This window comes from Streptomyces sp. NPDC050617 (assembly GCF_040654795.1).
GTDB lineage: Bacteria > Actinomycetota > Actinomycetes > Streptomycetales > Streptomycetaceae > Streptomyces.
Map to the genome: position 1 here is coordinate 229,702 of NZ_JBFAIS010000002.1, position 56,156 is coordinate 285,857.

Sequence of the window (56,156 nt, forward strand, 5' to 3'; positions counted from 1 at the left end):
CCGGTACCGCAGGAGCAGCGACAGGCTCGCGACGGCGGCGCCCGCGACCCGCGGGTCCAGCGGATCGCCGCCGGCCTCGCCGACCACGGCGGTCTGCACCGACACCTCCGCGACCAGGGCGATCAGCAGGGCCTCCGCCCACCAGGGCCATCTCCGGACATCCGCGCTCAGCACAGGTGCAGCGTAAGCAGCCACCGCGTTCCCCTCCTCCGACCACCGGCGGTCACGACCCCCTACTTTCGTACCGCACGGCTGTTGGCGCACGCGGAAGCAGAAGGGGCGCTCCCGGAGGGGAGCGCCCCTTCTGCGGAGGGCGGCGGGTGAGAGCGGCGGACAGGTGCCGGCGGACAGATGCCGGGGGCGGACGGTGCTCAGTCGTCGATGGCGACGGGGTGCATCTTCATGTCGGCGCTGCCCGGGTCGGCGAGCTTCAGCGCTTCCGCGGGCCACTCCAGGGAGACGCTGTGGGTCCCGTTCGGCGGCGTGACGATGAGGTTGGTCGGCTGCGCGAGGCTGTCGCCGCTGTGGTCGACCTCGTAGGAGATGTTGAAGGTGGCGGTGTCGCCGGGCTGCAGGTTGGTGACGCGGGGCTGGTTGTCGGCACGCTCGATGGGGGCGGAGGTGCCGTCGGCGTCCTTGAGGTCGGCGCCCGCGAAGCCCGTGGCGGAGCAGGTGGACCCGCCCTTGTTGGTCATCTTGACGGTGACGTCGCCCGTGTTCTCGTCGGGCGAGGAGTCCACGGCCGATATGACCAGGTCGTCCGTACGGCAGGACTCGAACGTGCTGTCCCCCTTCGAGGCGCCGCCCCCGGAACCGGCACGGGAGGAGGTGCCGCCGTTGCCGGAACCCGACTTCGTGCTGTCCGCCTGAGCGCCGTTGCCCTTCAGCCCGGACGAGTCCGAAACGCCGGCCCCGACGGCCGCGTTCGCGTCCGTGTGGCTCGCGGCCTTCGAGGCGCCGCCGTCCGAACCGGAGCAGGCGGTCAGCGAGAGCCCGGCGGTCGCGATCAGAGCCGCGACGGCAACGCGCAGGGTGCGACGACGAACGGTGCGAACAGTGGTGCTGGAGCTCATTTCGGTTTCCCCCTGGGGAAGTCGGTGTCGGTCTCTTCTCCGTACGACAACCACTCTGTCCGCCCCCGCTACCGCCGGACTGCCGCTCCGCTAACGCCGGGCTAACCAGCCAACTTTCTCCCGCGGGCACCCGAAATCGAACCCGGTAACGCCCCTCCCAGACCGTAGAACGGTGGAACCTTGGAACCGTGGAACCGTGGAGGAGCCGCTCGCCGCCTGACTGACGGGTCATCCTTCTGGGCGACGAAGGGGGCGTCGACACGCTTCGCCGGATCCGGAACCACATGCTGGTGCGGCGATGGGCGACGGACGCCCCTTCGAAACGGGCCTCGGTCCCGGTCTCGGCCCCGGCCTCGGCTTCGGACCCGGCCTCGACTTCGGCCCCGGCCCGCGGGCGGCGTCCTCCTCGCATCGCCCTCTTCCTCGTGTCGGCTTGTCGGACCGGACGGGGGAGGTAGCGTTTATCTAATTGCCGTGTACACAGGGGGAGTTGATATGACGGGTGTTGAGGTGGCTGTCGGGGTTCTGTTCGCCTGGGCGGTGCAGAAGGCCAGGCGGGTGGCCGGGCGGGCCGACGCGGAGGTCGACAGGGCGCTGGACGCGGCAATGGACGAACTCCATGACCTGGTGAGTACGAGGCTGGGCGAGCAGCCCGCGCTACGGGAGTTGACCGCCGCGGCCGAGGAGACCGCTGCGGCCGAGGAGCAGGCCGAGGTTGCCGGGGCGAGCGGGGCTGCCGAGCCCAGCGGCCCCGTACGGCAGCGGATGCAGCGCGTACTGGCGGACGTGGCCGAGCACGACGCCGGGTTCGCCGCGGCTCTGGAGCGCGCCGTCCGGCAGGTGCAGGACGCCCGCGACCGCACGACCGGCCGGGCGACGGCGGAGGGCGCCGGAAGCGTGGCCATCCAGGGGACGGTGAACGTTACCGGCGAGGCCGGCGGGGCGGCCGCCGTGACCATGGGGAACGTGACGCTGGGAAACCCTCCGCAGCCGGGCCCGCATCATGGCTAAGCGCGCCCGGCGTTCCCCGAGCCACCCGCGCCGATCAGCCTCCTGAGGCCGCCCGCGCCGCGTACCCGCACGCCGCGGGCGGGAGCGTCGCCCACGCCACGCACGGCGGTGTGGCGGTCGGCCACGCCGACCAGGTCTCCTACGTCCGCAAGCCGCACCGCGGGCGCGTCCTGCTGGCCGTGGTGCCGGTCATCGCGGCGGGCGGAGCGGTCCTGGCCGTCACTCTCGCGCCGCACCAACCCGCCACCGGTGACCGGCCATCGGCACGGGGAACACCGTCCTCCTCCGTCGCGGCCTCCCCTTCCCGGCCGGCGTCAGCGGCGCCCCCGTCCAAAGGCACGTCATCCGCCTCGCCCGCCCCACCCGACGTGGCCGACGCCGACGCGCCCGCGCCCGCGCCGGGCCCCCACGGCCCCGGAAGCCGGGCGCCGGTCCTTCCACGGTCCCCCGAGCCGACGGCGCCGCGCCCCACCACCGGGGGAGGCTCGCACGCGCACCCCAAACCGGCGCCCCTCTCCCCGAACTCCCGCTCCCAGCTGGAGAACGCCAAGACCGGCCAGTGCGTCGCCGGCGCCGGCACCTTCCTCTCCATCGGCACCTGCGACGCCGGTTACGCCTACGCCTGGACACTGCGTTCCACCGGAGGCAACACCTTCGAACTGGTCAACCGCGCCAGCGGCTCCTGCCTGACGGCGCCCCCGGGCAACGACTACCAGGCAAGCCTCACCAACTGCACCTACGGCAACATCCATTGGCGGATCGACACCACCTCCGCAGCAGGCCAGACCCTCAAAAGCGTCGAGACCGACCACTGCCTGAAGATCGACTCACCGCCTTTCTCCGGCACCTTGGTGATGGTGACCACCTGCAACAGCGACGACAAGAAGCAGTTGTGGAGAGGCAACCGAACGAGCTAGCACCTCCACACCGCCGAAGCTCCACCACTCGCCGACCCACTATTACTCTCCGCATTACTCTCCGCGATGAGTGGGCAGGATGGCCAACGCCTGAGACGGAACGGGCACCAGTGAGAGGCACACCGCTCTGACGCGCTGGGTTTATGCCCTCGAAGGTCACTCGTGGGCATGGCGGCCCCCGCGGTACCTAGTACTTCGCACCGTCCACATGCGTCACTGTACGTAGCGGGCGGATGCACTGCCCGCACGCGCCATACAGACCGGCGCCCGTCACCAAGGCCCCAACGCGACTGCGATTCCTCGGGCCCACGGGGTCAACCCCTGGCCCCCGCCTGGTCCACACGCGCTGCTCTACGGCATGACAGCGGCAGATCACGACAAGACAGGCCCCACACAAAAGGGGCACCCCTTCTGACCAGTGCATACGCTGACCTCGGCGGAGGCTGAGGGATTTGACCCCTCGGTGACATCGCTGCCTCGACGCTCGTCAAGACCGCCGTCGCCAACTCCATCGCGCCCCTCCTGACCTGCGTCCTACCTCATCTGCGGTCAGGAGAAGGCGCTCCTGGCCCGGGTACGGCCCAAAGGGCGCTCACGGAACCATAAGGTTCGGTTCCTCGTCAGCGGCAGCTTCCTCTCCCGGCTCTGCCTGCGGCGGCCATCTCGTCAACTGGCCTGCCGCATGCGATGCCCTCAATCGGGGATAGCGCTGGCAGCACCGACACGACCGGTAGACGGACTGCGGTCGCCCCCCGTATCGCACAAGTTCAAAGCAAAAAGAGCGTGCCGCAGCCGACTCGTCGGCTGCGGCACCTGCCTGTCCTGCTGGGTCGCTGACGTACCGAGGTGGCCCTGAGCGGCCACACCTCACTCCATGTCTCTCGCACCAACCAACCGAGAAGGGGAGCACCGCCAAAGTCTCAAACACCGCCGTCTTCGCCGCCCTCTGGGCCGCTCACACCGTCGGGGACCTCTGGGTCAACGCGGCAAATGCCGTGTCCGCCTTCCTCGGCGTCTCGCTTTTACACACCTGGTCATCCGCTGCGACGCCGGAAATCCTGCCGCGACCGAAGGCCGCTGCGGTTCTGAGGGCAGTTGGCCGGTCCGTGTCGAGAACCACACCGAACTTCAACTCGCTGGCCTGGGCGTCCGACTGCTGCGGCCGGCCCGCAAGGTCAAACCCGAACGGGCCGGCTCGGCGCTGTTCAAGCCGCTACGGCAGCTGATCGAGTCCGTCAACCAGACCCTGCCGGGGTAGCCGTCCGCGTCGTGCAACGACTCCTCGCTCTGACCGCCGCGATCTGGCACAACCACCACACTGACCAACCAGTCATCCGGTCATTGACCGGCTACGACCACTGACCTTGGAATCAATCGTCTGGAAGGCTGCGCATCATCGACATCAGCAGCCCGTGGGTCTCCTCGTCGGCGGCAACCACAAGCCCACGACCCGCCTCGCCAATCGGGACACCGTCGATCCCGGTGACAACGCAGCCAGCAGCCCGGCACAAAGCGATACCGGCCGCGAAATGCACGCTCTCGGAGAGGTCGCCGCCATCGGTGACATACGCCGCGCGCTTGCCGGCAGCCACCCAGGCCAGCGCCAGCGTCGTGGACACGACGCGCGGCCGGAAACGCTCGACGAACTCAGGGCGGGCCAGCAGATCCACGGCCCGGAACCCCGGCGCACTCGGGAACGGCGGATCCAGGTTGACGTCCACCAATCGGGTAGACGGCGTGGGCGTCAGCAGTGCGTCGTCGGCCCCGTCATGCCGCACCCAGGCGGCCTCCCGATCGGTGAAAAAGACCTCGCCGCTGAACGGGTCGGCCACCGCCGCCGCCCCATCGCGCAGCGCCACGTTGACGGCCACCAGCATGTTGCCGACGGCGTAGTTCAGCGTGCCGCACAGGGGGTCCACCAACCACTGGCGCACAGCCTCGGCGGCACCCTGCTGCCCGCCTTCCTCGCCGAGCACCGCATCATCGGGCCGTGCGGCACGGATGACGCCGCGGATCGCCTCCTCTGCCTCCACATCGGCGGCGGTGGCAAAGTCCCCGGCACCCTTGTCGATGCGGCTGAGCCGCTGGCCGTACATGTTGCGGATCACGTTCGCGCCAGCCCGCGCCCCGGCTATCGCAACTGCAGCATCGTCGGAGCTCGCGCATGAGTCGATCATGCCGTGCAGACTATCGAGGCGAAGCTATCGCCTCGGCGATCCTTCCCGGACAGAGCACTGGCTAAGCTAGGCGCCCCCGCCCGGGGCGATCAGCCCCGTCTCGTAGGCGAAGACGAGGGTCTGGACGCGGTCGCGCAGGCCCAGCTTCGACAGGATGCGGCCGACGTGGCTTTTGACCGTGGTCGGGCTGAGGAACAGCCGAGAGGCGAGTTCGGCATTACTGAGGGACACGGTGTGTTCAGGGGCGATCACCTACATTCATGGTCGGCTGCTCGATGCGCAGGAGCGGCCCCCCGGTCTCGCCTGAACGTCTGCGAACGGTTGTGAATGAGACGGAAACTGAGACGGAGGCGACTGGTCGAGCACTTGTCCGACGGTTCAAGTGGGGGGTGCCGCACGCGTATCCGGAAGGTGCGCGATACAGCAAGTACTACTGCCGCTACGCACAAAGACGGCTGATCGGCGCCTCTGCATATCCGCTCAAACCAACCTCGGTTTTGTGCAACGCGAACAAGCCCGACCATGTTATCTCTCTGTGAACCATCAAGCACAGGGGGTATCTATGGGTTCCGCTCCTGCACCACGTCCACGGCGCCGCTTCCGTCCATCCCGGTACCAGGTCACCATCGCGGCTGTCATCGCGGCTGCCGGCACGATCGGCGGTGCACTCATCGCTGCTAGTTCAGGGAACTCGGGCTCGTCGCAGGATAAATGCCCGTCCCCGGCCGTCCAGCTCAGCGCACCGGACAAGGCAGGTAGCACCTTTCAGACGACGGCAAAGGTCATCTGCCCGCCGGCCAAGGGCACGAAGTACTACCTGATCGCCCAGATGGACAACGTCGGCAAGCCGGGCACCGAGCACACCGTCTACTGCCCGAAGGACTCGATCACACCGGAAGAGGAGGCGAGAACGTACACGACGACGCGCGACATCCATGCCTCCCCACTTCGCTCCAAGCGCGCCCTCTACTACTTGAAGGTCACTGCTGACGAGGAGCAGGAGCTGCTGTCCAACTTGTACGACACCTGCGCATGGAAGCTCCCCCCAGGTGCAGAGACAGTCTCCAACTCCGTCACCGTCGAACACGGCTGGCAGTGAAGAGGAGGAACCCGAGCCAGACGCCGTCGCCGTGGCCGCAGTCACCGGCCCTGGGAACGACACCACCCGGATCGCCTGGGTCGGCGATGCCCGCGCGTGGGGCTGGGACAGCACCCGGCTTCACCAGTACTCCACCGGCCAGACCATGGGCCAGTTCCTGCGGGCCCATGGTGACGTTGCCCGAGTCGCCCTCGGTGCGCGGCTGCGCGAACTGCGCACTGAGGCCGGGCTCACCGTCAGACAACTCGCCGAACAGTGCGGCTGGGCGCCGTCGAAGGTCTCCAAGCTGGAGAACGGGCGGCAGACCGCCACCCTCGGCGACCTCGACTCCTGGGCCCGGGAGACCGGCCAGCCAACCAACGCCGACGAGCTCAAAGGCCGGCTGCGCGGCCTGGAGACCCGCCAACGCAGTTGGCGCCGACAACTGGCCGAGGGCGGCGCTGGACCTCGCGTGAGCAACATCCCGAAATCCGCCATGCCGGACGAGAAACTCTGAGAAACACGGCGGATTCGGCGAAACACCGCGCTCTACCTTGCTGCCTATGAGGCCAGCGCTCAGATTCTCACCCCTCAGCATCCGTCCGCCGTGGTTGCCGCTCAACGGCGTGATCGACGCTGTGGCCGCAGGGCAATGGTGGGACGCCATCGTTGTCGACGGCTCCCTCGGACACACCATCGCTGTTCAGCTCCAACACACCGCAGGCGAACCCACCGGCCCAGTCCTATGCGACCCCGGCGGCCCCAAAGCCCGCGTCTACTTCCTGACTCCCGCCGGAACCGCTACGCGGTGGTCAGTGCCCGGGACTGTCGCCTATGGGGAGTGCTGCTACGTCGTCCTCAACGGCATGCTCGACGCAGATACGGCCGGCGTCCACTGGCCCGTTGCTCCTCGCTGCCGCCACCCCGAACCGCTCGTCGCCCCGCAGCTCCTGCGCGCTCTCCTGACGGAACACGGGAGCAGGCCATGACCGCGCCCGGCAACGACTGGCTCCTCTCCTGCGTGCCTCACCCCCGCCACGTGCAGTGGTCCTGGGAGACGGGCGAGTTCGCGCTCGTCACCTCCACGTCGTGGACCGTGGTTGAGGCGTCGCTACTGCGCTCCCACGCCGTACTGCGAGAGCTCCACCACATGGGCAAGCAGGCCGGCCCCGTGCTCGCCTACGCGGAACGCAACCTCGCCTGGTGGCTCGTAGACGACAGCGCCGAGACCCACCTCGCCGAGCTGAAAGAACTCTCCGTCAAGCCCCCAGGCTGGGAACTCCCCTGCCCTCCCGAACACATGACCTTCCAAGGCATCAGGTGGCTGGAGAACCCCGACGGCTCCGGTCGGCTCACTGACGCGTGCGACCTCCGCTCCGCTGTCGAAGCGGGCCGATAGACGATCCGATAGACGAAGCGGGCCGAGGAGGCTGCCGCCGTCCGGTCCGATGAGGGCAGCGTCCTTCGTGTTGCCTGGACATGACCTGCGCGTTCTCGGCCCTCGGGGCCCGAATCGCAGCCCACGCACAGTCCACAGGCGCTGGCCGATGACGTGACAGGCGTGGTCCAAGGCGAGGCAGGCCGCATGCCGAAGGGGGCGCCCCAACTCTGGGGAACCCCCTATGACCTGCGCATACGCTGACCTCGGCGGAGGCTGAGGGATTTGAACCCTCGGTGACATCGCTGCCACGACGGTTTTCAAGACCGTTCCCTTAGGCCGCTCGGGCAAGCCTCCCCGCCCCGCCTACCTGCTGCGGAGCGGTTACAGCCTAGCGGTTCGGGGATTCCGCGAGGTGCGGCGGGGGGCGAGGGGTGTCAGCTGTCGCCGGAGCGTTGGCCCAGGGTGACTTGGGCCGTGGACTGCTTGCCGTCGCGGGTGTAGGTGAGGGTGACCTGGTCGCCCGGGTGGCGGGTCCAGATCTCGCTGATGAGGGTGGGCCCGCTGTCGATGACCGTGTCGTCCATCTTCGTGATCGTGTCGCCGGGCTTGAGGCCCGCCTTGTCGGCCGGGCCGCCGGGAGTGATGGCGGGCTGGCCGCTGAGGCCGTCCTTCGCGATCGTCGCGCCGTCTCCGGTGCTCTTCATGTTCACCGTGGCCTCGATGACCGGGTAGACCGGCTTGCCGGTCTTGATCAGCTGGTCCGCCACCGTCTTCGCCTGGTTGATCGGGATCGCGAAGCCGAGGCCGATGCTGCCGGACTGCTGCTCGCCGCCGCCGAAGCCCCCGCCACCGCCGCCGCCCGCCGGCTGTATGGCCGAGTTGATCCCGATCACCGCGCCCTGGCTGTTGAGCAGCGGGCCGCCGGAGTTGCCGGGGTTGATCGACGCGTCCGTCTGCAGGGCGCTCATGTACGAGGCCGAGGCGTTGCCGCCCCCTCCGCCGCCGTCGCTGGAGGAGACCGGGCGGTTCTTCGCGCTCACGATGCCGGTGGTGACCGTGCCCGAGAGCCCGAACGGCGCGCCGATCGCCACTGTCGCGTCGCCGACCGCCGCCTTGTCCGAGTCGCCCAGCGGCAGCGGCGTGAGCTTGGCGTCCGCGGGGTTCTTCAGCTTGATGACGGCCACGTCGTAACCCTTGGCCCGGCCGACCACCGTCGCGTCGTACTTCTTGCCGTTGGAGAACGTCACCGAGAGCTTGCCGCCCTCGGCGGCCGTGGCGACCACGTGGTTGTTCGTGAGGATGTGGCCCTGCTTGTCGTAGACGAAGCCCGTGCCCGTACTGCCGTCGCCGCCCTGGCCCTGGGCCTCTATCGTCACGACGCTCGGCAGCGCCTTGTTCGCGATGCCGGCCACCGAACTGGGCGCCCTGCTGTCCGTCTTCCCGTTACCGGCCGACGCCACCGTCGTGGAACCGGAGCTGTCCCTGTTGTCCGCCGCCCAGAACCCGACCCCGCCGCCGACACCGCCCGCGATCAGGGCCGCCGCCAGCACGGCCGCCACCAGGCCGCCGCGCCGACGCCGGGGCGGCTGCACGGGCCCGCCGCCCCACGGCCCGCCGGGCTCGACCGGACCGCCCGCGCCACCGGCGCCGCCCTGCGCCCACCAGCCACCGGCCTGCCCGCCATCGGGAACACTCGCGCCGCCGTATCCGCCGGGTCCGCCCGGCGCACCCGGAGTGCCCCCGGGCGCGCCCGGATGTCCGTACTCCGCCATCGCCGCCGGCTGTACGGGCTGCTGGTAACCCCCTGCCGCAGCCCCCACCCCTTGCGGAGGCCCAACCGGAGGCCCAGCCGGAGCCGAATCTTGCACCTGGGTCTGCGCCGGAGCCTGGGCGTCCGTCGGAGCCTGGGTGTGCGCCGGAGCCTGCGCCGGGGCCGGCGGCTGCGCCCCATGCCCCGCCTCCACCGGAGCCAGCTGCTCCGTGCGATCGGCCGGTACCGGAGCCATCTGCTCCGTACGGTCAGCCGGTACCGACGTCATCTGCTCCGTACGGTCGGCCGAAGTCTCGCCCTCCGCCTCCGGCCCCGACGCCGTCTGCCCCGCCGTCGGCGGTACAGGCGGCGCGGGAGGCGCGGGCGGTGCCGCCGGAGCCGGCGGTGCGGCCGGGGTCTCGGGAGCGGTGGGCGCCGACGCGGTGTCCGGCGCCGGAGGTGCCGTACGCGGCGCCGCCGCAGGCGTAGCGGCAGCGCCCTCGTTCTCGGTGCTCACAGCTCTCTCCTCAGGTGCACGTCAGTGGTCATCATGGCCGCGGCCCACTCAATGGCCCACGCATTCGAGCGTCCGTCCACAGCCTTTCCCATCAGGCGTCAGACCGCTGTAAACGGAGGCTGTGCCTTTTGCGGAGGCCCTTCGTCTTCCTTTATCTCCGGCGAAACCGGGCCACCCGGACGAAAGGGACCGCATGCGCGACTACGCCTCGCGATGGCACCATAACTCGGTGACCTATGCACGCCCGGCCAGGGACATTCGTCCCGAGCGACCGCCTCTCTCCGTAGTAGCCCACCGCGGAGCCTCCGAGGAAGCCCCCGAGCACACGCTCGCCGCCTACCGAAGAGCGATCGAGGACGGCGCGGACGCCCTGGAGTGCGATGTCCGGCTCACCGCCGACGGCCACCTCGTCTGCGTCCATGATCGCCGGGTCAACCGCACCTCCAACGGCCGCGGCGCCGTCTCCGCCCTGGAACTCTCCGACCTCGCCGCCCTCGACTTCGGCTCCTGGAAGGGCCAGGCCGCCGACCACGAGGCCCCGGACCGGGACAGCACCTCCGTGCTCACCCTGGAGCGCCTCCTCGAACTCGTCGCCGACGCCGACCGCCGCGTCGAGCTCGCCATCGAGACCAAGCACCCCACCCGCTGGGCGGGACAGGTCGAGGAGAAGCTCCTCGGCCTCCTCGACCGCTTCGGCCTCCTCGGGTCCCCTGAAACCCCCGGGTCCCTCGGATCCCTCAGAGCCCCCGGATCCCTCAGAGCCCCCGGAGCCCTCGGAGCCCCCGGAGCCCTCGGAGCCCCAGGCGAAGGCGGCTCGTCGGCCTCCCAGGTCCGCGTCATGAGCTTCTCCGCGCGCTCCCTGCACCGGGTACGGGCCGCCGCGCCCGCCATCCCCACCGTCTACCTGATGCAGTTCATCTCCCCGCGCCACCGCGACGGCCGGCTCCCCGCGGGCGTACGGATCGCCGGCCCCAGCATCCGCATCGTGCGCAACCACCCCGATTACGTGCACCGACTGCACCGCGCCGGGCACCGCGTACACGTCTGGACGGTAAACGAACCGGCCGATGTCGAATTGTGCGCGGAACTCGGCGTGGACGCCGTGATCACAAACCGCCCCAAGCAGGTGCTGTCCCAACTCGACCGTCGATAGGAACCATTACAGGGTGTGCACCGGCGCGTTCGTTGCGCATTCCTTCGTGACAAGTGCCTCCCCGGATCACAATTGGCCGGTTTCCGGTCCAGTCCATTGGGGCATTCATCCCCTGGCGTGGGGCGAAGGAGGTCTCGGGGGTGGCGTTGGTGGTGGCACAGGAGGTGCCCACGTCGTCGATCATGGCCGTACCCCATGGTCCGTCGGCCGTGGGAGTAGCGAGGCACCGCATGCGTGAGGATCTGCGCATGAGCGGAGTGGCGGATTCGGTCATCGACGACGCTGTACTGATCCTTTCGGAACTGCTCAGCAACGCGTGCCGACACGGCCGCCCGCTGAGCACCGACGACAGGCGCAACGGCGGCAGCAGTCACAGCAGCGGCTACGGCAGCAATGGAAACAACGGTCACGGCCACGCCGTCGGCAACGGCAGCGCGGACAGCGGGGGCCCCGACCGCGACGGCACCATACTGGCGGCCTGGCGCGTGGACGAGCTGGGCCGGCTGACGGTCGAGGTCACCGACGGCGGCGGCCCCACCCGGCCACTTCCGGCCACTCCGTCCGTCACGGCGCGCGGCGGGCGCGGCCTCAATATCATCCGGGCCCTGTCCCAGGAGTGGGGCGTCCGCGACGCCTCCGGCGAGGTGACCGTATGGGCCGCTCTTTCCGCACGTGAGAGCTTCGCTACGCGCGTCGCCCTCGGCCCCGCCGGGCCGTCCCGAGGCGCCGCGGTGCCCTCCATCGCCGCGATGCCGGCGGCTTTCGCCGACATCGACGAACTGAGGTAGCCCCGGCAGCGGGAGCCGTAGTCGCGTGGGGGCGGCGGAAGGGGGGCGCGCAAGCCGTCCGCCCGCGCGTACGAGGCGCGCGTACGAGCCAGGGGCCGCGCAAGCCGCGCGTACGAGCCGGAGGACCGCAAGGTTACGAGCCAAGGGCCGCAAGGCAAGCGTACGAGCCAGGGGGCCGCAAACCCGCGCAATCCCGCGAACAGGAGCCGCCCGGCTCCCGCCCCCGGCTCCAAGCCCGGCCCCCGGCTCCAAGCCCCACCCCAGCTCCAAGGGCGGCCCCGCCCCGGGCTCGGGCCCTGGCTCGGGCCCTGACTCGGGCCCCGGTCCCGCCCCCGCCGGCCACCCCGCGCCCGGCCGCCCCCGCTCCCCCGACCGCTAGGCTCGCGCCCGTACGAGCCGGACCGATCGGGAGACACGCACGCCATGGCCAAGAAGCGCCGCCCCCAGACGAAGGCCGCCCGGCCGCAGGCCGACGACGCGCAGATCGCGGCCGTCGGCGCCCGCGAGCCCTGCCCCTGCGGCTCCGGCCGCCGCTACAAGGCGTGCCACGGCCGCCAGGCCGCGCAGGCCGTCACCGAGCTGGTGCAGCGCCCGTTCGAGGGGCTGCCGGGCGAGGGCGACTGGGTGGCGCTGCGCGAGCTGGTGCCCGCCGCCACCGTCGAGCTGCACCTCAAGGACGGGCTTCCCGAGGGCGTGCCCTCGGTGACCCTCGCGACCGTGCTGCCGATGGCCTGGCCCGCGCTGCGCCGCGACAACGGGGCCGTGCTGCTCGGCCTCCAGAACGACACCGCCTCCGGCGACATCAGCCGCGACCTGGCGGACACGCTCCGGCGCGCGCTGGCCGCCGAGCCCGGCAACCCGGTCGCCGCCGAGCGCGTACCCGCCGACGGGCCGCGCCTCCAGGACCTGCTCGACCCCGAGCAGCCCTTCACTCCGGTCGTCCACGAGGGGTTCGAGTTCTGGATCGAGAACGCGGAGAACGCGACCGGCGAGGTCGCCGCGTCCCTGGAGCGGGCCAACGAGGCCGCGATCCCCACCGCCCGGCTGGCGGGCGTCGAGGCCGCGTACTGGTGCGAGACGCCGGAGAAGAACCACCTGCGCTGGGTGATGACGCACCCCGAGGAGCAGCTGCTGGACGCCCTCGCCCGGCTGCACGCCGCCGGCACGTCCTCGCTCGGCGAGGGGACCCGGCTCGTGGGCTCGTTCCGCGCGCACGGCCTGACCGTGCCGGTGTGGGACCTGCCGGTCTCGATGCGCGCCGCCGACGTGGAGAAGCCCGCCGCCGCCTTCGCGGAGCGGCTGGCCGGGGCGCTCGCCTCGGACGCCCCGCTGACCCCGGAGGAGCGGCGGGCGCGCGGCGGCCTCACCAACCGTCAGGTGACCCTGAGCTGACGTCCGCAACGGCGGCCCATGGACGTGACTCCCGTCACAACTCCCGCTCCTGGCCTGGAAACCAGGAAATTCCGCGACCGGATTTCCGCGATGGAATTTGCGAACCGCCGATCTCTTGTTACCGTTCTAGGAGCCCGGTCGCTGGTGCATCCCCCGTCGCCAGCGACCGGGCGTTTCCATGCCCCGGAGTAATTGAATCCGGGGCTTCTTGCTTCGCCCCTCCGGTCGCCGACGACGATCCGTTGACGGGGGAAGCGCACCGGCCCATCCGCCCCTCGGATACCGGCCCCCGATACCGGCCCCGCAATACCCCCCAGCCGCTCCCGCGGAAACCCCGCCGCTGACCCGCCACTGGCTCCCCGCTGACCCGCCGCTAATCGTCCGCGCGCTCCGCCGAGTTGCTGCCGGAGCGGAGCAGCAGCCTCCCGTCCGCCGCCGCGACCTCCGACACCGCCGTGTAGCCGCCGTGCCGCCCGTCGCCGCGCACCGTCCGCTCGCGCGGTGTCTGGCAGGACCCGCGGCCCGTGGCGCCCGCCACCTCGCAGTGCGCCTGCAGGGTCCGGCCGTCCGGCTGCATCAGGGTCAGCACGGCCTTCAGCGGGCCGCCCGTGGCGTTGCGGTAATAGAGCCGGGACCAGGTGTCGCGGCCCTGCGCGAGGACGCACGTCTGCGCCTCGACCCGTTCGGGCGAGGAGAGTTCGGGCCCGCACCGCGCGGTGCTACGGGCCTCCTGCGGCCGCTCCGCGAGGCCGAGCCCCGACAGCACCCCGCCCCCGCCTTCGGCCGCGGGCCGCTCCCCCACGGGCTCCGCACCGCGCCTGGAGTCCGCGGGCCCCTCCGGCGGCCTCGCCGGAGCGCTCGCCGGACCGTCCCCCGTGCTCTCCCGCGCGCCCCCGCCGGTCCGCTCACCGGACCGCTCCCCCGTCCGCTCGGTCACCGGCGCGTCCGGGCGGCCCGCCGGGCCGGCCACGGCGGCGGCGAGCGGCAGCACGATGGCCAGCGCCACCGCGCTCGCGAGCGCGACCATCCGGAGGTTTGCGGCACGGGGCTGGGGCGCTCGTTCCATGGAACCCACCTGCAACTCGCCGGGGAAGCTTGATCGGTTGATCGGTACGCCGAACATAACCGCCGAAGCGGCGGCTCCCCGGTGCCAGCAGGCCCATTTCCCGTACAACTCGGCGCTGCTTACACCCGTACGAGTGAGGGCGCGTGCGGCTCCCGCCCGTACGCGCCCCTCTGCCTCAATCCATCGCCGTGCGCTTCAGGCCCGCCGGGCCCGAGGCACGCCCCGCGCGCCCTGCGCCGCGGGCCCCGCGCGCCCCGCGGGCGCTCAGTGCGCCAGTCGGCTCCCGCCGCCCGGCGTCCCCGCGCTCTCCTCGACCAGTACGTCCACCACCGTGGCGACGTCCGGCAGCCACGGCGTCCCGGCCCCCGCGCCGGCCGCCGCCGGCCGCGGGGCCCGCTCCCATCGGACTCGGCCCGCACCCGTACGCGACGGGGGCAGCGCGACATAGCCGCCGTCCCCGTGGAACCGCAGCGACCCCGGCACCCAGTCCTGGCTGTGCAGCAACTCGCCGAGGACTTCGAGGGAGTACGGGGCCACCAGCAGCGTCCAGCGGGTGGGCGTGGCGACCACCGGGCCGAGCCGCACGCCCTGGCGGTCGAAGGCGGCCAGCGCCCGCGCGCCCGCCACCGCGGGCAGGCTCACGGCGCACGGCGCGGGGCCGCCCGTGGCGAGCACGACCGGCGCGTCCGGCCGGTTGGTCCACCACCAATTGATCATGCGGGCGTCCGTGGTGGCCGCCAGCAGTCCCGGGTCGAAGGGGTGGGCGCCGGGGACCACGCAGTCGGGGTGCGGGCAGCCGCACTCCGGGTCCCGGCCGTGGCCGGGCCGTAGTCCCACGCCCGGAAGCACGGGCCAGTTCCATTCGGTGGCGCAGGTCAGAGCTGCGGCGAGCAGCGTCGACCGCCCGCTGCGACGCCGAGGGGAGAGCTTGCGTCGCCTTCCGAGGAAATCGCGCATGAGCGCTCGTTCCTTTCCGTGAACGCCGAGGGCTGGGGTCCGCCCGCCGGAGGCGGGGGACGTGTCCGTCGCACTACATGTCCATCGCACTACAGGGCACTTCGCATGGCACTTCGCGGTCCGGTGCGCTCCGTGGCATTACGGAGCCCCTCACACCACGTGGATCACAAGTCACAGCGCGTACTAGGCAGCGCATCACGCCGCAGGCCGAGCGTGGAACGTGGCGAGGGGTGGCGCGTTGATGGCGCTTCGCGCTTTGCCCAGTGCTCCCATGACTTCGCCAGGGGAACCCCGCCGCCACTCGGGGATGGGGCACGGCCGTCGCCGAGTAAGACGCAGTGGCCGGCCGCCGGGTTCCGGGGCGATCTCAACTGCCCCTGCCCTTCTCCGAGTACGTACCCACCTCGGTGGATATGACGCGTTGTCGAATGACGTCAGTCGACCCCCACCAGACACGTCAATGGTCATTTTTCAGCCAACTTCGAATCCCCACAGACACCATCAATCCCAATAGTCCAATGCTGGACATCCCCTTACCTGGCCGTGTACATGTGGAGACATTGATAGCGGCGCAACATGACATGGGGGTTTGCGATGCTATTGAGCAAAACTCAGAGGCCGGACGGTCGGGCAACGGCGCTCGCCAGCACACCGGACACCGCCTTCGAGCCCATACTCACCTGCGACGACGCGCGGACTCAGCCAGGCAGCCGGCCATGAGCGCACCACAGTTGCCGAAAGTGGCCGGAATCAATCCCTCACTCCCTGCTCCGGAGCAGACTTCTGCGCCCGCCGACGCCGACGGCACGGGAAACCCCGCAAACGCCGCGGGCCCGGGCTCCCCGGACGCCCCCGCCGCCGTCCCGCCGCCCGCAGCTCCCGGCGCGGTGCTCCAGGACCGGCTCGCGGGCTGGGTCTCCGACCTCACCACCCTCCACGAGCTCACCGAGCGGATCGCCCGCGCGGGCACCCTCGACGCCGCCCTGCACGAACTGCTGCGCGGCGGCTCCGCCCTCGTCGGCGCCCGGCGCGGGCTGATCACCCTCCAGCCGGTCGACGGGCTCGGCCCCGTCACCACCGTCGGCCTCGGCCTCGGCCGCGCCGACCTCGGCCACATCGAGACCATCCCCCGCGCCTCCCTCGCCTACGGGCGGCTCCTGGAGGGCCTCCCCGAGCCGGGCGCGACGGGCGAACCGGAGCCGGGAACGGAACCGGGAACGGAGCCGAGAGCGGAGTCACGAACGGAATCCGGCGCGGAGATCGGCGCCGAGATGGGCGCGGAATTCGGGGCGGAGCCGCCGGTCGGGCCCTGCCCCGATCCCGGCGGACAGCCGGACCCCAGCGCCCAGCCGTCCGTACGGCCCGGCATCGCCCACCCCGACATCGCCGGGGAGCCGGGACGCGACCCCCGCCACCGCGAGGTCGCCGCCCGCCTCGGCTACGCGGCCAGCTACGCCGTGCCGCTGGCCACCGACGCCACCGGCCGGCTCGGCGCCGCCGTCTGGCTCTACGACGAACCGGCCGAGCCCACCGAGCGCCAGCGCCACCTCGTCGGCCTCTACTGCGCGTACGCCGCCGAACACCTCGCCCGCCACCTCGAACTCGACCGCGCCCGCGCCATGGTGGCCACCCTCCGCGAAGAGCTGCTGCCCAGCCGGCTGCCGCGCGTCACCGGGGTCCGGCTCGCCGTCCGCCACCGCACCGGGCCGCACGGCGGCGGCGACTGGTACGACGCGCTGCCGCTGCCCGAGGGCGCGCTCGGCCTCGCCGTCGGCGGCGTCACCGGCTCCGGCCCCAGCGCCGTCGCCGCGATGGGCCGGCTGCGGGCGTCCCTGCGCGCGTACGCCGTGATGGAGGGCGAGGACCCCGTCGCGGTCCTCTCCGACCTCGAACTCCTGCTCCGCCTCACCGAGCCCGCCCGCTCCGCCACCGCCCTCTTCGCCTACTGCGAGCCGGCCCTCGTCCCCCGGCCGGACGGCACCCCCGCCCACAAGATCGTCCTCGCCGGGGCCGGGCACTGCCCGCCGCTGCTCATCGGCGACGACCGCGCCGAGTACGTGGAGACGTCCCTCTCCGCGCCGCTCGGCATGCTCTCCTGCTGGGAAGCGCCCAGCGTCGAGCTGGAGCCCGGTTCCGGCGAAACGCTCCTGCTCTACAGCGACGGACTGCTGCACCGCACCGGCGACTCCCTGGACCGCGCCTTCGCCCGGCTGCACGCCGCCGCCGCGGGCGTTCCCGCCGCCCTGCGCGGCGACCCCGAGGCCGTCGTGGACCACGTGCTGCGCACGGTCCTGCCGGACGGTCTCGACGAGGCCGACAGCGACGAGGACGTGATACTTCTCGCGGCCCGCTTCGACTGAGCCGCCGCCCGCCCGGCCGCGGCCCGCCGGGGCGCCCCACAGGTAAGTCACACCCCCCTCACCCGCCCGCTGCCCGCACATACGATGGAAGGCGGTCCAGATCGAGGAGGATGTCGTGACCGAGGAGCCCACCCCGGAGACCCCGGCGGCCGAGGAGCCCATCAAGCAGCGGAAGAACGGTCTGTACCCAGCCGTGTCGGACGAACTCGCCGAGAACATGAAGTCGCACTGGGCCGACACCGAGCTGCGCGATCTCGCGCCGATCGCGCAGGCCCCCGACACCGCGCGCCGCCGGGCCGCGCTCTCCGCGCGCTTCCCCGGCGAACGGCTGGTGATCCCGGCCGGCAATCTGCGCACCCGCTCGAACGACACCGAGTACGCCTTCCGCGCGTCCACCGAGTACGCCTATCTCACCGGCGACCAGACGCAGGACGGCGTCCTCGTGCTGGAGCCCGCCGCGGACGGCGGCCACGACGGCACCCTCTACCTGCTGCCGCGCTCCGACCGCGGCAACGGCGAGTTCTGGCTCGACGGCCAGGGCGAGCTGTGGGTCGGCCGCCGGCACAGCCTCACCGAGGCCGAGCAGCTGCTCGGCATCCCCGCCAAGGACGTCCGCGACCTCCCGGAGCTGCTGCGCGCCGCCGCCGGCCCGGTCCGCGCCGTGCGCGGCCACGACGCCGGCGTCGAGGAGGCGCTGCGCGACAAGGTCACCGCCGAGCACGACGAGGAGCTGCGCGTCTTCGTCAGCGAGCAGCGCCTCGTCAAGGACGCCTTCGAGGTCGGCGAACTCCAGAAGGCCGTGGACTCCACCGTGCGCGGCTTCGAGGACGTCGTGAAGGTCCTCGACAAGGCCGAGGCCACCTCGGAGCGGTACATCGAGGGAACGTTCTTCCTGCGCGCCCGCGTCGAGGGCAACGACATCGGCTACGGCTCCATCTGCGCCGCCGGCCCGCACGCCACCACCCTGCACTGGGTGCGCAACGACGGCCCGGTCCGCTCCGGCGAGCTGCTGCTGCTGGACGCCGGCGTGGAGACCCACAGCCTCTACACCGCCGACGTCACCCGCACGCTGCCGATCAACGGCACGTACGACGACCTCCAGCGCACGATCTACGACGCGGTGTACGAGGCCCAGGAGGCGGGCATCGCGGCGGTCCGGCCGGGCGCGAAGTTCCGCGACTTCCACGACGCCTCGCAGCGCGTGCTCGCCGCGAAGCTCGTGGAGTGGGGCCTCGTCGAGGGCCCGGTCGAGCGCGTCCTGGAGCTCGGCCTCCAGCGCCGCTGGACCCTGCACGGCACCGGCCACATGCTCGGCCTGGACGTCCACGACTGCGCGGTCGCCCGCACCGAGGCGTACGTGGACGGCACGCTGGAGCCCGGCATGGTGCTGACCGTCGAGCCCGGCCTGTACTTCCAGGCCGACGACCTCTCGGTGCCCGAGGAGTACCGCGGCATCGGCGTCCGCATCGAGGACGACATCCTCGTTACCGAGGACGGCAACCGGAACCTGTCCGCCGCGCTGCCGCGCACCGCCTCGGACGTCGAGGCGTGGATGGCCCGCGTCAAGGGCTGACCGGCCCCGCGCCCGTACGGACCTACGGGGCGTACGGGCGCGAAGACACCGGCGGGCCGCGTTCCTCGCGAGAGAGGGGCGCGGCCCGCCGCCGTACGTGCGCTCGGCGCATGCGGTACGGGGACGGCGCTCAGGAAGCCCGCGCGAGCGCCGCTTCCAGGGTGGGCGCCGGGCGCAGCCGCTCGTCCATGCCGACGATGCGCAGCATCCGCAGGGTCAGCGGCTGGTCGCAGACCAGGTAGAGCCGGCCGCCGCGCTCGGTGATCCGGGTGTGGAGGCGGGCCAGCAGCGACAGGCCCGCGCAGTCGAAGAAGGTGGTGGCGCTCAGGTCGACCGCGAGCGTCGGGGCCGGACCTTCGGTGACGGCGTCCAGCAGCGGACGCACCTCGGCCGCCGTCGCGATGTCGATCTCGCCCAGCGGCTCCGCGACGGTGAAGCCGTACGTGGCGTGCGTGTGCAGCCTCAAATGGCTGCCGGCCCGGTACTCGAGGTCGCCGACCGGCGCCATCGCGTACCCATCGTGATATCCCCCGCCCATTGGCGGCACCCCCTGGAGCAACGCGCCCCTATCCCTCGTGTACGGGAACCGGGGCAAGCGACAGTAGCGATGCGGTGGCCACCGAGGTCTGGGATGACACCCGGTAACCGTAGCGGCGCGGTGGTCGCCCGCGAGATGCATAAACGATTCATACCCGCGGCCAGCCACTCGGTCGAGTGAATTACCTGAATTCTGCTTGAAATTGCGCCCCAAGAACCTCCCCCACACTCGTACGCACATCCCGCAGGGCCCGTGCCCCCGCGCCGCGACCCGGGCGCGCGGGGATCTCGCGGCGTTGCGGCGCGTACGACCCACTGCCTAGGCTCGCCCCATGGGCGCATCCCGCGAGGAGCGGTTGTCACAGGTATTCGTGGAGTTCGCGGACACGCTGGTCGGCGATTTCGACGTGGTCGATCTGCTGACCACGCTCACCCTGCACTGCGTGGACCTCTTCGATGTGCGCTCCAGCGGCGTCATCCTCGCCGACCCCGACGGGAAACTGCACGTCATCGGGGCTTCCAGCGAAGAGAGCCACGAACTCGACATCCGGGAGATCCAGTCCGATCAGGGCCCCTGCCTGGACTGCTACCGCACCGGCCTGCTCCAGTCCGTGCCCGATCTGCACACCGAGACGCGCTGGCCCCGGTTCGTCCCCACGGCGCGCGCCCTCGGCTACCGGTCCATCCACGCCCTGCCGCTGCGCCTGCGCGACGACGTCATCGGGGCGCTCAACCTGATGCGCACCGAACCCGGCCGGCTGCCCGAAAGCGATCTGCGGAGCGCCCAGGCCCTCGCCGACATGGCCGTCGTGGGGCTGTTCTCCCACCGCCAGGCGGCCCCCGCCGACCTCTTCGCCGACCAGGCCCTCGCCGTCGGCACGCGCCGCTCGCACGTCGAGCGGGCGGTGGGCATCGTCGCCCAGCACCGGCAGGTCGGCACCGGCGTCGCCTTCCGCGTCCTGCGCGAGCACTCGCGCCGCAACGGCGTGCGCATCAGCGACGTCGCCCACGACATCGCGCGCGGCGCCTTCGACGTCACCGCGCTCGCCGACCTCATCGACAGCCACGACGGCCACGAGGGCCGGGAAACCGGCTGACCCGGGCCCGCCGCTCACCCTGCCGCCGCGGGCCGCCCCTCAGGCGTCGGACCGCTTCGGCCGCCCGGCCGGCAGGATCGTCAGGTCTTCCGGGGCCTCGCCCTCGATGATCTGCCCGGCCAGCATGGAGATCCGCCGGCCGTGGCCGCGCGCGTAGCCGCGCATGGCGGTGAAGGCGTGATCGGGAGAGACGTCCCAGCGCTCGGCGAGGATGCCCTTCGCCTGTTCGATGACGATGCGGCTGGTCAGCGCGGCCTGCAGCTGGGTCCGCTCGGTCAGGGACCGCTCCAGCGTGCGCTGCTGGAGGATCCCGATCGTGGCGACGTCGGCCAGCGCCTGGGCCAGCGAGGCGTCCTCCTCGCCGAGCGGCGTGTGGTCGGTGCGGAAGAGGTTCATCGCGCCGACGGCCTGCTGGCGCAGCCGCAGCGGAAACGCGTGGGCGGTGGCGAACCCGGCCTCCCGCGCACGGGAGGAGAACTGCGTCCACTCCGTCGTGGCCCCGATACCGGCGAGGTCGATGTCGGTACGGGCGACCCCTCGCGCGTAGCACTCCACACAGGGGCCCTGGTCGTGCTGGAGGGAGAAGAGCTCCAGCAGCCGGGTGTTCTCGTCGGACGCGGCGACGGTCTGCAGGGTGCCGTAGGAGTCCGCGAGCATGATCCCGGCGGCGCTGACGTCCAGCAGCTCGACGCAGCGGGTGCAGAGATTCTGGAGGAAGTCGATGATGTCGAATTCGTCGACCAGGGTGTCCGCCAGCTCGACGAACACCTCGGAAATCTGTTGTTGACGGGACATACTCGTCATCCCCTGTTCCCTTCGGGCCCCTGCGGCCCGCTTGTAGGTTCGCTGAAGCGGCGCCGACGTGCCACCACGTCGCGGGACAGTTCCACGATCGGCTGGTCGAGACGGAAAGCCATGGCGCGCAGCCGGAGCAGCGCCTCCGCGAGGGACACCGACAGCTGCACACTGATCATGCCCGTCGCCTGGTGCACCACGGCCTGATGCCATTGCCCGGATGACTCGGCCGTCAGCGCCTCGGCCGACAGGGCGGGATGACTGTCGTCGAGCACGATCGCGGTGAGGGCCGCGGCAAGCGCGAAGGAATCGTCCAGCTGCTCGCCGGACAGGGGGCCGGGCCGGGTGCGCAGCAGCGTCAGCGCCCCGACCCGGATCGCCCCGACGCCCAGGGGGAAGGTGAACACGGCCGCGACCGGCAGCCCGGCCGCGGCCGGCAGCAGCACGGGCCAGCGCGCGGCGTCGACGGCTCCGAGGTCCGGCACCAGTACGGCGGTGCCGCTGCGGATGGCGTCGATTTCCGGCCCTTCGCCGAGCGTGGTCTGCAGGCCGGCGAACGCGGCTCCGAGGTCGCCGTGCGACCACAGCCGCTCGGTGTGCTCCGTGCGGCCCGTGTCCACGGTCACGGACACCGTCACGCCGTCGGCGTCCAGCGCCTCGGCGAACAGCTCCGTCGGATCGTCGCGGTCCGCCTTGCGCAACATGCTCAGTACCCGGGCCATCCGGTCGCTGGTCATGTCCGTCCTCGCCCCGCTCCGAGATCTCACAGCCTCCGAACGCGGCACCTTCACCGCGTGGACAACATTAACGGCACTCGACGACAGGCGGCATCCGCGACTCCGGCTCCCGAAACCGGACGCCCGCGCGATGCCGTAGGCGTCGTCGCTCCCCTGACCGTACGGCGGCCCGAGGACTACTGTGTGGGCAGTCGCCCAGGACCCCGGCCTCGTACGGTCGCCAGGGCCCGTCCCACGGGCCCCCGTCCGCCGGACGCCCGCGCGAGCCGCCGTTCCGCGCCCGGCACCCTACCGCTCCACACCACCCAGTACGTGGAGAACCGTCATGATCCCCTTCGTCGTCACGCTTTTCGGGGCGCTCGTCGCCCTCGGCTTCGCCTACCCCATCCTGTGGGTGGCGGCGGCCCTCCTGCTCTTCGCCTTCACCCGCTACGGCACCCTCAGCGGACTGCGCCTGCGCGATGACCCCGGCTACCGGGAGTACCGCGAACGCCGCGTCCGCCAGGACCGCTACGACCGCCGGTTCCGCCGTGAGCAGGCCCGCTGGGGCCGCCGGGCCGGCGGCCAGTCGGGCGGCCCGGCCGGGTCCGGGAACACGCGCGCCGATGCCACATCCACGGGCAAGTCCAAGAACAAGGACACGGACAAGGACCAGTCCAGGGACGGCAAGGGCGCCAAGGAGGACAGGGTGCAGCGCCGGGGCTGAGGCCGGCGGCCGCCCCCGCCCGGGGACCCGGCGCGGGGGGCGTCACCGGTCACACGGCCCGCAGCAGCGCGCCTTCCCGCCACTTGAGGATCTTGTCGAAGCTCACCACCGCGCCCGGACGACCGGCGCGGTTCCGTACCCGGACGTGGTCGGTGAGGGACTCGATGAGAAACAACCCCCGGCCGTGCTCGGCGCGGTCGGGGGACGGTTGGTGCGGTCGCGCGGGCGTGCGGCGGCCGCGGGCCCGGAGCTTGTCGGCGAAACCTGGACCGGAGTCGATGACCTCGATGCGGCATGTGTCGCCGTCGATGCGGGCGGTGACGCGGTAGTCCTCGGCGGACGCGTCACCCCCGTGCTCGACCGCGTTGGCGCACGCCTCGCTGAGGGCCACCGACAGGTCGTAGGAGATGTCCGGGTCGACCCCGGCCGTCTCCATGGTGCCGAGCAGAAGCCGCCGGGCGAGCGGAACGCTCGCAGCTTCGCGCCGCAAATGGAGTGACCACCAGATGCTCATGTTCCAGCCTCCTGGCTGCGGCTCGACATACCGATACGTATAGCCAGCCGCAAGGGTCCGTAAGCGTACGGGTGGTGTGAGACCGCTCATTCGGCGGATGCGAAAAGTTGACGCGCAGGTGTATAGCGGTCCGCCCAAGTGCGCCGGTATGCCCCGGCTCATACGCCCCCCTGCCGTAGGACGGCGGTAAGCCCGGTGGGATGATGACGCAGCCATGTCTGCCCCCGCCACCGTCCCCGTCGCGCGCGCCGGCGCCGATCTGCGGCTGCTGCGGACCGCGGTGTTCACCGCGGTCTGCGTCCTGCTGTCCGCGGGCGGGCACGCGATGGCGTCCTGCGCGAGCGTCCCGGCGTGGACCCTCGCCGCCGGGTTCGTGGTGCTCTTCGCGGCCGTCGCGCCGCTCGCCGGGCGGGAGCGCTCGCTGCCCGGCATCGCGGCCGTCCTCACCGCCGGACAGCTCGGCCTGCACGCCCTCTTCGGGCTCGGGCAGGGCGCGCTCGCCATGGCCGCGCCGACCCCGGCGTCCGACGGCTCGGAGGGCCGGCTGATCGCGTTCGCCGCGCGGCTGATCTGCAATCACCCCGGCCGGCTGACCGCCGCCGAGGCGCACCGGCTGGTGGCGGACTCCGGCATCAGCCCGTCCACCGTCCACTCCATGACCGGCGCCGCCGGCCTGCCGGCGGACGCCGCGGGGCTGTCGCATCTCGCCCTGCTCCAGAGCCTGCTGCCCACCCTGCCCATGGTCCTCGGCCATCTCCTCGCCGGGCTCGCGGCCGGCTGGCTGCTGCGCCGCGGCGAGGCCGCGCTGTGGCGGGCGGTCCGGCTCTCCGCGCAGGCCGCGCACCTGGTCGCGGACACCGCGCTCGTCCTCGCCCTGCGCGCCGCGCTGCGCCTCGTACGGGCCGCCCTGCGCGCCGGGGCCGGCGAGGAGTCGGCCGCGGCCACCGTACGCAGGCCCGCCCGCCGCCCGTACGAGAACGACGAAGCCGCCCCGCGGGAGCTCGCCCTCACCCACAGTGTGGTCCGGCGGGGGCCGCCGCACTGCGCCTTGGCGGCCTGAGACACGCGACGCATTCCCGGCGACCGGCCGGGTGGGCGCTCGCGCGGCCGCCGTACGCGCACGCACCTGCCCCCGTCGTCCCCCTGTGGAGGGTTCACCGTCATGACCGCCACGCGCACCGCGCGCAGTACCGCGCTCCGCCGTCTCCCGCTCGTCTCCGCCCTCGCCGGCGGCACCGTACTGCTCCTCGCGGGGCCCGCCTTCGCGCACGTCAGCGTGCAGCCGGGGACCGCCGAGAAGGGCGGCTACACCACCGTCGCCTTCAAGGTCCCCAACGAGAAGGACAACGCCTCGACCGTCAAGCTCGAAGTGACGCTCGACCCCAAGCACCCCCTGCCGTCGGTCTCCACGCAGCCCGTGCCCGGCTGGGACGTCAAGGTGGACAAGACCAAGCTGGACAAGCCGATCAAGACGGCCGACGGCATGGTCAACGAGGCCGTCACCAAGATCACTTGGTCCGGCGGGAAGATCGAGCCGGGCAGCTTCCAGCAGTTCCCCGTCTCGCTGGGCCCGTTGCCCAAGGACGCCGACCAGGTCGTCTTCAAGGCGCTCCAGACCTACTCCGACAACGACGTCGTGCGCTGGATCGACGCCAGCACCCCCGGCGGCGAGGAGCCCGACCACCCCGCTCCCGTCCTGAAGCTCACCGCGCCCGCCGCCGGCAAGGGCGACGGCCACGACAGCAAGGACGGCCGGTCCGACACGGCCGCGACCGCCGGCGCGAAGACCTCCGGCGACGGCGGCTCCGACACCACCGCCCGCGTGCTCGGCATCGTCGGCATCGTCGTCGGCGTGGCCGGCGTCGCCTTCGCCGTGCTCACCGGCCGCCGCCGCTCCCGCGCCTGACCGCCGGGGCCCGCCCGGACCGTACGCCGACGGCACGCGGACGCCGGCTGACCGCCCGCGCCGAGCCCCCGGCATACGGTCCGAACGGGGCGGCGGAACCGATCCCGCCGCCCCGCCACCCCATCCCGTACACCTTCACGCTTACGGAGAAGAACTCCATGCGCACCAAGATCCTGGGCGCGGCGCTCGCCGTCACCGCCGCTCTCTCCCTCGCCGCCTGCGGCTCCGACTCCGGCGACTCGAAGAGCGACAAGCCCGCGATGTCCGTCTCCGGGGCCGACAAGAGCACCGGCGCGCTCACCCTGGACACCGTCAAGGCCAAGCCCGACCTGGTCGTGACCGACACGGACGACAAGAAGTACGACCTGGTCAAGGAGACCAAGGGCCGCCCCGTCCTGCTCTACTTCGGCTACACCTACTGCCCCGACGTCTGCTCCACGATCGTCGCCGACATGGCCGCCGCCGCGAAGAAGCTCCCCAAGGCCGAGCAGGACAAGCTCCAGATGGTCTTCGTGACCACCGACCCCGCCCGCGACACCCCCAAGCGGATGCGCGCATGGCTCGACGCCCAGGGCGGCCAGAAGGTCATCGGCCTCACCAGCGACTTCGCCACCATCCAGGCCGCCGCCAAACCGCTGGGCATCTTCGTCGACAAGCCGAAGAAGCAGAAGGACGGCTCCATCACCGTCAGCCACGGCGCCGAGGTCGTCGCCTACTCCCCCAAGGACGACAAGGCGCACTGGATCTACACCGCCAAGAGCACCGCCGCGGACTACACCCGCGAGCTCCCGAAGATCGTCAAGGGGGAGAACCCCTGATGCGCAAGGCCACCGTCGCCACCGCCGCCGGCCTTCCGCTGGTCGTGGCAGCCGGCCTCGTCGCCGTCGCCGGGTGCGACTCGGGCTCGGGCGGCTCCAAGCCGGACCGCGCCGAACTGTCCGTCAGCGGCGGCTACGTGCCCAAGCCCGCGATGGCCGACATGGCCGCCGCGTACTTCACCGTCAAGAACGACGGCGGCAAGGCCGACCGGCTCACCTCCGTCAGCAGCCCGCTCTCCCCCGACGTCACCATGCACGTCACCGAGGGCTCGCAGATGAAGGAGGCAAAGTCGCTCGACGTCCCCGCGGGCGGCAAGCTCACCCTGTCCCGCGGCGGGAACCACCTGATGCTCGGCAAGCTCGGCCACCTCCCCAAGGTCGGCGAGAAGGTCGAGTTCACGCTGCACTTCGCCGACTCGAAGTCCATCAAGGTCAAGGTCCCGGTCGAACCCCCGACGTACCGCCCCGAGGACTGACGCGCGATGACCCCACCCACCGCCCGACGGCCGCTGCCGATACTCGGGGCCCTCCTCGCCGCGCTGCTGTGCGCGCTGCTGGGCACGGTGTCCTTCGGGGCGGCGCCCGCCGCCGCGCACGCCGCGCTCACGGCCACCGACCCCGCCGACGGCTCGGTCGTCAAGACCGCGCCCCAGCGGGTCAAGCTCACCTTCTCCGAAGGGGTGCTGCTCAGCGCCGACTCCCTTCGGGTCCTCGACCCGCAGGGCAAGCGCGTCGAGGAGGGCAGGGCCGCCCACGCGGACGGCGCGTCCGACACCGCGGCCGTCGCCCTGCGCGGCGGGCTCGCCGACGGCACGTACACCGTCGCCTGGCAGGCGGTCTCCGCGGACAGCCACCCGGTGGGCGGGGCCTTCACCTTCTCCGTCGGCGCCCCGTCCAAGACCACCGTCAAGGCGCCGACCGCCGACGTCGACCCGACCGTCGGCGCCCTCTACGGCATCGGCCGCTACGCCGCGTACGCCGGATTCGTCCTCCTCGTCGGCGGCTGCGTCTTCGCGGGCGTCAGCCGCTCCTCGCGGCCCGTCCAGAAGATCGCCGTCGGCGGCTGGGTCACCCTGTTCGCCTCGACCACCGCGCTGCTGCTGCTCCGCGGCGCCTATACGAACACCAAGGGGCTCGGCTCCGTCCTGGACTTCTCGCTGCTCGGCGGGGTGCTCTCCACCAAGCCCGGCGCGGCGCTGCTGTCCAGACTGCTGCTGCTCAGCGCCGCCGCCGTCTTCCTCGCCGTGCTCTTCGGCTCGTACGCGCCGGGGGACGGGAGCGACCGGCGGGAGCGCAAGGGGGACGCGGGGGGCCCGGAAGGCGACCGGCGCGGTCTCGCGTACGGGCTCGCCATCGGCGGGGCCGTCGTCGCCACCGGGCTCGCCGCCACCTGGTCGCTCGCCGAGCACGCGTCCGTCGGCATCCAGCCGTACGTCGCGATGCCCGTCGACATCCTCCATCTGCTCGCCGTCGGCGTCTGGCTCGGCGGGCTCGCCGCCCTCCTGGTCACCCTCCGCTCCGCCACGCCCATCCGGCGCGCGGCCGTCCAGCGCTTCTCCCGACTCGCCTTCGCCTCCGTCTGCGTCCTGGTCGCCACCGGTACGTACCAGGCGTGGCGACAGGTCGGCACGTGGGGCGCGCTCACCGGCACCGCGTACGGCCGGTGGCTGCTCATCAAGATCGGCCTGGTCGCCGTCGTGGTGGGCCTGGCCTACTTCTCCCGGCGCTGGACCAACCGGTTGGCGGACCGTACGGACGCCGGCGGCAAGAAGGGGAAGACGTCTTCCAAGTCCGCCAAGTCCGCCAAGGTCGTCAAGTCCGCCAAGGTCGCCGAGGCGGCTGAGAAAGCGAAGGCCGCGGAGAAGGCGAAGGACGCGGAGAAGGCGAAGGTGGGCGTCGGCGGCGGGGGCTCCGCCGAGCGCACCGCCCAACTCGCCCGGCAGCGCGCCGCGATGGACCGGGCCGCCGGGCAGCGCCGCCGCGACGCCGACGAGAACCGCACCGGACTGCGCCGTTCCGTACTCGCCGAGACCGCCGTCGCCGTCGTCCTGCTCGCCGTCACCACCGTGCTCTCCGGCACCCAGCCCGGCCGCGCCGAGACCGAGCAGAAGCAGGCCGCCGCCGGGGGCGCCTCGTCCGGGACCGCCTCCGCCGGGCCCGTGGACATCACGATCCCCTACGACACCGGCGGCGCCGACGGCAGCGGCACCGCCCGTATCACCATCGACCCCGCCCGCTCCGGCGACAACACCGTCGAGGCCCACACCACGGGCCCCTCCGGACGCCCCGTGGACATACCGGAGCTGGACATCTCCCTCACCGAGAAGGAGAAGAAGATCGGCCCGCTGCACACCGCGCTCAAACGCCAGTCCGCCGGGCACTGGAAGGCCACCGGCTTCCAACTGCCGATGGCCGGCTCCTGGCAACTCACCCTGACCGTACGGACCTCCGACATCGACCAGGTCACGGAGATCAAGAACGTGAAGATCAACTGATGACGACCGAACACCCCATCACCAGGCGGCGGCTGCTCGGCACCGCCGGCGCGGCCGGAGCGGCGGGCCTCGTCGCGGGCGGCGCGAGCGGCGCGTTCACCGCACAGGCCGTACGGTCCGCACCGCCCACAGCCCTCACCACCGTCGGCTCCACCGCCCTGGCCTTCCACGCCGACGGCCGCGCCGCGCACCAGGCCGGCATCACCACCCCGCTCCAGGCCACCGCCCACCTCGCCGCCTTCGACCTCGCGCCCGGCGGCGACCGCAAGAGCGCCGCCGCCCTGCTGCGCCGCTGGTCGAAAACCGCCGAGGAACTCATGGCGGGCAAGGCCCCCAAGGACGACAGCGGCGTCGCGTACGACGCCGGGCCCTCCTCCCTCACCGTCACCTTCGGCTTCGGCCGCACCTTCTTCGACCGCACCGGGCTCACCGCGAACCGCCCGGCCGCCCTGGAACCGCTGCCGCACTTCACCGCCGACGCACTCGACGCGAAGCGCGGCGAGGGCGACCTGTGGATCCAGATCGGCGCCGACGACTCCTTCGTCGCCTTCCACGCCCTGCGCACCCTCCAGAAGGAAGCGGGCGACGCGGCGCGGCTGCGCTGGCAGATGAACGGCTTCACCCGCACGCCGGGCGCGACCGCGAAGCCGATGACCGTACGCAACCTCATGGGCCAGGTCGACGGCACCAACAACCCGCACCCCTCCGACAAGGACTTCGACGCCCGCGTCTTCGTCCCGTCCTCGGGCGGCCCCGCCGCGGAGAAGTGGATGGCAGGCGGCTCGTACGCGGTCTTCCGGCGCATCCGGATGCTGCTCGACGACTGGGACCACCTCTCGCGGGAACGCCAGGAACGGGTCATAGGGCGGCGCAAGTCGGACGGCGCGCCTCTGTCGGGCGGCACGGAGACGACGCCGGTCGACCTCGACAAGTTCAACAAGGACGGGTCCATCGCCATCGCGGGCGACGCCCATATCCGGGTCGCGGCGCCGGAGTCCAACCGCGGCGCGGCGATGCTGCGGCGGCCCTTCTCGTACCACGACGGGTTCCGCGACGACGGGGCGCCGGACGCGGGGCTGCTCTTCGTCTGCTGGCAGGGCGACCCGATGAAGGGGTTCGTGCCGGTACAGCGGAAGCTGGACCGGGGGGACGGGCTGTCGCGCTTCCTGCGGCACGAGGCCAGCGGGCTGTACGCGGTGCCGCCGGCGCCGGAGCCGGGGTCGTATGTGGGGCAGGCGTTGCTGGAGGGGTGATCGTCTCGCCGTTCGTCCGCGCGGTCGTCCGGCGCGGTCGTCCGGCGCGGTCGTCCGGCGCGGACGTCCGGCCCCCGGTCGTCCGGTCGTCCGGCGCGGTCTTCTGCTACGGCCCTCCGCCACGGTCTTTCGCTACGGCCTTCCTTCCGCCGCGGCCTTCCGTCCGGCGGTCGGACGGCGGGGCGGGCGGCACGGGGGCTGAGTATCGTGGCGGGTTCCCCAGCCCGCCCGAGCCCCCTTACTTCCTCTCCCCTTCCTCTCTCCCCTCTCCCCCTCCCTTCCCTGTGATCCACGAGGAGCCTGCGTGATGTCGGCCAGCCGTTACACCTATCTGGGCCCCGAGGGCACGTTCACCGAAGCCGCCCTGCGGACCCTGCCGGAGTCGGCGACGCGCGAGCTCGTGCCGATGGTGTCGGTGCCGACGGCGCTGGACGCCGTACGGGGCGGCGAGGCGGCGGCGGCGCTCGTGCCGATCGAGAACTCGGTCGAGGGCGGCGTCACCGCCACCCTCGACGAACTCGCCACCGGCGAACCGCTGATGATCTACCGCGAGGTGCTGCTGGAGATCGCCTTCGCGCTGCTCGTACGGCCCGGCACCGCGCTCGGCGACATCAAGACCGTCACCGGGCACCCCGTCGCCCAGCCCCAGGTGCGCAACTGGCTCGCGGCCAACCTGCCCGACGCCCTGTGGGAGTCGGCCGCCTCGAACGCGGACGGCGCCCGGCTCGTACAGGAGGGGCGCTACGACGCGGCGTTCGCGGGGGAGTTCGCCGCGCCGACGTACGGGCTGCAGCCGCTGGTCACCGACATCCACGACGCGCGGAACGCGCAGACCCGCTTCGTGCTGGTCGGCCGCCCGGCCCGGCCCGCCGCGCGGACGGGCGCGGACCGCACCTCGCTGGTGATCTGGCTCGGCGACGACCATCCGGGCGCGCTCCTGGAGCTGTTGCAGGAGTTCGCGGCGCGCGGGGTGAACATGATGCGCATCGAGTCGCGGCCGACGGGCGAGGGGATCGGGCGCTACTGCTTCTCCGTGGACTGCGAGGGGCACATCACCGACCGGCGGGTGGGCGAGGCGCTGATGGGGCTCAAGCGGATCTGCCCGAAGGTGCGGTTCCTCGGGTCGTATCCACGGGCGGGGGCGGACGCGTCGGATCCGGCGCTGCTGGGGGAGGTGCGGCCGGGGACGTCGGACAGCGAGTTCGAGGCGGCGGCGGACTGGCTGGCGCGCTGCCAGGACGGGCGGGGCTGAGCGGCGCCGGCGTGCGGTGGGCGCCTGCCTGTCGACGGGGTTCCCGCTTCGGAGGGCCGTCGAGGGCTGTTGAGGGTGGTCGAGAGCTGTTGATGGCTGTTGATGGCTCTCCGTGCACCTGTGCACAACCCTCTGAGTTATCCACAGGGGCTTCGTCGCCCTGGGGACAAGTCGACACTGCGGCCCGGAATCGTCGACAAATCTCTCTAGCCACCGCTCCGCCATCCACAGCCCGGTCCCCCGTGACCGTCACCTCAATTCTCTCGTTCAACCCTTTTGAGCGATCCATTCCCACCCGAATGAGCGCGTGAGACCGGTTTGAACCGTAAATTCCTCGCCTCCCGCAGAACGGACAGAACGATCACCGTCAACATCCACAGAACTTGCTCACACCCTGTGGATAAAAGAAAAGCAATCCCCATGGCCTGTGGACAACCGCGGCCAACTGCCGCCGCACGCAAGGCGGGTCGGCGTCCAGCCGCCGACCCATTCGCCCCTTTTCGGCCATCGCCAGGAAATTCCCCGGCCACGGTCCGCACTCCGCATTCGCCTCCCATTCACGCCTTTCCGACTTCCGGCAAAACGGTCATAACGACACGCAAAGGAATATCGCGTCGCCCGCCCGGAGCGCGCGAAGGTAACCTGAGGGGGTGATTGACCTTCGCCTGCTCCGTGAGGACCCCGACCGTGTTCGCGCCTCCCAGCGCGCCCGTGGAGAGGACGTCGCGCTCGTCGACTCACTCCTCTCCGCCGACGAGCGGCGCAGGTCGTCCAGCGTGCGCTTCGACGAGCTGCGCTCCGAGCAGAAGTCGCTCGGCAAGCTCATCCCCAAGGCCGCCGGGGACGAGAAGGCCGAACTGCTGAAGAAGGCCGGCGAGCTGTCCGCCGCCGTCAAGGCCGCCGACGCCGAGCAGGGCGAGGCCGCCGAGGAGGCCCAGCGCCTGCTGCGGCAGCTCGGCAACCTCGTCCACCCGGACGTGCCGGTGGGCGGCGAGGAGGACTTCACCGTCCTGGAGACCGTCGGCACGCCGCGCGACTTCGAGGGCGAGGGGTTCGAGCCCAAGGACCACCTGGAGCTCGGCCAGGCGCTCGGCGCCATCGACGTGGAGCGGGCGGCCAAGGTCTCCGGCTCGCGCTTCTACTACCTCACCGGGGTCGGCGCGCTGCTGGAGCTCGCGCTGGTCAACGCCGCCATCGCGCAGGCCACCGAGGCCGGGTTCGTACCGATGCTCACCCCCGCGCTGGTCCGCCCGCACGCCATGGAGGGCACCGGTTTCCTCGGCCAGGCCGCGGAGAACGTGTACCACCTGGAGAAGGACGACTACTACCTGGTCGGCACCTCCGAGGTGCCGCTCGCCGCGTACCACATGGACGAGATCATCGACGCGTCGCAGCTGCCGCTGCGCTACGCGGGGTTCTCGCCGTGCTTCCGCCGCGAGGCCGGTACGTACGGCAAGGACACCCGCGGCATCTTCCGGGTGCACCAGTTCGACAAGGTCGAGATGTTCTCGTACGTCGACCCGGACGACTCCGAGGCCGAGCACCAGCGGCTGCTGGACTGGGAGAAGCAGTGGCTGACCGGCCTGGAGCTGCCGTTCCAGGTCATCGACGTGGCCACCGGCGACCTCGGCTCCTCCGCCTCCCGCAAGTTCGACTGCGAGGCGTGGATCCCGACCCAGGGCAAGTACCGCGAGCTGACCTCCGCCTCGAACTGCAATGAGTTCCAGGCCCGCCGGCTCTCCGTGCGGATGCGCGACGGCAAGCACGTCAAGCCGCTGGCCACGCTCAACGGCACGCTGTGCGCCGTGCCGCGCACGATCGTCGCGCTCCTGGAGAACCACCAGCAGGCCGACGGCACGGTGCGCGTGCCCGAGGTCCTGCGGCCCTACCTCGGCGGGCGGGAGTTCCTGGAGCCGGTCGCCAAGTGACCGCCGCCGCCCCGACGCCGCTGCCGTACCGGCTCGTCGCGACCGACCTCGACGGCACGCTGCTCCGCGCCGACCACAGCGTCTCGGAGCGCACCCGCGAGGCCCTCGACCTGGCCACGGGCGCCGGGGCGGCGCACATCGTCGTCACGGGCCGCGCCGTCCCGTGGACCAAGCACATCCTGGACGCGCTCGGCTACCGGGGGCTCGCGGTGTGCGGGCAGGGCGCGCAGCTCTACCACGCGGGCGAGCAGCGGCTGCTGACCTCGGTCACCCTCGACCGGCAGCTCGCCGGGCTGGCCCTCGCCAAGATCGAGGCGGAGGTCGGCCCGCTCTACCTGGCCGCCAGCCGCGACGGCCTCGACGGCGAGGTCGTCGTCGGCCCCGGCTACCGCAGCCAGGAGGGCCCGCTGCCGGTCACCCCCCTCAGGGAACCGGCCGACCTGTGGTCCGCGCCCCTGAACAAGATCTACCTCCAGCACCCCGAGCTGTCCGACGACGCCCTCGCCGAGATCGCGCACGCCGTCGCCGGCGGCCTGGTCGGGGTCACGATGGCCGGCGCGGGCATCGTCGAACTCCTCCCCCTCGGCCTGACCAAGGCCACCGGCCTCTCCCTCGCCGCCCGCCGCCTCGGCATGAAGGCCGCCGACACGGTCGCCTTCGGCGACATGCCCAACGACATCCCCATGTTCGGCTGGGCCGCCCACGGCATCGCCATGGCCAACGCCCATGACGACCTCAAGGCCGTCGCGGACGAGATCACCGCCTCCAATGAGGAGGACGGGATCGCGGTGGTACTGGAACGTCTCTTCGGCTGAGAGCGACTCGGGGCTGGGTGACTGCTCGAAATGGCTTTCGAAGGGGACAGCTTGTCCCTTTCAAAAGGGAGTTCGAACGGACTTATCCACAGGCTGCCGCCCAGCTCAGACCGGGGGTCCGGAGCGAGCGCCTCCGGATGGGATCACCTGTCCGCAGTAACCGTACGTTTGTCGGCTCGTTGTGCCTGGTGCGCGGAGGCAACTGGAGTTCGAGGCGTCGAGGGTTCGTGAAGTAGAGGAAGGCCGGTCGACAGAGCCGGTCATAGGGTTTGTGGCCACGTGAGCAGCTTCCGCTCCTGCGCCCTGGATACGGGCTTCCACCGAACCGTTCCGGACCAAGGAAGGCATCCTCATGCCACCGGAAGCTGCACTGCTGGAGTCGCGCGCGATGCGCGACAGCGTCATGGGGCACGTAGAAGTGCTCGACAAGGTGGGAGCGCTGCGGCTGCTCCCCGACGGTATCCACATCACGACGGAGGACGTGGCCGCGTTCTTCGAAATCCACAAGGAGGCTGTGCACAAGGTCGTTCAGCGCCACCGCGACGAACTGGAAACCAACGGGCTTCGCGTCGTCCGAGGCGCTGACCTGCGGTTGTTTAAGATGGACAACTTGTCCATCTTTAATGGGGACCCGAGCGCGAGTTATCCACAGCCTCGCTCGAACCTGACCCTCTTCACCCGCAGGGTCGTCCTCAACATCGCCATGCTGCTGCGCGACAGCGCCGTCGCCCAGCGCGTGCGTACGTACCTCCTCGACGTCGAGGAGCCGTACCGCACGGGCGGGCAGCAGGTGCCGCCGCCCGGCTACGCCTCGCTCGACCGGCGGGTGACCGCCCTTGAGACGTGCATGGCCGGGGTCGGCACGGCGTTGCAGGAGCTGGGGCCCGTCATCGGGCGGATCTCGGCGCGGCTGGACCGCATCGATCAGCGGCTCGACGGGATCGACAACCGGTTGGACGGCATCGACAACCGGCTCGACGATTTCGACCGGCGGCTGCACGCCACGAATCGCGTCGTCTGCGCGATGAGTGAGCGCTTGGCCGCGCTCACTCCGCCGCACCGGCGTCGGCGTCACCGCTGACAGCGGCGCTGCTGACGGCATGAAACCGCGGCGGCTCGGACCCGGCCTAACGGTCGGGGCCGGGCCGCCGTGCCATGGAACGGTGGAGGCGGCGAAGTGCCGAGGACAGCGGCAGGAAGCGCCAAGGCCGACGGCCCCGGGTCAGCGGCCAGGCAGCGAGGCCCAGCGCCAGCGAGATGGCGTGGCCGATGTCGGTGTAGCTGGCGTCCGCGAGGAGGGGGAGGGCGAAGAAGAGGACCGTGCCGGTGGCGTAGAGCCAGCGCCAGGGGTGGGGGAAGCGGTAGGTGAGGAGGCCCGCGGCGGCGGCGAGGCCGTAGGAGACGCCGATGTCGACGACGTGCTTCATCGAGTGCGGCAGGGAGTGGTCGCGGATGGCCAGGAGCAGGACCTCCTGGCTGATCAGGGTGGCCGCGATGTGGGCGGTGGCGACCGTGAGGAGCCAGCGCAGGGTGCCGACCCAGCGCTCGACGTTGGCGTGGACGAGTTCGAAGAGGCCCGCGTAGAGGAGGAACGAGGACGGGCTCTCGATCCAGAATCCGCTGATGAGCAGGGCCTGCGTGGGGTGCTTGTTGAGTTCGTGGATGTTGCTGCTGGTGCGGTGGAGGAGGAAGGTCTCCAGGCCCTGGCTCGCGGCGGCGATCACGAGGCTGGTGATGCCGATGATGAGCAGCCAGATGTGGGTGCCGGGGGCGGACCGTACCCATGCCCGTACCGCTCGTACCGCCCGGGCGCCCAGCGGGAAGTCCGCGGAGACGGCCCGTGCGCCGCGGGCGAGCGGGTCGAGTTCCTTCCGCTCCGGGGCGAGCCCTTCGCGGTCGTCGCCGTTCATGGGCGACCGCGCCGCCGTGGTGCGGCGAAGTACGGGCCCGCGGACTTGACCTGCCGGATGACCGGGGACGTCTCCATCCGCTGTACGGCGGACAGCGAGGCGACGCTCGACGTCAGATAGGCGTACAGGGCCCGTACGTCGGCGCAGATGGCGACGGCCATCAGGTTGTACGGGCCGGTGATGGCGCAGGCGAAGGCGATCTCGGGGTGGCGGGCCAGCGCCTCGCCGGTCTCGTGCACGGCGGCCGGCGGCACGGCGAGCATCAGGACGACGTGCGTGCCGTGGCCGAAGGCGCGGGGGTCGTAGTCGATGTCGAAGAACAGGGCGCCCTGGGAGCGGAGTTCGGCGAGGCGGCGGCGTACGGTCGACTGGGACCAGCCGGTGACGGCGCTCAGTTCGGCGAGCGGGGCGCGCCCGTCGTGGGCGAGCGCCGCGCACATCCGCTCGTCGGCGGCGCTCAGCACGGGGGGCGGGCCCGCGGCGGGTCCCGGCTCCGGTTCGTAGGCGGTCAGCCGCTCGATCTGGTCCGGGGTCAGCGAATCGGACTTGTTGACGAGCCCCTGCGGGCCGCCGAAGAACTCGTGGATGAGGCAGTGCGCGGTGACGCCGGTCACCTGGGGGGTGCGCGGCAGCTTCTCCAGCAGCAGCGCCTCGCTCTCGCGGTCGCTGGCGACGCGCGTGACGGCGGCGATCTCGGTGCCGCCGGACAGCAGGCTCACCCAGGAGGTGTCGGGGCGGCGGGCGAGCGCCTCGGCGACGGCGGCAGCCGCGTCGGGCGTGCAATGGACGCGTACGAGCCAGACCGTCTCGCCGAGTACGCCGGGGGCGGTGAGGCCGAGGACCTTGATCGCGCCGCTGGTGCGCAGCCGTGTGTAGCGGCGCGCGACGGTCTGGTCGGAGACGCCGAGCACCTCGGCTATCCGGCTGAAGGGGGCCCGCCCGTCGAGCTGGAGCGCGTGGACGAGCCGCAGGTCGAACTCGTCGCGGCTGTCGGTTTTCACCACATGAGGCTAACCGGTGTCGGAAAACGCCGCCCCGCGGGCCGTGGCTGTGAGCGATAAGGGGGTGCGGCGGACGGTGGTGGTCACGGGGCCCGTGGTAGAGGACGGGCCGTCTCTCTTCGGGAGCTTCACATGCAGAACCCGCGCAGCGGTCCGGGCGGCCCGGACGGCGTCGCACGCGGCAAGTGGTGGCCGCTCGTCGCGATCACCCTCGGCAACTTCATGCTGCTGGTGGACGTCACCATCGTCAACACCGCCCTGCCCCAGATGGCGCACGGGCTGAACACGTCCTTCTCCTCACTCCAGTGGGTGATGGACATCTACGCGCTGGCGCTGGCCGCGCTGCTGATGGTGGCCGGTTCCGCGGCCGACCTCTTCGGCCGCCGCCGGCTGTACGTACTGGGGCTGATCGTCTTCGCGGTGTCCTCGCTGGCCTGCGGGCTGGCCCCGGACGGGACCGTGCTGATCGTGGCGCGGGCCGTGCAGGGCGCGGGGGCGGCGGCGATGTTCGCCACCAACACCCCGCTGCTGATGGCGACGTACTCGGGCCGGGACCGCGGTGTCGCGTTCGGCGTATGGGGCGGTACGGGCGGGGCCGCGACGGCGGTCGGGCCGCTGCTGGGCGGCGTGCTGACCGAGTACGCGGACTGGCGGTGGATCTTCTGGGTCAATCTGCCGCTGACCGCCGTGGCGGTGTGGGCCACCCTCCGTTCGGTCAAGGAGTCGCGCCTGGAGGCGACCGGGCCCCGTGGCAGCCGGCCGGGCATCGACTGGCCGGGCGCGATCTCGTTCACGGTGTGCGCGGGGGCTCTGACGTACGGGCTGATGCGCGGCGGCGAGCACGGCTGGTCGGACTCCGGCACCGTGACGGCGCTGCTGGCGGCGCTCGCCGCGCTGGTCGTCTTCCTGGCCGTGGAGCGCCGGGCCCGGCAGCCGCTGCTGGAGCTGAAGCTGTTCCGCCGCCCGTCGTTCGCGGTGCTGATGGCGGCGGCCCTGCTGCTTCAGGCGGCGGCGTTCCCGTACCTCACCTATGCCGGGCTGTGGCTGCAGACGGTGCTGGGGCTCTCCCCGATGCAGGCGGGGCTCGCGGTGATGCCGATGGCCGCAGTGTCGCTGGTGGTGGGCGCCGTGGGCGGCCGGGTGCTGCACCGGGTCGCTCCGCAGCTGCCGCTGGGCATCGGCATGGTGCTCATCGGCGCGGGCGCGCTGACGCACTCGCTCCTGCTCTCCGCCGACTCGGGCTGGGCCGCGCTCGCGCCGGGGCTCGCGCTCGGCGGGCTCGGCGTCGGAATGTCCATGCCGGTGCTGGTCTCGGCCGCCCTCGGCGCGGCCCCGCCGGAGCGCGGCGGCATGGCGAGCGGCGCGGTGAACACCTTCCGGCAGATGGGGTACGCGCTCGGGATCGCGGTCCTGGGCATGGTCTTCGCGAGCCGGGTGCGCGGCATGGTCTCGGGCAGCGACGCGGTTCCGGCGGACGCCGCGGGCCGGGCGGCGGAGGCGATCAGCGGCGGCCACTCGGGGGAGATCGTCGCCTCGGCCCCGGCGGGCGCGGCGCGGCACGGCGTCGAATCGCTGGTCCACGAGTCGTTCGTGGCGGGGCTGGACCGCATCTGCCTGATCTCGGGCATCGTGGCGGTGGTCGCGGGGCTGGTGGTCCTGGCGGTCGTGCGCCGGAACGAGCCGGAGGGGGCCGCTCCGGCGGCGGGGAACGGGAACACGCCCGTGGAACGACCGGACGTGGAGCCGGTGGGGGCGTAGTCGCGTCAGCACACAGGAGGGGGCGCGGGGGCGCTCGTACGGTCGTGGCAACCGTACGAGCGCCCCCTCGCGCGCGGCTGTCACGGCTCCGCCGGCGGTCGCCCCTTCCTCTCGATGGCGAGGGACTGGAAGTGACGGGCGGCCTCGGACAGATAGATGTCGTCGCGCCGGACGAGCGACAGGGTGCGGTCGCAGTGCGGGGCGTCGAGGCGGAGGAGGGCGACGGGGGCGCGGCTGACCGCGCCGCGCGACATGGCGGGGAGGAGGCCGATGCCGAGGCCCGCGCTGATCAGCACCGGGGCCGCGCCGGGCTCGTCGCCCTCGCAGCCGATGGTGGGCGCGAGCCCCTCGGCCGCGAACAGGCGGTCCAGCAGGGCGCGTTGCCAGTGGCCGGGGCGGGTGGCGATGAAGGGTTCGCCGGCGAGCTCGCGGACGCCGACGCTCTCGCGGCCGGCCAACGGGTGGCCGAGGGGAACGGCGAGGAGCACTTCCTCGCGGAGGAGTTCGACGGAGTCGAGGGAAGAGCCCGTGAGGGGCTGGGAGGCGAGGCAGAAGTCGACTTCGCGGGCGCGGAGTTGACGTCCCATGGCCTCGGCGGTGGACTGGAAGAGGCGGACGCGGACGCCGGGGTGCCGACGGCGGTACTCCGCGAGCAGGCCGGTGAGCGAGAGCAGCGTCTCGGAGGCGAGGGCGATCGTGCCGTGGTCGAGTCCGGCCGCGTCGGCGAGTTCGCGGCGCGCGTCGTCCAGTTCGCCCAGCGCGCGGTCGACGCGGCGCAGGAAGGCGGCGCCGTACTGGTTGAGCCGCACCTGGCGGCCGTTCCGGTCGAAGAGCCGCACGCCGAGTTCGGCCTCCAGCCGCGCGATCGTACGGCTCACGGAGGGCTGGGCGACGCGGAGTTCGACCGCGGCCCGGCTGATGTGCTCGTGCCGCGCCACGGCCTGGAAGCAGCGCAGCGACAGGAGGTCCATGGGCGTCCTCGTCTCGGGTCTTCCGCGGATCTTCCTCGGATCTTCACCGGGTCCTTCTCAGGTCTTCCTCGGGTCTTCCTCAAGCCTCTCTCATGCCTTTCCGGACATGATCACATGGCGGAATTGGTCATGGAACGCATGAGGTTCGTGGCCTACCGTCGATTTCGCAGGCCATGACGGACGGTTACGGACACACACCGCCCCGTCATTCGCACGACAACTCGTAGAGGGGTCACAGCACATGAGCGATACCGACACCACCACCGCGGCGGATTCCGCCCCCGCCTCGTCCGCCACCTCCGTCTCCCCCGTCTCCCCCGCCTCCCCCGCCTCGCCGGGTTTTGTGAGTTATGTGGAGACGATCCTCGCGGAGCTGGCGCGCGAGCCGGGGCGTACGGTCGTGACGACCGCGGACGGCGAGCACGTCACGGCGGGCGAGTTCCGGGACCAGATCTACCGGCTGACGGCGGAGCTGGCCGCGCGCGGCGTCGGCCGCGACGTCACCGTCGCCATGCTCGTGGGCAACCGGCCCGAGGCGCTCAGCGCGCGGTACGCGGCGAACCTGCTCGGCGCGCGTGTGGACTACCTCTATGTGGGCATGGCGCCCGAGGTGCTGGCACGGGTGGCGGAGAGCGTCGACACGGAACTCCTGCTCGTCGACCCGGAACTGGCCGAGGGCCCGGCGGAACTGGTGTCCCGGCTGCCCGGAGTGCCGGTCGCCTCGTTCGGCCCGAGCGGGCTCGGCGACGACCTGCTGGCGTGCGCGGCGCGGCGGCCCGCCGACCCGGTGCCGAACGCGGCCCACCCCGACGACGACTGGTCCATCCGGCAGACGGGCGGCACCACGGGCGTGCCCAAGGGGGTGTGCATGGCGCAGGGCCCGTACGCCGATTCGATGAAGTACCCCATCGCCGGCGCGGGCGACCCGTCCCGCTTCCTGGCCGCCACCTCGCTCGCCCATCTGTCCGGGGTGCTCGCCGACTACACGCTGACGTGGGGCGGTTCGGTGGTGCTGCAGCGGTCCTTCGACGCCGGCCAGGTGCTCGCCGCGATCGAGCGGGAGCGGATCACCCATGTGTGGCTGCTGCCCCCGCTGCTCTACGAACTCCTCGACCACCCGGATCTGGCCACCACCGATCTGTCCTCGCTCAGCCGCGTCACCTACGGCGGCTCGCCGTCCTCGCCGAGCCGGCTGCGGCAGGCCCTGGAGGCGCTGGGGCCGGTGCTCTACGGCGCGTACGGGCAGTCCGAGGCGGGCTGGATCACCGAGGTGCGTCCCGACGAACACGATTCGGCGGGCCACGGCGGCCAGGTATCGGTCGGCAGGCCGAACGACGGCGTACGGATCGAGATCCGCGACGAGGCCGGGAACGCGCTGCCGCCGGGGCGGGCCGGCGAAGTCCATGTGTCCACCCCGATGATCATGTCCGGCTACTGGAAGCAGCCGGAGCTGACCGCGCAGACCCTGCGCGACGGGTGGGTGCGCACCGGGGACGTCGGCTATCTGGACGCGGCGGGCTATCTGTACATCGTCGACCGCATCAAGGACATGATCATCGTGGTGGGCGGCCACGTGTACCCCGGCGAACTCGAAGACCTGCTGCTCACCCACCCCGCCGTCGCCCAGGTCGCCGTCTTCGGGGTGCGCGGCGCGGACGCCGAGGAACAGGTGCACGCCGCGATCGTCCCCGCGGCGGGGCAGAGCGTGGACCACGACCTGATCCGGGAGTACGTACGCGAGCACAAGGGCCCGATGTACGCCCCGGCCCGCGTGCACACCCTGCCGCGCATCCCGCTGACATCGGTGGGCAAGCCGGACAAGAAGCTGCTGCGGACGACGTTGGGGGGGTGAGTTCTCCGCGGTGCGGGCGCGCCTTCCCTGGACGGGGAGGCGCGCCCGCCACTTTTCGGACACGGGTTGTAGGATGATTTGAGTTGTAGGATGACTGGGCAACCGGGCCACTGAGACGCTCTCTGGTACCGGCGATCGGCATTTCGGCACTGTCCGACCTTTCGGCACTGTCCGAGCGTTTCGGCACTGTTCGACCTTTCGGCATGGGGAGCATGCGCATGGCATTGCAGGCGGCGGGGCGGCAGTCCCTCGTGGACACCGTCGTCGATCAGCTGCGCGCGCAGCTGGCGGCGGGCGAGTGGCGGGTCGGGGAGCGCATCCCCACCGAGCACGCGCTGGCCGAACAGCTCCAGGTCGGGCGGAACACCGTCCGCGAAGCGGTGCGCGTACTCGTACACGCCGGAATGCTGCGTTCACGGCAGGGCGAGGGGACCTTCGTGGTCTCCATGGCCGACCCCGGGGACATCATGCGGGGCGTGCAGCGGGCCGGGGTCCGGGACGTGCTGGAGCTGCGGATCGCGCTGGAGGCGGAGGCCGCCCGGCTGGCCGCGCTGCGCCACGAGCCCGCCGACCTGCAACGGATGGCGGCGGCGCTGGACGCGCAGACGCGGCTGGAGGACGCGGAGGGCCAGCCCGCCTCCGGGAGCCTGGAGCTGTACGCCGACCACGACGTCGAGTTCCACAAGGCCGTGGTCGAGGCCGCGCACAACGCCGCGCTGACGGCGACGTACGGCTGGTTCGCCAGCTCGGTGCGGGAGGCGCTGGTCTCGTCGCTCGGCGACCACGAGATGCCGAGGGTCATCCACGGCGACCACCGGGCCGTGCTCGACGCCATCGCGTCGGGCGATCCCGAGGCCGCCGAGCGCGCGGCCCGCGAGCTGCTCGCACGGCCGAAACAGGCTGTCGAGGCGTTGCTGGCCGCACTCTGAGCTCTGCGCTCTGAGCACTGAGCACTGAGTCGGCCGGGGGCCGACCGCCGGGCCGGCGGCCGCCCCCGCGCGCCGCGGATCCATCCGCGGTTCCATCCGTCCACATACATGCATCCACCACCTAGGTACTCACATTCGGAGAGGCGAACCATGTCGGAGACGAGGTCCGAAGCACCACTGATCGACGCGGAGGAGGATCTGTCGCCCGCGCCACCCGTGGCCGAGGCCCGGCGTCGGCTGCGGGCCCACCCGGCGCTGATCCTGCTCGGCATCGTGCTGGCCTCGCTCAACATGCGCGCCGCCCTCTCGGGCGTCTCCCCGCTGCTCGGCGAGATCGGCGACCACTTCGGCCTCTCGGCCACCGTGAGCAGCCTGGTCACCACCATCCCCCTGGTCTTCATGGGCCTCGGCTCGATCGCCGCCCCCAAGCTGGCCCGCCGCTGGGGCACCGAGACGGTGCTCTTCGGCGCGCTCGCGCTGCTGTGCGGCGGCATCCTGCTGCGCATCGCGCCGCCCGTCGTCGCGCTGTTCGTCGGCTGCGCGCTCGTCGGCACCGCGATAGCCCTGCTCAACGTGTTGATGCCCGGTCTGATCAAGCGGGACTTCCCGGACAAGGCCGCGGGCATGACCGCGCTCTACTCGACCGCGATGATCCTGGGCGCGACCGCCTCGGCCGCCGCCGCCGTGCCGCTGGAGAACGCCCTCGGCGGCTGGCGCGGCTCACTCGCCTCCTGGTCCGTACTGGCCGCGGTCGCGGCCGTCGTCTGGATCCCCCAGGTGATCATCGCCCGCCGCGGCACCAAGCACGGCGCTGCCGCCGCCACCCCGAAGCACCTCGTCGAGGACGGCCCGAACCTCTCGCGTTCGCCGCTCGCCTGGCAGGTCACGCTGTTCATGGGCTCGCAGTCGCTGGTCGCGTACGTCTGCATCGCCTGGATGCCGACGATCTTCACCGACCACGGCATGAGCAAGAGCCAGGCCGGACTGGTCTTCGCCTTCAACACGCTGGTGCAGATGGTCGGTTCGTTCGTCGTGCCGATGCTCGCCGGCCGGATGCGCAGCCAGCGGATGCTGTCCGTCGGCGTCGTCGTCCTGATGGCGGCGGGCATCGCCGGCCTGCTGGTCGCGCCGGTGGCCGGGGCCTGGGTGTGGGCCGCGCTGCTCGGCGTCGGACAGGGCGGCGCGCTCGGCCTCGCCCTCACGATGATGGTGCTGCGCACCCGCGACGCGCACACCGCCGCCCGCCTCTCGGGCATGGCCCAGACCTGGGGCTACCTCCTGGCCGCCGCGGGCCCGCTCGCCCTCGGCGCGGTCCACCAGGTCACCGGCGGCTGGTCCACCCCGATCGCGATCCTCCTCGCGGTCTGCGTCGGCCTCGTCCTCCTCGGCCTCGGCGCCGGCCGCGACCGCAAGATCTGACCCCCCTCCCCAACGCCGGACGGGCTCACCGCAGCCCGTCCGGCATTCGAGGACAAACGGCCCGCACGCGACAACCGCCCCCGGCCACACGACAGCCGTCCTCGGCCGCACGACAACCGACCCCGGCCGCACGACTACCGACCCCGGCCGCGCGACAACCGCCCCCGGCCGAATCAGCCCGTCCGGCGTTTGAGGACCGGGGTTCGGGGCAGCGCCCCGGGCATCAGCCGAGGACGGCGTGCACCCGGCGGTCGACCCGCACCACCCCCCAGCCCGTCCGGCGCTTGAGGACCGGCCGCCAGGGGCGCCGCCGCCCCGGAAATTCCCGGCCCACCGCCCCCGCCCACCGGCAAACTGACCCCATGCTCCCGCACCCCGCCACCCCCACCCCCGTCACCGTCCCCGCCAAACTGGCCGAGTTCCACGCCGGATACCCCGAATACGTCCTCCGCGACGGCACCCCCTGGATCCGCACCCTCCCCACCCTGGCCGCCCAGTTCCTCGGCCGCTGGCGGCTGCGCCGGGCCGGCGCGCCCATGCACGGCATGGTCGCCCTCGTCCTGCCCGTCGTGCGCGACGACGGCACCCCGGCCGCCCTCAAACTCCAACCCCTGGACGAGGAGAGCGCCGGCGAGCCCGTAGCGCTACGGGCCTGGGGCGGCGACCGGACCGTACGGCTGCTGGAGCACGACGCCGAGTCCGGGACGATGCTCCTGGAACGGCTCGACGCCGAGCGCTCGCTCGACCACGTGGAGGACGCCGAAGCGGCCCTCACGGACCTCTCCGAACTGCTGGCCCACCTCGTGTCCTACCCCGCCCCCGCCGGGATGCGGACCCTGGCCGACATCGCCGCCGCCATGCTCGACGACGTGCCGAAGGCGCTGCCCGAGCTGTCCGACCCGGCCGACCGCGCCCTGCTGCGGCAGTGCGCCGCGGCGGTGCGCGAAGTCCTCGACGAGCCCGGGGACCGGCTGCTGCACTGGGACCTGCACTACGAGAACGTGCTGGCCCCACCGCTCGGTTCGGACCGGGGGACGTGGCTGGCCATCGACCCCAAGCCGCTCGCCGGAGACCCCGGCTTCGATTTGATGCCCGCCCTCCACAACCGGTGGGGGGACATCGCGGCCACCGGCGACGTGCGGCGCGCCGTCCGCCGCCGCTTCGACCTCATGACCGAAGTGGTCGGCCTGGACCGGGAGCGGGCGGCGCGCTGGACACTCGGCCGGGTGCTGCAGAACTCCCTGTGGGACGTGGCGGACGGCGAGCACGCCGTACGACCGGATCAGGCGGCGGTGGCCCGCGCCCTGCTGCCCCGTTGAGGCTGCTGCCCCCGTTGAGGTCAGTGCTCCGCTGAGGCTACTGACCCGTTGAAGCGGCGTCCGGGCCCAGCCAGGCGAGCGCTCCGGCGGTGAACGCCCTGACGCCCGTGGTGACCGTCGGTTCAGCGAGCGGGGCGAAGAACGGGGAGTGGTTGTACGCCACGTCCTTGTCCATGGTGCCCGCCTTCCGGGCGGTCTCGTAGTCCTCCGGTTCGATGCCCCCGAAGAGCCAGTAGCAGAGCGGGGCCCCGGCCGCGGTCGCGAGGAGGCCGACGTCCTCGCTCCCGGTGATGGGCCCGGGGTCCAGGACGCGGTCCGCGCCCAGTTCGCCGCCGATGGCCGCCATGGTGCGGCGCACCGCGTCCGCGTCGTTGACGAGGACCGGGAAGGCGTCGACGGTCTCGATGTCGGGCTCCCGCTCCGCGCCCGAGGCGGCGGCCTCCGCCCGTACGATCCGCTTCACCGCCGCGAGCACCCGCGCGCGTACGGGCTCGGTGTAGCTGCGGATGTTGACCTTGATCTCGGCCACGTCCGGGATGATGTTGTCCTTGGTGCCGGCCTGGATGGAGCCGACCGTCACCACCGCCGTGTCGCCTCCGGCGACCTCGCGGGAGACGACCGTCTGCAGCCGCATCACCGTGGCGGCGGCCATCACCACCGGGTCGACCGTCGCCTCCGGCCGCGAGGCGTGGCCGCCGCGCCCGTACAGCCGTACGCGCAGGGTGTCGGTGGCGGAGAAGGCGGGGCCGGGGTGGCAGCCGGCCATGCCGGCGGGCATCGGCACCACGTGCTGGCCGAGGACGACGTCCGGGGTGCCGAACCGGTCGTACAGGCCGTCGTCGAGCATGGCCCGAGCGCCCTGGCCGAGCTCCTCGGCGGGCTGGAAGACGCCGAGCACCGTGCCGGACCAGTGCTCGCGGCCCGCCGCGAGGAGCTGGAGCGTGCCCAGCAGGCAGGTGACGTGCATGTCGTGGCCGCAGGCGTGCATGACCGGGACCTCGTTGCCGTCCGGGTCGGTGCCGGTGGCGGTCGACGCGTACGGCAGGCCGGTCTGTTCGCGTACGGGCAGGCCGTCGAAGTCGGCGCGCAGCAGCACGGTGGGGCCCGCGCCGTTGCGCAGCACCGCGACGACGCCAGTGCGGCCGACGCCCTCGGTCACCTCGTACCCGTACGAGGCGGCGCGGCGGGCGACCTCGGCGGCGGTGCGGTGTTCGGCGAAGGACAGCTCGGGGTGGGCGTGCAGATCGCGGTAGAGGTCCGTCAAGGGCTCCTTGATGCCGTCCAGGCCGTCGAGAACCGTTCGTGTCGCCGTTGTCATCACGCGCTCCTCTGCTCGGTTGCCGCTTCCCCCACACACTCCCACTCTCAGCACAGTTGTACGCCTGGGCACTGACAACGCCACCGCGCGGGGCGGTGGCGTCGTCAGCGGCCGGGTCGGCGCTGGGTGCGTCGGGGGAGCCCAACGGGCCCCGGGCGGAGGTCAGTCGTCGCCGGCGACCGTCAGCGAGCGCAGCTTCTGGCCCGCGTACCAGGTGGCGACGACGGTGACGCCGATCAGCAGGATCAGCGCGAGCGGCAGCCCGACCGCCGAGGTGATCGCCCCGTCCGCGCCGATCTTCTGGGCGAGGGCCAGGGCCCACTGCTGGACGCTGAGGGTGCGCGCCCCTTCGACGACGCTGCCGAACAGGGCCTCCCACACGAGCGCGTAGACCAGGCCGACGACGACCGCGTGCCGGGTGACGGTGCCCAGCAGCAGGAAGATCGCGCTGTAGGCGACGGAGGCGACGGCCGCGGCGACGGCGTAGGCCACCGCGATCTGCTGGCTGTTGCCGTTGAGCAGGAACCCGGCGATCAGGGTCGGCACAGCCGAGAAGACGACGCTCACGCCGACCGCCACGAGCAGCTTCGTGAAGATGATCGTGGGCCGCTTGACGGGCTTGGCCAGCAGATAGACGACGGAGCCGTCGTCGATCTCCGGGCCGATCGCGCCCGTACCGGCGATGACGCCGATCAGCGGGACCATGGTGGCGAGCGCGAAGCCGCCCAGGACGTCGGCGGCGGTCTGGTCGTCGGCTCCGGTCATGGCGCGGATGGCCGCCGCGATGACCACCAGCAGCACGGGCAGCGCGCACAGGATGAGGGCTCGGCGGCGGCCGAGGAGGGCCCGGTAGGTGAGCCGGGCGACGGTGTGGTTGTACATCGCTTCAAGGCTCCTTTCAGGCCGCTACGAGGTAGGAGAAGACCGATTCCAGGGACTCGTCCGAGGGCGAGACCGTGAACAGCCGGATGGACCGGTCCCGCGCGACCCGCGGCAGGAACTCGGTGAAGCGGGCGAAGTCCACGGCCTGGATGTGCAGCGCGCCCTCGCCGAGATCGACCTCGATGCCCGCCGTGGACGGGTCGGCGATGAGGGCCGCGGCCAGCGCCCGGTCGTCGCTGGAGCGTACGACGTAGCGGTGCGGGCGGTCCGTCATCAGGCGGCGGATCTTGCGGAAGTCGCCGGAGGCGGCGTGCCGGCCCGCGACGATCACCTCGATGTGCGCGGCGAGCTGCTCGACCTCCTCCAGGATGTGGGAGGAGAACAGCACCGTACGGCCGTCGGCGCCCATCTGCCGCAGGAGGTCCATCAGCTGCATGCGCTGGCGCGGGTCCATGCCGTTGAACGGCTCGTCCAGGAGGAGCACCGCGGGCTCGTGCACGAGGGCGGACGCCATCTTCACGCGCTGCCGCATGCCCTTGCTGTACGTGGCGATCTTCCGGTCCTGGGCGTGCTCCATCTCGACCGTGGCCAGGGCACGTTGGGCCTCCTTGGCGCCCAGCCCGTGCAACTCGGCGTTGGCCACGACGAATTCGCGGCCGGTCAGGAAGTCGTACATCCCCTCGCGCTCGGGGACGATCCCGATGTGCCGGTAGATCCCCTCGTTGCGCCAGATCGTCGCGCCGTCGAGGGTGGCGGTGCCGGTGGAGGGGGCCAGGAAGCCGCCCATCATGTTGATGAGGGTCGATTTCCCCGCGCCGTTGGGGCCGAGCAGTCCGGTCACGCCGGGGCCCACCCGCATGGAGACGTCGTTGACGGCGACCACATTGCCGAACCAGCGCGAGACGTTGTCGATATGGATGGTCGTCATGGACGCAGCCCGTTCCTTCGGGGGGTGGTGGTGGACGGCTGATCGGCGGTCTCGGCGGTCACAGCCCGACCTTTCGGTAGCGGCGCATCAGCAGCCCGTACGAGCCGGCGATCAGGCCGAGGAGCACGAGGACGTAGAGCGCGCCCAGGCCGGCCCCGGGGCCGTGACCGCCGGGGAAGGACGAGGAGGCGGACAGGAACGCCGTCTGCACGCCGTCGATGATCGTGATCGGCGAGAAGAGGCCCAGCCAGGGGACCACGTCGGTGGTGCCACGGGAGTCCGCGATGCCCTGGACGGTGGAGACCGCCCCGTAGGAGATGGTCAGCACGGCGATGACGGCGGCGACGCCGAACCCGCGGCGCGGGGTGAGGGCCGCGACGACCAGGCCGATGCCGGCGAACAGGAGCGAGAGCAGGGCCACGGAGACGAGTCCTTGCGCGAATCCCTTCGTCTGGTCGACGAAGTCGAGTTTGGCGAGCAGCGAACCGATATACAGGATCACCAGCGGCACGGCGGTCAGTATGAAGAGGGCCGACGCCATCGCGGCGAGCTTGGCGGCCACGTAGTCGACGCGCTCGATGGGGCGCGAGAAATAGAGCGGCACGCTCTTGTAGCGCAGGTCGCGGGAGACGGACTGCGGGGCCTGGGCGGCCAGGAAGAGGCCGATGACGCCCTGGAGGAGGATCGCGTACCGCGTGTACTGGACGGGCAGCTTCTCCTGCTGCGTCGTGATGGTGACGGCCACGATGATGACGGACGGCGCGCACATCACGGCCAGCAGGATCATCGGCAGGACCTTGGACTTCGCGGAGCGCCCCAGGCCGTACGCGCCGCGCAGGCTCTGCGAGAAGAGCGAGCGGCGGGCGTACGCGCGGCCCAGGCGGGGCCCGTCGTAATTCCGGTAACCAATGTTGTGGATGACGTCGGCGGCCGGGGCGGCCGCTGCCTTGGTGCCGGACCTGGTCTCAGGCGACATGGTGGGCGGCTCCCTTCTCGTTCGCGTCGGGGCGCGCGTGGCCGCCGGACGCTCCGGCGCCGGCGCTCGTGCTGTCGCTGTCGTCGTCGCGGAAGATCTCGGCGATGTGGTGGCGGCGCTGCTCCATCCGGATCAGGCCCAGGCCCAGCCCGGCGACCGTGTCGCGCACGACGTCGTACGTCTCCTCGCCCTCGACGTCCACCAGCAGGACGTGCCCGGCGGCGTACGCGCTGTCCGAGGAGCGCCCCAGGGGCTTGACGGCGAGCCCGGCGTCGGCGAGGGCCTTGCCGAGCGCCTTGGTGCCGTCCGGGTGGGCGTCGGTGTCCGTGACCTCCACCGCGAGGGACGCCGTGGTCTGCGTGAAGTCGCTGGTGGAGCTGGAGCGCAGCAGCTTGCCGCCGTCGATGACCACCACGTGGTCGCAGGTGCGCTCCAGCTCGCCGAGCAGGTGCGAGGTGACCAGGACCGAGATCCCGAAGTCGGTGTGCACGCGGCGGATCAGGCCGAGCATCTCGTCCCGGCCGACCGGGTCGAGGCCGTTGGTCGGCTCGTCGAGGAGCACCAGCTTCGGGTCGTGCACGAGCGCCTGGGCGAGCTTCACGCGCTGCTTCATGCCCGTCGAGTAGCCGCCGATGGGGCGGTACCGCTCCTCGTAGAGGCCGACATGGCGCAGCGTGTCGGCGGTCCGCTCGCGGGCGGCGGTGGGCGGCAGCCCGGACATCCGCGCCATGTGGACGACGAACTCGGTCGCCGAGACGTCGGGCGGCAGGCAGTCGTGCTCGGGCATGTACCCGACCCGCTCGCGGATGGCGCTGCCCTCCGTCGCGACGTCGAGCCCGAGCACCGCGGCCCGGCCCTCGGTGGCGGGGGACAGGCCGAGCAGAATCTTGATCAGCGTCGACTTGCCGGCTCCGTTCGCGCCCACCAGGCCGGTCACTCCCGGCGTGATGTCGACGGAGAGCCGGTCAAGCGCGGTCACCCGTGGGAACCGCTTGCTCAGGCTTTCGATAGCGATCACAGTCACGCCCTTGACGGTAGTGGCGCGCGCCACAGCGGGCGTCACCCCAGATAACGGGATGCGTGTAGTCCTCGGGTCTGACACGCCCGTAGGGGGTTGGAGGGGTTACCCCGAGTTATCCACAGGGCGGCCACACCTCTTGACGCAGCCGCCGGGCATTGTCACATTCATCAGTGTCAAGTTACGGACTGACCCCGGCCCCTCACTGGGCGCTTCCGGGGGCCCCTGCTCACGGACCGGACGGACAGATGGCCATGACCTCAGCTGTCGACCGAGAACTCACCGCGGAGCTGCGCGGTTTCAGGCAGGTGCAGCGCCTGGCGTACGCGTGCGCCGAAGCGGTCGCCGCCCAGCTCAGGCCGGGGGTGACCGAGCGGGAGGCGGCGCGGATGCAGCGGGAGTGGCTGCGGGCGCGCGGGGTGCGGGACTGGTTCCACCTGCCCTTCGCGTGGTTCGGGGACCGCACGGCGTTCGTGAACTTCAGGGTGCCGCTCCAGTTCTTCCCCACCAACCGGCGGCTGGAGCCGGGGATGCCGTTCATCCTCGACATGGCCCCGGTGCACGGCGGGTTCACCGCCGACATCGGGTATTCGGGCGCGCTGGGGCTCAATCCGCTGCACGACCGGCTCTTCGACGACCTGCGGGCGCACCGCGAGCTGATCCTGACCGAGGTGCGCGAGCGCCGCCCGCTGCGCGAGATCTACGAGGACGTGGAGCGGCTCATGGTGCGCCAGGGGTACGCCAACCGGCACCGCGCCTATCCGTTCGGCGTGATCGCCCACAAGGTGGGCCGGGTCAAGGAGCGCCGCTGGTCGCCGCATGTCTTCGGGTTCGGCACGCAGTCGCTCAAGGGGCTGGCGTCCGACGCGCTGCACGGCCACCGGGACGGCTGGTCGCCGCTGTGGAGCCCGTACACCTTCTCCGACCACCCGCCGCGGCCGGGACTGTGGGCGGTCGAACCGCACCTCGGATTCCGGGGTACGGGCGCGAAGTTCGAGGAGCTCCTGGTCGTCACGGACTCCCGTGACCCCCAGGAGAGCGCCTTTTGGCTGGACGACGATCTGCCGCACGTGCGGCGACGGCAGCAGGAGGAAGAGGAGAGGGCCGCATGAGCAGCGAGTTCCGGAGCGGGGAAACCGACGGGAAACCGGGCGGGAAGCCGGACTTGACGGCTGGCGGGGATGGTCCCCAGGGGGCGGTTCCTCAGGGTCAGGGGGCGGTTCCTCAGGCGTCGGTTCCTCAGGGCCAGGGCGCGGTTCCTCAGGGGGCTCGGGAGGGGGCGCGGCAGGGGCTGCCGGACGGCCTCGGCGGGCTGGAGGGGGCGCGCGAGCGGTGGGTCGCCACGGGCGGCGTCGAGCTGTGCGTCGCGGAGCTGGGCGACGCCGCCCGGCCGACGGTGGTGCTGGTGCACGGCTACCCGGACAGCAAGGAGGTCTGGTCCCGCGTCGCCGGGCGGCTCGCCGACCGCTTCCACGTGGTCCTCTACGACGTGCGCGGCTGCGGCCGGTCCACGGCGCCCCGGCCGCTGCGCGGCGGCTTCACGCTGGAGAAGCTGACCGACGACTTCCTCGCCGTGGCGGACGCGGTGAGCCCCGACGCGCCGGTCCACCTGGTCGGGCACGACTGGGGGTCGGTGCAGGCGTGGGAGTTCGCCACCGTACGGCGCACGGAGGGCCGGATCGCCTCCTTCACCTCCATCTCCGGGCCGTCCCTGGACCACTTCGGCCACTGGATCAAGAAGCGGGCGGCGCGGCCCACCCCCCGCCGGGTCGGCCAGCTGCTCGGCCAGGGCGCCAAGTCCTGGTACGTGTACGCGCTGCACACCCCCCTGGTCCCGGAAGCCGCCTGGCGCGGCCCCCTCGGCAAGCGCTGGCCCGCGATCCTGGAGCGCCTGGAGAAGACGCCCGGCGACGGCTACCCCACGCCCTCGCTGCCGACCGACGCGGCGCACGGCGCGTGGCTGTACCGCGACAACGTACGGGCCCGGATGCGCCGCCCCCGCGCCGACGCCTACGCCCACGCACCGGTGCAGCTGATCGTCCCGACCGGCGACATCTTCCTGTCCGAGAAGCTCTACGACGAGCTGGAGCAGTGGGCGCCGGGGCTGGTGCGGCGCACCCTCCCGGCCAAGCACTGGGCGCCGCGCACCCGGCCCGACCAACTGGCCGCCTGGATCACGGAGTTCATCGGCGTCCAGGAGGAGGGCGACCCCACGAAGAGCGCCGTCCCGAAGGAGGGCGGGAGCCCGTACGCGCCCCGGTTCGGCGGCCAGCTGGTGCTGGTGACCGGCGCGGCCAGCGGCATCGGCCGGGCCACCGCCTTCGCCTTCGCGGAGGCCGGAGCGCGCCTGGTGGCGGTGGACCGGGACGCGGAGGGCGCGGCCCGCACCGCCGAGCTGGCCCGGCTGATCGGCGCCCCGGCGGCCTGGGCCGAGGTGGCCGACGTCGCCGACGAGCAGGCGATGGAGAAGCTCGCCGACAAGGTCGCCGCCGAGTACGGCGTCGTGGACGTGCTGGTCAACAACGCGGGCATCGGGCTGTCCGGCTCCTTCATGAGCACCTCGGCCGAGGAGTGGAAGAAGGTCCTGGACGTCAATCTGTGGGGCGTCATCCACGGCTGCCGGACCTTCGGCAAGCAGATGGCCGACCGCGGGCAGGGCGGACACATCGTCAACACCGCCTCCGCCGCCGCCTTCCAGCCGTCCAGGGCGTTGCCCGCGTACAGCACGTCCAAGGCCGCGGTGCTGATGCTCAGCGAGTGCCTGCGCGCCGAGCTGGCCGGCCAGGGCATCGGGGTCTCGGCGGTCTGCCCCGGCATCGTGAACACCAACATCACCGCGACGACGCGCTTCACGGGCGTCTCGGAGGACGAGCAGCGGCGCCGTCGCGCCAAGTCCTCCCGGCTGTACGGGATGCGCAACTACCCGCCGGAGAAGGTGGCCGACGCGATCCTCAAGGCCGTCGTCCGCAATCAGGCGGTCGTCCCGGTCACGCCCGAGGCGCGCGGCGCGCACCTCCTGTCCCGCTTCGCGCCGAAGGCGCTGCGCGCCGTCGCCCGTATCGAACCACCGCTGTAGAGGTCGAACCTCCGCTGTGGAGGTCGAACCAGCGCTGTTAGTGATCGACCACCGCTGTAGTGATCGACCGCCGCCGCAGAGACCGACCGCCGCCGCGGGGCCGCGCGGAGGCCGTCGGAGAGGAGCCGGACGTGCCGGAGGAGAGGAGCCGTAGGTGAGCGAGCGCAGTAAGCACCACGAGCACAGTGAGCACCAAGAGCACAGCGGGCACCACGAGCACGGCGAGCACCACGAGATATCCCCGCGGCGGGTCGCGTTCGACTGGCGGCGCACGCCGCTGCACTGGATACCGGACGAGCCCACCGCGACCCACGTCATCAATGTGCTGCACCTGCTGCTGCCCGCGGGCGAGCGGTGGTTCGTCAAGGTCTTCAAGGAGGGCCTGCCGCTGGTGCGGGACCCGGAGCTGCTCAGGGACGTCAGGGGCTTCATGGGGCAGGAGGCGACGCACAGCGTGCAGCACGCCTACGTCCTCGACCACCTCGCCGAGCAGGACCTGGACACCGGCCCGTACACCCGGCACGTCGACTTCCTCTTCAACGTGCTGCTCGGCGAGAGCCCGCCGCCGGGCCTGCCCGTGCCGCCGCGGGAGTGGCTGCGCTTCCGGCTGTCGGTCATCGCCGCGATAGAGCAGTTCACGGCGGTGCTGGGCGACTGGGTGCTGCGCGCCGAGGGGCTCGACCGGGCGGAGCCCGACCCGGTGATGCTCGACCTGCTGCGCTGGCACGGCGCGGAGGAGGTCGAGCACCGGGCCGTGGCCTTCGACATGTACCAGCACTGCGGCGGCGCGGGGCTGCCGCGCTACGCCCGCCGGGTCCTGGGCATGGCCGTCACCGCGCCCGTCATCGCCTACCTCTGGGCCTGGGGCGCGGCCTACCTCCTGCGCCACGACCCCGAACTCGCGGGCCGCACACGGTACTCGCTCCGGGAGCACAACAGGGCCGTTCGCAAGGGACTGCTGCCCGCCTGGCGCGAACTCGGCTCGGCCGTCCCGCGCTACTTCAGGCGGTCGTACCATCCCTCGCAGGAGGGGTCGCTGCGCAGGGCCGTCGAGTATCTGGCGTCCTCGCCGGCGGCGCGGGCCGCCGCCGGCGCGGTCGGCCGCGCGGCCGTCTCCTAGGAAGTCTCACGAGGAGCGAGAGCGTGTCCGAGCAGTCACCGGCGGAGTACCGGATCGAGGAGCTGGCCCACCGCAGCGGCGCCACGGTCCGTACGATCCGCGCCTACCAGGACCGCGGACTGCTGCCGAAGCCGGAGCGCCGGGGCCGCGCCAATGTGTACGGGGACTCGCACCTGGTGCGGCTGCGGCAGATCTCCGGCCTGCTGGACCGCGGCTTCACCCTGGCCTCCATCAAGGAGCTGCTGGAGGCGTGGGACGCGGGCCGGGGGCTCGGCGGGGTGCTGGGCCTGGTCGCCGAGGTCGACGGGCCGTGGACGGACGAGGAGAGCGGCCGGATAACGCGCGCGGAGCTGGACGAGCGGTTCGGCGGGCAGCCGGACGACGAGGCCGTCGAGGACGCCGTGGAGCTCGGCGTCCTGGTGCGGGTGGCCGGCGACCGGGACGAGTTCCTCGTCCCCAGCCCGCAGGAGCTGGCCGTCGCGGCCGAGCTGCACGCCGCCGGCATCCCGCTGCTCGCCATCTCCGGCCACCTCCGCGAACTGCGCACCCAGGTCGAGCACATCGCCGGGCGCTTCCTCGACTTCACCACGGAACACGTCTTCCAGCAGTACTTCGACCACACCCCGAGCGACGACGAGGCCGCGGAGGCCGCCTCCCTGGTGCGCCGCCTGCGGCCGCTCGCCCAGCAGACCGTCGACGCCGAACTCGCCCGCGCGATGCGCACCCTGGCCACCCGCTACCTGCGGTGCCAGCTCGACGAGGTGACGGCTTCCGCCCCCTCCCCCACGCCGCCCTGCCGGCACCGGCCCCAGCCGCGCACCGCCGAACCGGTCGCCCTGCCGGCCGACCTGCTGCACGCGGTACGCGACCTGGTCGGCGAGGAGGACGCCGCCGCCTTCGTCACGGCCGCGACCCTGCGCGAGGTGCAGGCCCGCACGATGGACGAACTGTCCTCGCGCCGCACCGCCCGCCCCTGAGCGCCCTGCGGCGGGTGAGGAAGGCCACGGGGAAACGAACGCCCGTACGGCATCATGGAGCGGTATGGACCGCCCGCACTTCGCCAGCACCGAGGCCGCCGTCACCGCCGTCCGCGCGTTCGCGCGCGAGCACGGCCTGGCCGTGGAGGTCACCGACGACATCGGCGCCGACCGGTCCGCCCGGCGCTCCGCCGCCGGGGTGGGGGTCGTGACCGACGCGGACGGGTCCCTTCCGCACGAGGCGCTCATCGAGCTCGGCGGCGCGCCCCGGATCGACATCGAGCTGTACTCCGAGGGCGACGCGAAGATCACGGTGGACACCGTGGAGTTCCACGACATCCCCCGCGACCACGTGCCCGACTTCCTCCGGTCCGTGCACGGCGGCCTCGCCCACGTCAAAGGGCGCTTCTTCCCGCCCGGCTGGCGGCTCGTGGTGCCGCTGCCGGGGGACGAGACCTACAAGGAACTCATCCTGCGCCACTCCCTGACCCCCTGGCTCAGCAGCAGGGTCCGCTGAGCCGCGGCCCCGGCGACCGCCTGGTGCGGGCCCCTCACAGCCCTGGCGCGCCCCACACCGGGAACCAGCGGTTCAGCTCCTTCTCCATCCGCAGATCGTCGCCGAGCAGCCCCCGCACCTGGAGCTCCAGGCCGTTGTC

At 72.1% G+C, this 56,156-nt stretch carries 50 protein-coding genes, 1 tRNA gene and 3 pseudogenes (2 of these 54 only partly in view); 33 read left to right on the forward strand and 21 right to left on the reverse strand.

All coding sequences use genetic code 11. From position 1 onward, the window contains the following. Together AB0I49_RS03575 and AB0I49_RS03580 are read right to left on the reverse strand one after the other, a co-directional pair. Positions 1–174 carry the start of a histidine kinase gene (locus tag AB0I49_RS03575; RefSeq protein ID WP_363225153.1) on the reverse strand. The gene continues 1,101 nt to the left of window position 1, outside the view, so 174 of the gene's 1,275 nt are visible here — the first part of the coding sequence; the start codon lies at positions 172–174; its stop codon lies beyond the left edge, outside the window. 197 nt (positions 175–371) lie between these two features. Then, positions 372–1,073, reverse strand: coding sequence for a DUF4232 domain-containing protein (locus tag AB0I49_RS03580; protein WP_363225154.1), 702 nt, complete (start codon positions 1,071–1,073; stop codon positions 372–374). Between the two features lie 495 nt (positions 1,074–1,568). Between AB0I49_RS03580 and AB0I49_RS03585 the strand changes: the two genes are divergently transcribed. The 3 genes and pseudogenes from AB0I49_RS03585 to AB0I49_RS03595 form a co-directional block, all read left to right on the forward strand. Further along, positions 1,569–2,084, forward strand: coding sequence for a hypothetical protein (locus tag AB0I49_RS03585; RefSeq protein WP_363225155.1), 516 nt, complete (start codon positions 1,569–1,571; stop codon positions 2,082–2,084). A 110-nt stretch (positions 2,085–2,194) separates the two neighbouring features. Further along, positions 2,195–3,001 carry an RICIN domain-containing protein gene (locus tag AB0I49_RS03590; RefSeq protein ID WP_363225156.1) on the forward strand — a complete coding sequence of 269 codons (807 nt, stop codon included), beginning with the start codon at positions 2,195–2,197 and terminating at the stop codon, positions 2,999–3,001. A 1,123-nt stretch (positions 3,002–4,124) separates the two neighbouring features. Then, a pseudogene (locus tag AB0I49_RS03595) lies at positions 4,125–4,363 on the forward strand (IS982 family transposase); the annotation flags it as partial. Positions 4,364–4,371: 8 nt separating this feature from the next. On the opposite strand, the gene AB0I49_RS03600 reads toward AB0I49_RS03595, so the two are convergent. Both AB0I49_RS03600 and AB0I49_RS03605 read right to left on the reverse strand, forming a co-directional pair. Next, positions 4,372–5,178 (reverse strand): inositol monophosphatase family protein, encoded by an 807-nt coding sequence (locus tag AB0I49_RS03600; RefSeq protein ID WP_363225157.1) that lies wholly within the window; start codon positions 5,176–5,178, stop codon positions 4,372–4,374. A gap of 66 nt (positions 5,179–5,244) precedes the next feature. Further along, positions 5,245–5,403, reverse strand: a pseudogene (locus AB0I49_RS03605) (LuxR C-terminal-related transcriptional regulator); the annotation flags it as partial. Positions 5,404–5,740: 337 nt separating this feature from the next. On the opposite strand from AB0I49_RS03605, the gene AB0I49_RS03610 reads away from it, so the two are divergent. From AB0I49_RS03610 to AB0I49_RS03620, 3 genes and pseudogenes are all read left to right on the forward strand, one after another. After that, positions 5,741–6,277, forward strand: a complete 537-nt coding sequence (locus AB0I49_RS03610) for a hypothetical protein (RefSeq protein ID WP_363225158.1) — start codon at positions 5,741–5,743, stop codon at positions 6,275–6,277. Between the two features lie 145 nt (positions 6,278–6,422). Further along, positions 6,423–6,713 (forward strand): annotated as a pseudogene (locus tag AB0I49_RS03615) (helix-turn-helix transcriptional regulator); the annotation flags it as partial. A 528-nt stretch (positions 6,714–7,241) separates the two neighbouring features. Next, complete coding sequence (locus AB0I49_RS03620; protein ID WP_363225160.1) at positions 7,242–7,655, forward strand: hypothetical protein; 414 nt, start codon at positions 7,242–7,244, stop codon at positions 7,653–7,655. A gap of 249 nt (positions 7,656–7,904) precedes the next feature. Here AB0I49_RS03620 and AB0I49_RS03625 read toward each other — a convergent pair. Beyond that, positions 7,905–7,991 (reverse strand) — tRNA-Ser (locus AB0I49_RS03625). An 80-nt stretch (positions 7,992–8,071) separates the two neighbouring features. Then, the gene (locus AB0I49_RS03630; protein ID WP_363225161.1) at positions 8,072–9,904 is read right to left on the reverse strand and encodes a trypsin-like peptidase domain-containing protein; all 1,833 of its coding nucleotides are present in this window, start codon (positions 9,902–9,904) and stop codon (positions 8,072–8,074) included. A gap of 229 nt (positions 9,905–10,133) precedes the next feature. Here AB0I49_RS03630 and AB0I49_RS03635 point away from each other — a divergent pair, with 229 nt between their 5' ends. From AB0I49_RS03635 to AB0I49_RS03645, 3 genes are all read left to right on the forward strand, one after another. Further along, complete coding sequence (locus AB0I49_RS03635) at positions 10,134–11,057, forward strand: glycerophosphodiester phosphodiesterase (protein WP_363225162.1); 924 nt, start codon at positions 10,134–10,136, stop codon at positions 11,055–11,057. Between the two features lie 140 nt (positions 11,058–11,197). After that, positions 11,198–11,845, forward strand: coding sequence for an ATP-binding protein (locus AB0I49_RS03640; protein ID WP_363225163.1), 648 nt, complete (start codon positions 11,198–11,200; stop codon positions 11,843–11,845). 423 nt (positions 11,846–12,268) lie between these two features. Further along, entirely contained in the window at positions 12,269–13,237 is a 969-nt protein-coding gene (locus AB0I49_RS03645; RefSeq protein WP_363225164.1) for a DUF5926 family protein, read from the forward strand. Positions 13,238–13,610: 373 nt separating this feature from the next. Here AB0I49_RS03645 and AB0I49_RS03650 read toward each other — a convergent pair whose 3' ends face one another. Further along, positions 13,611–14,303 (reverse strand): hypothetical protein, encoded by a 693-nt coding sequence (locus AB0I49_RS03650; RefSeq protein ID WP_363225165.1) that lies wholly within the window; start codon positions 14,301–14,303, stop codon positions 13,611–13,613. Between the two features lie 264 nt (positions 14,304–14,567). Beyond that, positions 14,568–15,260, reverse strand: a complete 693-nt coding sequence (locus AB0I49_RS03655) for a bifunctional DNA primase/polymerase (RefSeq protein WP_363225166.1) — start codon at positions 15,258–15,260, stop codon at positions 14,568–14,570. Positions 15,261–15,976: 716 nt separating this feature from the next. On the opposite strand from AB0I49_RS03655, the gene AB0I49_RS03660 reads away from it, so the two are divergent. Together AB0I49_RS03660 and AB0I49_RS03665 are read left to right on the forward strand one after the other, a co-directional pair. Beyond that, positions 15,977–17,620 carry a SpoIIE family protein phosphatase gene (locus AB0I49_RS03660; RefSeq protein ID WP_363225167.1) on the forward strand — a complete coding sequence of 548 codons (1,644 nt, stop codon included), beginning with the start codon at positions 15,977–15,979 and terminating at the stop codon, positions 17,618–17,620. Positions 17,621–17,735: 115 nt separating this feature from the next. Next, positions 17,736–19,193, forward strand: coding sequence for an aminopeptidase P family protein (locus AB0I49_RS03665; RefSeq protein ID WP_363225168.1), 1,458 nt, complete (start codon positions 17,736–17,738; stop codon positions 19,191–19,193). Between the two features lie 130 nt (positions 19,194–19,323). Here AB0I49_RS03665 and AB0I49_RS03670 read toward each other — a convergent pair whose 3' ends face one another. Beyond that, positions 19,324–19,731, reverse strand: a complete 408-nt coding sequence (locus AB0I49_RS03670; protein WP_363225169.1) for an STAS domain-containing protein — start codon at positions 19,729–19,731, stop codon at positions 19,324–19,326. A 331-nt stretch (positions 19,732–20,062) separates the two neighbouring features. Here AB0I49_RS03670 and AB0I49_RS03675 point away from each other — a divergent pair, with 331 nt between their 5' ends. Beyond that, on the forward strand, positions 20,063–20,827 hold the full coding sequence (locus AB0I49_RS03675) for a GAF and ANTAR domain-containing protein (protein ID WP_363225171.1): 765 nt from the start codon (positions 20,063–20,065) through the stop codon (positions 20,825–20,827). A 39-nt stretch (positions 20,828–20,866) separates the two neighbouring features. On the opposite strand, the gene AB0I49_RS03680 is transcribed toward AB0I49_RS03675, so the two are convergent. Both AB0I49_RS03680 and AB0I49_RS03685 read right to left on the reverse strand, forming a co-directional pair. Continuing rightward, a complete protein-coding gene (locus tag AB0I49_RS03680) occupies positions 20,867–21,631 on the reverse strand; it encodes a GAF and ANTAR domain-containing protein (protein ID WP_363225172.1) in 765 nt (254 codons plus the stop codon). Continuing rightward, a complete protein-coding gene (locus AB0I49_RS03685; RefSeq protein ID WP_363225173.1) occupies positions 21,628–22,359 on the reverse strand; it encodes an ANTAR domain-containing protein in 732 nt (243 codons plus the stop codon). Before AB0I49_RS03685 ends, AB0I49_RS03680 begins: the two co-directional genes overlap by 4 nt. Positions 22,360–22,684: 325 nt before the next feature. Between AB0I49_RS03685 and AB0I49_RS03690 the strand changes: the two genes are divergently transcribed. Further along, complete coding sequence (locus tag AB0I49_RS03690) at positions 22,685–23,065, forward strand: hypothetical protein (RefSeq protein WP_363225174.1); 381 nt, start codon at positions 22,685–22,687, stop codon at positions 23,063–23,065. Positions 23,066–23,114: 49 nt separating this feature from the next. Here the strand turns inward: AB0I49_RS03690 and AB0I49_RS03695 are convergent, their stop codons facing one another. After that, on the reverse strand, positions 23,115–23,579 hold the full coding sequence (locus AB0I49_RS03695) for an ATP-binding protein (protein WP_363225175.1): 465 nt from the start codon (positions 23,577–23,579) through the stop codon (positions 23,115–23,117). Positions 23,580–23,793: 214 nt separating this feature from the next. Between AB0I49_RS03695 and AB0I49_RS03700 the strand changes: the two genes are divergently transcribed. The 10 genes from AB0I49_RS03700 to AB0I49_RS03745 all read left to right on the forward strand — a co-directional run bounded on the left by AB0I49_RS03700 (position 23,794) and on the right by AB0I49_RS03745 (position 35,127). After that, positions 23,794–24,639 carry a hypothetical protein gene (locus AB0I49_RS03700; protein WP_363225176.1) on the forward strand — a complete coding sequence of 282 codons (846 nt, stop codon included), beginning with the start codon at positions 23,794–23,796 and terminating at the stop codon, positions 24,637–24,639. A 102-nt stretch (positions 24,640–24,741) separates the two neighbouring features. After that, positions 24,742–25,485, forward strand: a complete 744-nt coding sequence (locus AB0I49_RS03705; protein ID WP_363225177.1) for a YcnI family protein — start codon at positions 24,742–24,744, stop codon at positions 25,483–25,485. A 158-nt stretch (positions 25,486–25,643) separates the two neighbouring features. Continuing rightward, complete coding sequence (locus AB0I49_RS03710; RefSeq protein ID WP_363225178.1) at positions 25,644–26,303, forward strand: SCO family protein; 660 nt, start codon at positions 25,644–25,646, stop codon at positions 26,301–26,303. Next, the gene (locus tag AB0I49_RS03715) at positions 26,303–26,779 is read left to right on the forward strand and encodes a copper chaperone PCu(A)C (protein ID WP_363225179.1); all 477 of its coding nucleotides are present in this window, start codon (positions 26,303–26,305) and stop codon (positions 26,777–26,779) included. Before AB0I49_RS03710 ends, AB0I49_RS03715 begins: the two co-directional genes overlap by 1 nt. Positions 26,780–26,785: 6 nt before the next feature. After that, entirely contained in the window at positions 26,786–28,798 is a 2,013-nt protein-coding gene (locus AB0I49_RS03720) for a copper resistance protein CopC (protein ID WP_363225180.1), read from the forward strand. Beyond that, positions 28,798–30,051: an iron uptake transporter deferrochelatase/peroxidase subunit gene (gene efeB / locus AB0I49_RS03725; RefSeq protein WP_363225181.1), complete on the forward strand. Its 1,254-nt coding sequence runs from the start codon at positions 28,798–28,800 to the stop codon at positions 30,049–30,051. Before AB0I49_RS03720 ends, efeB begins: the two co-directional genes overlap by 1 nt. Positions 30,052–30,358: 307 nt before the next feature. Continuing rightward, on the forward strand, positions 30,359–31,303 hold the full coding sequence (gene pheA / locus AB0I49_RS03730) for a prephenate dehydratase (protein WP_363225183.1): 945 nt from the start codon (positions 30,359–30,361) through the stop codon (positions 31,301–31,303). 650 nt (positions 31,304–31,953) lie between these two features. Beyond that, entirely contained in the window at positions 31,954–33,231 is a 1,278-nt protein-coding gene (serS, locus tag AB0I49_RS03735) for a serine--tRNA ligase (protein ID WP_363225184.1), read from the forward strand. Beyond that, entirely contained in the window at positions 33,228–34,046 is an 819-nt protein-coding gene (locus AB0I49_RS03740) for an HAD family hydrolase (protein ID WP_363225185.1), read from the forward strand. The genes serS and AB0I49_RS03740 overlap by 4 nt, the downstream gene beginning before the upstream one ends. Positions 34,047–34,398: 352 nt before the next feature. After that, complete coding sequence (locus AB0I49_RS03745) at positions 34,399–35,127, forward strand: hypothetical protein (protein ID WP_363225186.1); 729 nt, start codon at positions 34,399–34,401, stop codon at positions 35,125–35,127. A 46-nt stretch (positions 35,128–35,173) separates the two neighbouring features. Here the strand turns inward: AB0I49_RS03745 and AB0I49_RS03750 are convergent, their stop codons facing one another. Both AB0I49_RS03750 and AB0I49_RS03755 read right to left on the reverse strand, forming a co-directional pair. After that, the gene (locus AB0I49_RS03750; protein ID WP_363225187.1) at positions 35,174–35,956 is read right to left on the reverse strand and encodes a rhomboid-like protein; all 783 of its coding nucleotides are present in this window, start codon (positions 35,954–35,956) and stop codon (positions 35,174–35,176) included. Beyond that, positions 35,953–36,957 (reverse strand): Lrp/AsnC family transcriptional regulator, encoded by a 1,005-nt coding sequence (locus AB0I49_RS03755; RefSeq protein WP_363225188.1) that lies wholly within the window; start codon positions 36,955–36,957, stop codon positions 35,953–35,955. The genes AB0I49_RS03750 and AB0I49_RS03755 overlap by 4 nt, the downstream gene beginning before the upstream one ends. 132 nt (positions 36,958–37,089) lie before the next feature. On the opposite strand from AB0I49_RS03755, the gene AB0I49_RS03760 reads away from it, so the two are divergent. After that, positions 37,090–38,715 carry an MFS transporter gene (locus AB0I49_RS03760; RefSeq protein ID WP_363225189.1) on the forward strand — a complete coding sequence of 542 codons (1,626 nt, stop codon included), beginning with the start codon at positions 37,090–37,092 and terminating at the stop codon, positions 38,713–38,715. A gap of 80 nt (positions 38,716–38,795) precedes the next feature. Here the strand turns inward: AB0I49_RS03760 and AB0I49_RS03765 are convergent, their stop codons facing one another. Then, on the reverse strand, positions 38,796–39,686 hold the full coding sequence (locus AB0I49_RS03765) for a LysR substrate-binding domain-containing protein (protein WP_363225190.1): 891 nt from the start codon (positions 39,684–39,686) through the stop codon (positions 38,796–38,798). A gap of 241 nt (positions 39,687–39,927) precedes the next feature. On the opposite strand from AB0I49_RS03765, the gene AB0I49_RS03770 reads away from it, so the two are divergent. The 4 genes from AB0I49_RS03770 to AB0I49_RS03785 all read left to right on the forward strand — a co-directional run bounded on the left by AB0I49_RS03770 (position 39,928) and on the right by AB0I49_RS03785 (position 45,205). Beyond that, a complete protein-coding gene (locus tag AB0I49_RS03770; RefSeq protein WP_363225191.1) occupies positions 39,928–41,538 on the forward strand; it encodes an AMP-binding protein in 1,611 nt (536 codons plus the stop codon). A gap of 218 nt (positions 41,539–41,756) precedes the next feature. Further along, positions 41,757–42,467, forward strand: coding sequence for a FadR/GntR family transcriptional regulator (locus tag AB0I49_RS03775; protein ID WP_363225192.1), 711 nt, complete (start codon positions 41,757–41,759; stop codon positions 42,465–42,467). A 150-nt stretch (positions 42,468–42,617) separates the two neighbouring features. Beyond that, positions 42,618–43,886 (forward strand): MFS transporter, encoded by a 1,269-nt coding sequence (locus AB0I49_RS03780; protein WP_363225193.1) that lies wholly within the window; start codon positions 42,618–42,620, stop codon positions 43,884–43,886. 362 nt (positions 43,887–44,248) lie between these two features. Next, positions 44,249–45,205 (forward strand): aminoglycoside phosphotransferase family protein, encoded by a 957-nt coding sequence (locus AB0I49_RS03785; protein WP_363225194.1) that lies wholly within the window; start codon positions 44,249–44,251, stop codon positions 45,203–45,205. Positions 45,206–45,242: 37 nt separating this feature from the next. Here the strand turns inward: AB0I49_RS03785 and AB0I49_RS03790 are convergent, their stop codons facing one another. The 5 genes from AB0I49_RS03790 to AB0I49_RS03810 all read right to left on the reverse strand — a co-directional run bounded on the left by AB0I49_RS03790 (position 45,243) and on the right by AB0I49_RS03810 (position 50,360). Further along, positions 45,243–46,523, reverse strand: coding sequence for an amidohydrolase (locus AB0I49_RS03790; protein ID WP_363225195.1), 1,281 nt, complete (start codon positions 46,521–46,523; stop codon positions 45,243–45,245). Positions 46,524–46,685: 162 nt separating this feature from the next. Then, positions 46,686–47,405 (reverse strand): ABC transporter permease subunit, encoded by a 720-nt coding sequence (locus AB0I49_RS03795; protein WP_363225196.1) that lies wholly within the window; start codon positions 47,403–47,405, stop codon positions 46,686–46,688. Between the two features lie 16 nt (positions 47,406–47,421). Beyond that, positions 47,422–48,333, reverse strand: coding sequence for an ABC transporter ATP-binding protein (locus AB0I49_RS03800; protein WP_363225197.1), 912 nt, complete (start codon positions 48,331–48,333; stop codon positions 47,422–47,424). A gap of 58 nt (positions 48,334–48,391) precedes the next feature. Then, the gene (locus AB0I49_RS03805; RefSeq protein WP_363225198.1) at positions 48,392–49,309 is read right to left on the reverse strand and encodes an ABC transporter permease subunit; all 918 of its coding nucleotides are present in this window, start codon (positions 49,307–49,309) and stop codon (positions 48,392–48,394) included. Further along, positions 49,299–50,360 (reverse strand): ABC transporter ATP-binding protein, encoded by a 1,062-nt coding sequence (locus AB0I49_RS03810; RefSeq protein ID WP_363225199.1) that lies wholly within the window; start codon positions 50,358–50,360, stop codon positions 49,299–49,301. Before AB0I49_RS03810 ends, AB0I49_RS03805 begins: the two co-directional genes overlap by 11 nt. A 221-nt stretch (positions 50,361–50,581) precedes the next feature. Here AB0I49_RS03810 and AB0I49_RS03815 point away from each other — a divergent pair, with 221 nt between their 5' ends. The 5 genes from AB0I49_RS03815 to AB0I49_RS03835 all read left to right on the forward strand — a co-directional run bounded on the left by AB0I49_RS03815 (position 50,582) and on the right by AB0I49_RS03835 (position 56,017). Continuing rightward, entirely contained in the window at positions 50,582–51,439 is an 858-nt protein-coding gene (locus tag AB0I49_RS03815) for a M24 family metallopeptidase (protein WP_363225200.1), read from the forward strand. Beyond that, on the forward strand, positions 51,436–53,403 hold the full coding sequence (locus AB0I49_RS03820) for an SDR family oxidoreductase (RefSeq protein WP_363225201.1): 1,968 nt from the start codon (positions 51,436–51,438) through the stop codon (positions 53,401–53,403). The genes AB0I49_RS03815 and AB0I49_RS03820 overlap by 4 nt, the downstream gene beginning before the upstream one ends. A gap of 235 nt (positions 53,404–53,638) precedes the next feature. Further along, positions 53,639–54,523 (forward strand): metal-dependent hydrolase, encoded by an 885-nt coding sequence (locus AB0I49_RS03825; RefSeq protein WP_363225434.1) that lies wholly within the window; start codon positions 53,639–53,641, stop codon positions 54,521–54,523. A gap of 23 nt (positions 54,524–54,546) precedes the next feature. Continuing rightward, the gene (locus AB0I49_RS03830) at positions 54,547–55,500 is read left to right on the forward strand and encodes a MerR family transcriptional regulator (protein ID WP_363225202.1); all 954 of its coding nucleotides are present in this window, start codon (positions 54,547–54,549) and stop codon (positions 55,498–55,500) included. 64 nt (positions 55,501–55,564) lie between these two features. Beyond that, a complete protein-coding gene (locus AB0I49_RS03835) occupies positions 55,565–56,017 on the forward strand; it encodes a hypothetical protein (RefSeq protein WP_363225203.1) in 453 nt (150 codons plus the stop codon). A 34-nt stretch (positions 56,018–56,051) separates the two neighbouring features. On the opposite strand, the gene AB0I49_RS03840 is transcribed toward AB0I49_RS03835, so the two are convergent. After that, positions 56,052–56,156, reverse strand: the 3' end of a protein-coding gene (locus tag AB0I49_RS03840; protein WP_363225204.1) for a hypothetical protein. Its footprint extends 477 nt past the window's final position; 105 of the gene's 582 nt are visible here — the last part of the coding sequence; the start codon falls outside the window, past its right edge; it ends in the stop codon at positions 56,052–56,054.

Bases quoted from the DNA above. Each gene is read 5' to 3' on its own strand.
- AB0I49_RS03580 (WP_363225154.1), bottom strand. From the start codon at position 1,073: ATGAGCTCCAGCACCACTGTTCGCACCGTTCGTCGTCGCACCCTGCGC.
- AB0I49_RS03585 (WP_363225155.1), top strand. From the start codon at position 1,569: ATGACGGGTGTTGAGGTGGCTGTCGGGGTTCTGTTCGCCTGGGCGGTG.
- AB0I49_RS03600 (WP_363225157.1), bottom strand. From the start codon at position 5,178: ATGATCGACTCATGCGCGAGCTCCGACGATGCTGCAGTTGCGATAGCC.
- AB0I49_RS03610 (WP_363225158.1), top strand. From the start codon at position 5,741: ATGGGTTCCGCTCCTGCACCACGTCCACGGCGCCGCTTCCGTCCATCC.
- AB0I49_RS03620 (WP_363225160.1), top strand. From the start codon at position 7,242: ATGACCGCGCCCGGCAACGACTGGCTCCTCTCCTGCGTGCCTCACCCC.
- AB0I49_RS03645 (WP_363225164.1), top strand. From the start codon at position 12,269: ATGGCCAAGAAGCGCCGCCCCCAGACGAAGGCCGCCCGGCCGCAGGCC.
- AB0I49_RS03650 (WP_363225165.1), bottom strand. From the start codon at position 14,303: ATGGAACGAGCGCCCCAGCCCCGTGCCGCAAACCTCCGGATGGTCGCG.
- AB0I49_RS03655 (WP_363225166.1), bottom strand. From the start codon at position 15,260: ATGCGCGATTTCCTCGGAAGGCGACGCAAGCTCTCCCCTCGGCGTCGC.
- AB0I49_RS03660 (WP_363225167.1), top strand. From the start codon at position 15,977: ATGAGCGCACCACAGTTGCCGAAAGTGGCCGGAATCAATCCCTCACTC.
- AB0I49_RS03670 (WP_363225169.1), bottom strand. From the start codon at position 19,731: ATGGGCGGGGGATATCACGATGGGTACGCGATGGCGCCGGTCGGCGAC.
- AB0I49_RS03675 (WP_363225171.1), top strand. From the start codon at position 20,063: ATGGGCGCATCCCGCGAGGAGCGGTTGTCACAGGTATTCGTGGAGTTC.
- AB0I49_RS03680 (WP_363225172.1), bottom strand. From the start codon at position 21,631: ATGACGAGTATGTCCCGTCAACAACAGATTTCCGAGGTGTTCGTCGAG.
- AB0I49_RS03685 (WP_363225173.1), bottom strand. From the start codon at position 22,359: ATGACCAGCGACCGGATGGCCCGGGTACTGAGCATGTTGCGCAAGGCG.
- AB0I49_RS03690 (WP_363225174.1), top strand. From the start codon at position 22,685: ATGATCCCCTTCGTCGTCACGCTTTTCGGGGCGCTCGTCGCCCTCGGC.
- AB0I49_RS03695 (WP_363225175.1), bottom strand. From the start codon at position 23,579: ATGAGCATCTGGTGGTCACTCCATTTGCGGCGCGAAGCTGCGAGCGTT.
- AB0I49_RS03700 (WP_363225176.1), top strand. From the start codon at position 23,794: ATGTCTGCCCCCGCCACCGTCCCCGTCGCGCGCGCCGGCGCCGATCTG.
- AB0I49_RS03705 (WP_363225177.1), top strand. From the start codon at position 24,742: ATGACCGCCACGCGCACCGCGCGCAGTACCGCGCTCCGCCGTCTCCCG.
- AB0I49_RS03710 (WP_363225178.1), top strand. From the start codon at position 25,644: ATGCGCACCAAGATCCTGGGCGCGGCGCTCGCCGTCACCGCCGCTCTC.
- AB0I49_RS03715 (WP_363225179.1), top strand. From the start codon at position 26,303: ATGCGCAAGGCCACCGTCGCCACCGCCGCCGGCCTTCCGCTGGTCGTG.
- AB0I49_RS03720 (WP_363225180.1), top strand. From the start codon at position 26,786: ATGACCCCACCCACCGCCCGACGGCCGCTGCCGATACTCGGGGCCCTC.
- efeB (WP_363225181.1), top strand. From the start codon at position 28,798: ATGACGACCGAACACCCCATCACCAGGCGGCGGCTGCTCGGCACCGCC.
- pheA (WP_363225183.1), top strand. From the start codon at position 30,359: ATGTCGGCCAGCCGTTACACCTATCTGGGCCCCGAGGGCACGTTCACC.
- AB0I49_RS03745 (WP_363225186.1), top strand. From the start codon at position 34,399: ATGCCACCGGAAGCTGCACTGCTGGAGTCGCGCGCGATGCGCGACAGC.
- AB0I49_RS03750 (WP_363225187.1), bottom strand. From the start codon at position 35,956: ATGAACGGCGACGACCGCGAAGGGCTCGCCCCGGAGCGGAAGGAACTC.
- AB0I49_RS03760 (WP_363225189.1), top strand. From the start codon at position 37,090: ATGCAGAACCCGCGCAGCGGTCCGGGCGGCCCGGACGGCGTCGCACGC.
- AB0I49_RS03765 (WP_363225190.1), bottom strand. From the start codon at position 39,686: ATGGACCTCCTGTCGCTGCGCTGCTTCCAGGCCGTGGCGCGGCACGAG.
- AB0I49_RS03770 (WP_363225191.1), top strand. From the start codon at position 39,928: ATGAGCGATACCGACACCACCACCGCGGCGGATTCCGCCCCCGCCTCG.
- AB0I49_RS03775 (WP_363225192.1), top strand. From the start codon at position 41,757: ATGGCATTGCAGGCGGCGGGGCGGCAGTCCCTCGTGGACACCGTCGTC.
- AB0I49_RS03780 (WP_363225193.1), top strand. From the start codon at position 42,618: ATGTCGGAGACGAGGTCCGAAGCACCACTGATCGACGCGGAGGAGGAT.
- AB0I49_RS03785 (WP_363225194.1), top strand. From the start codon at position 44,249: ATGCTCCCGCACCCCGCCACCCCCACCCCCGTCACCGTCCCCGCCAAA.
- AB0I49_RS03790 (WP_363225195.1), bottom strand. From the start codon at position 46,523: ATGACAACGGCGACACGAACGGTTCTCGACGGCCTGGACGGCATCAAG.
- AB0I49_RS03795 (WP_363225196.1), bottom strand. From the start codon at position 47,405: ATGTACAACCACACCGTCGCCCGGCTCACCTACCGGGCCCTCCTCGGC.
- AB0I49_RS03800 (WP_363225197.1), bottom strand. From the start codon at position 48,333: ATGACGACCATCCATATCGACAACGTCTCGCGCTGGTTCGGCAATGTG.
- AB0I49_RS03805 (WP_363225198.1), bottom strand. From the start codon at position 49,309: ATGTCGCCTGAGACCAGGTCCGGCACCAAGGCAGCGGCCGCCCCGGCC.
- AB0I49_RS03815 (WP_363225200.1), top strand. From the start codon at position 50,582: ATGACCTCAGCTGTCGACCGAGAACTCACCGCGGAGCTGCGCGGTTTC.
- AB0I49_RS03820 (WP_363225201.1), top strand. From the start codon at position 51,436: ATGAGCAGCGAGTTCCGGAGCGGGGAAACCGACGGGAAACCGGGCGGG.
- AB0I49_RS03835 (WP_363225203.1), top strand. From the start codon at position 55,565: ATGGACCGCCCGCACTTCGCCAGCACCGAGGCCGCCGTCACCGCCGTC.